This window comes from Streptomyces cyaneofuscatus (assembly GCF_042718795.1).
Taxonomy (GTDB): Bacteria; Actinomycetota; Actinomycetes; order Streptomycetales; family Streptomycetaceae; genus Streptomyces; species Streptomyces cyaneofuscatus_A.
On the sequence record NZ_JBHXOX010000003.1, the window covers coordinates 112,357 to 170,027 of the forward strand.

Annotated in this window: 29 protein-coding genes and 3 pseudogenes (2 of these 32 only partly in view); 17 read left to right on the forward strand and 15 right to left on the reverse strand. The window is 71.9% G+C overall.

The window, feature by feature from the left end; translation table 11 throughout:
* The 8 genes and pseudogenes from ACFWRT_RS03760 to ACFWRT_RS03795 all read left to right on the forward strand — a co-directional run.
* Positions 1-1,107 carry the 3' portion of an SWIM zinc finger family protein gene (locus tag ACFWRT_RS03760; protein ID WP_380951071.1) on the forward strand. It extends 210 nt beyond the left edge of the window, so 1,107 of the gene's 1,317 nt are visible here — the last part of the coding sequence; the start codon falls outside the window, past its left edge; its stop codon occupies positions 1,105-1,107.
* Between the two features lie 127 nt (positions 1,108-1,234).
* Entirely contained in the window at positions 1,235-1,816 is a 582-nt protein-coding gene (locus tag ACFWRT_RS03765; protein WP_380951070.1) for an N-acetylmuramoyl-L-alanine amidase, read from the forward strand.
* 90 nt (positions 1,817-1,906) lie between these two features.
* On the forward strand, positions 1,907-3,253 hold the full coding sequence (locus ACFWRT_RS03770) for a GAF domain-containing protein (protein ID WP_380951069.1): 1,347 nt from the start codon (positions 1,907-1,909) through the stop codon (positions 3,251-3,253).
* A gap of 56 nt (positions 3,254-3,309) precedes the next feature.
* Positions 3,310-4,833 carry an acetaldehyde dehydrogenase ExaC gene (exaC, locus tag ACFWRT_RS03775; protein ID WP_380951067.1) on the forward strand — a complete coding sequence of 508 codons (1,524 nt, stop codon included), beginning with the start codon at positions 3,310-3,312 and terminating at the stop codon, positions 4,831-4,833.
* A 4-nt stretch (positions 4,834-4,837) separates the two neighbouring features.
* A pseudogene (locus tag ACFWRT_RS03780) lies at positions 4,838-5,217 on the forward strand (transposase); the annotation flags it as partial.
* A gap of 449 nt (positions 5,218-5,666) precedes the next feature.
* The gene (locus ACFWRT_RS03785) at positions 5,667-7,316 is read left to right on the forward strand and encodes a SpoIIE family protein phosphatase (protein ID WP_380951066.1); all 1,650 of its coding nucleotides are present in this window, start codon (positions 5,667-5,669) and stop codon (positions 7,314-7,316) included.
* A gap of 89 nt (positions 7,317-7,405) precedes the next feature.
* The gene (locus ACFWRT_RS03790; protein WP_380951065.1) at positions 7,406-8,215 is read left to right on the forward strand and encodes an SAM-dependent methyltransferase; all 810 of its coding nucleotides are present in this window, start codon (positions 7,406-7,408) and stop codon (positions 8,213-8,215) included.
* Between the two features lie 609 nt (positions 8,216-8,824).
* Positions 8,825-10,633: an ATP-binding SpoIIE family protein phosphatase gene (locus ACFWRT_RS03795; protein WP_380951064.1), complete on the forward strand. Its 1,809-nt coding sequence runs from the start codon at positions 8,825-8,827 to the stop codon at positions 10,631-10,633.
* 721 nt (positions 10,634-11,354) lie between these two features.
* On the opposite strand, the gene ACFWRT_RS03800 is transcribed toward ACFWRT_RS03795, so the two are convergent.
* A complete protein-coding gene (locus tag ACFWRT_RS03800; RefSeq protein ID WP_380951062.1) occupies positions 11,355-11,843 on the reverse strand; it encodes a MarR family winged helix-turn-helix transcriptional regulator in 489 nt (162 codons plus the stop codon).
* Between the two features lie 142 nt (positions 11,844-11,985).
* On the opposite strand from ACFWRT_RS03800, the gene ACFWRT_RS03805 reads away from it, so the two are divergent.
* Positions 11,986-12,411: a Rid family hydrolase gene (locus tag ACFWRT_RS03805; RefSeq protein WP_380951061.1), complete on the forward strand. Its 426-nt coding sequence runs from the start codon at positions 11,986-11,988 to the stop codon at positions 12,409-12,411.
* A 507-nt stretch (positions 12,412-12,918) separates the two neighbouring features.
* Here the strand turns inward: ACFWRT_RS03805 and ACFWRT_RS03810 are convergent.
* A complete protein-coding gene (locus tag ACFWRT_RS03810) occupies positions 12,919-13,125 on the reverse strand; it encodes a hypothetical protein (protein WP_380951059.1) in 207 nt (68 codons plus the stop codon).
* A gap of 661 nt (positions 13,126-13,786) precedes the next feature.
* Positions 13,787-13,933, reverse strand: a pseudogene (locus ACFWRT_RS03815) (NAD(P)-binding protein); the annotation flags it as partial.
* 421 nt (positions 13,934-14,354) lie between these two features.
* Here ACFWRT_RS03815 and ACFWRT_RS03820 point away from each other — a divergent pair.
* Together ACFWRT_RS03820 and ACFWRT_RS03825 are read left to right on the forward strand one after the other, a co-directional pair.
* Positions 14,355-15,002 carry a GOLPH3/VPS74 family protein gene (locus ACFWRT_RS03820; RefSeq protein ID WP_380951138.1) on the forward strand — a complete coding sequence of 216 codons (648 nt, stop codon included), beginning with the start codon at positions 14,355-14,357 and terminating at the stop codon, positions 15,000-15,002.
* Positions 15,003-15,157: 155 nt separating this feature from the next.
* Positions 15,158-16,720 carry an alpha/beta hydrolase gene (locus ACFWRT_RS03825; protein WP_380951058.1) on the forward strand — a complete coding sequence of 521 codons (1,563 nt, stop codon included), beginning with the start codon at positions 15,158-15,160 and terminating at the stop codon, positions 16,718-16,720.
* Between the two features lie 123 nt (positions 16,721-16,843).
* Here the strand turns inward: ACFWRT_RS03825 and ACFWRT_RS03830 are convergent, their stop codons facing one another.
* The gene (locus tag ACFWRT_RS03830) at positions 16,844-17,584 is read right to left on the reverse strand and encodes a MerR family transcriptional regulator (RefSeq protein ID WP_380951057.1); all 741 of its coding nucleotides are present in this window, start codon (positions 17,582-17,584) and stop codon (positions 16,844-16,846) included.
* A gap of 160 nt (positions 17,585-17,744) precedes the next feature.
* On the reverse strand, positions 17,745-17,906 hold the full coding sequence (locus tag ACFWRT_RS03835) for a hypothetical protein (protein ID WP_380951056.1): 162 nt from the start codon (positions 17,904-17,906) through the stop codon (positions 17,745-17,747).
* A gap of 38 nt (positions 17,907-17,944) precedes the next feature.
* Here ACFWRT_RS03835 and ACFWRT_RS03840 point away from each other — a divergent pair, with 38 nt between their 5' ends.
* A complete protein-coding gene (locus ACFWRT_RS03840) occupies positions 17,945-19,717 on the forward strand; it encodes a CocE/NonD family hydrolase (RefSeq protein ID WP_380951055.1) in 1,773 nt (590 codons plus the stop codon).
* A 278-nt stretch (positions 19,718-19,995) separates the two neighbouring features.
* Here the strand turns inward: ACFWRT_RS03840 and ACFWRT_RS03845 are convergent, their stop codons facing one another.
* From ACFWRT_RS03845 to ACFWRT_RS03865, 5 genes are all read right to left on the reverse strand, one after another.
* Positions 19,996-20,520 (reverse strand): hypothetical protein, encoded by a 525-nt coding sequence (locus tag ACFWRT_RS03845; protein ID WP_380951054.1) that lies wholly within the window; start codon positions 20,518-20,520, stop codon positions 19,996-19,998.
* A 498-nt stretch (positions 20,521-21,018) separates the two neighbouring features.
* Positions 21,019-28,599 (reverse strand): amino acid adenylation domain-containing protein, encoded by a 7,581-nt coding sequence (locus ACFWRT_RS03850; RefSeq protein WP_380951053.1) that lies wholly within the window; start codon positions 28,597-28,599, stop codon positions 21,019-21,021.
* Positions 28,596-43,079: an amino acid adenylation domain-containing protein gene (locus ACFWRT_RS03855; protein WP_380951052.1), complete on the reverse strand. Its 14,484-nt coding sequence runs from the start codon at positions 43,077-43,079 to the stop codon at positions 28,596-28,598. The genes ACFWRT_RS03850 and ACFWRT_RS03855 overlap by 4 nt, the downstream gene beginning before the upstream one ends.
* A 400-nt stretch (positions 43,080-43,479) precedes the next feature.
* Complete coding sequence (locus tag ACFWRT_RS03860; RefSeq protein WP_380951051.1) at positions 43,480-43,698, reverse strand: MbtH family protein; 219 nt, start codon at positions 43,696-43,698, stop codon at positions 43,480-43,482.
* A gap of 571 nt (positions 43,699-44,269) precedes the next feature.
* Positions 44,270-45,625 carry a hypothetical protein gene (locus ACFWRT_RS03865; protein ID WP_380951050.1) on the reverse strand — a complete coding sequence of 452 codons (1,356 nt, stop codon included), beginning with the start codon at positions 45,623-45,625 and terminating at the stop codon, positions 44,270-44,272.
* 157 nt (positions 45,626-45,782) lie between these two features.
* Here ACFWRT_RS03865 and ACFWRT_RS03870 point away from each other — a divergent pair, with 157 nt between their 5' ends.
* The gene (locus ACFWRT_RS03870) at positions 45,783-47,546 is read left to right on the forward strand and encodes a BCCT family transporter (protein ID WP_380951049.1); all 1,764 of its coding nucleotides are present in this window, start codon (positions 45,783-45,785) and stop codon (positions 47,544-47,546) included.
* 459 nt (positions 47,547-48,005) lie between these two features.
* On the opposite strand, the pseudogene ACFWRT_RS03875 reads toward ACFWRT_RS03870, so the two are convergent.
* Positions 48,006-48,260: pseudogene (locus ACFWRT_RS03875) on the reverse strand (outer membrane protein assembly factor BamB family protein); the annotation flags it as partial.
* Between the two features lie 180 nt (positions 48,261-48,440).
* Positions 48,441-48,737, reverse strand: coding sequence for a hypothetical protein (locus ACFWRT_RS03880; RefSeq protein ID WP_380951048.1), 297 nt, complete (start codon positions 48,735-48,737; stop codon positions 48,441-48,443).
* 201 nt (positions 48,738-48,938) lie between these two features.
* On the opposite strand from ACFWRT_RS03880, the gene ACFWRT_RS03885 reads away from it, so the two are divergent.
* On the forward strand, positions 48,939-50,726 hold the full coding sequence (locus ACFWRT_RS03885; RefSeq protein WP_380951137.1) for an FG-GAP-like repeat-containing protein: 1,788 nt from the start codon (positions 48,939-48,941) through the stop codon (positions 50,724-50,726).
* A 113-nt stretch (positions 50,727-50,839) separates the two neighbouring features.
* Here the strand turns inward: ACFWRT_RS03885 and ACFWRT_RS03890 are convergent, their stop codons facing one another.
* Positions 50,840-51,730 (reverse strand): S1 family peptidase, encoded by an 891-nt coding sequence (locus ACFWRT_RS03890; protein ID WP_380951047.1) that lies wholly within the window; start codon positions 51,728-51,730, stop codon positions 50,840-50,842.
* 693 nt (positions 51,731-52,423) lie between these two features.
* Between ACFWRT_RS03890 and ACFWRT_RS03895 the strand changes: the two genes are divergently transcribed.
* Together ACFWRT_RS03895 and ACFWRT_RS03900 are read left to right on the forward strand one after the other, a co-directional pair.
* The gene (locus tag ACFWRT_RS03895; RefSeq protein ID WP_380951046.1) at positions 52,424-53,155 is read left to right on the forward strand and encodes a VOC family protein; all 732 of its coding nucleotides are present in this window, start codon (positions 52,424-52,426) and stop codon (positions 53,153-53,155) included.
* Positions 53,156-53,220: 65 nt separating this feature from the next.
* A complete protein-coding gene (locus tag ACFWRT_RS03900; RefSeq protein ID WP_380951045.1) occupies positions 53,221-53,874 on the forward strand; it encodes a TetR family transcriptional regulator in 654 nt (217 codons plus the stop codon).
* A 14-nt stretch (positions 53,875-53,888) separates the two neighbouring features.
* On the opposite strand, the gene ACFWRT_RS03905 is transcribed toward ACFWRT_RS03900, so the two are convergent.
* Positions 53,889-54,914, reverse strand: coding sequence for an SMP-30/gluconolactonase/LRE family protein (locus ACFWRT_RS03905; protein ID WP_380951044.1), 1,026 nt, complete (start codon positions 54,912-54,914; stop codon positions 53,889-53,891).
* Positions 54,915-55,097: 183 nt separating this feature from the next.
* Here ACFWRT_RS03905 and ACFWRT_RS03910 point away from each other — a divergent pair, with 183 nt between their 5' ends.
* Positions 55,098-56,933, forward strand: a complete 1,836-nt coding sequence (locus ACFWRT_RS03910; RefSeq protein ID WP_380951043.1) for a flavin-containing monooxygenase — start codon at positions 55,098-55,100, stop codon at positions 56,931-56,933.
* 63 nt (positions 56,934-56,996) lie between these two features.
* On the opposite strand, the gene ACFWRT_RS03915 is transcribed toward ACFWRT_RS03910, so the two are convergent.
* Positions 56,997-57,671, reverse strand: the 3' portion of a protein-coding gene (locus ACFWRT_RS03915) for a DUF5701 family protein (protein ID WP_380951042.1). Its footprint extends 33 nt past the window's final position; 675 of the gene's 708 nt are visible here — the last part of the coding sequence; its start codon lies beyond the right edge, outside the window; it ends in the stop codon at positions 56,997-56,999.

Below are 57,671 nucleotides of genomic sequence, written 5' to 3' on the forward strand. Positions count from 1 at the left end.
GTCTCCGTACGCCCCGGCCGGATCACGGCCGTCGTACGGGACCGGGACGGCACGGGCCACCGGAGCGATGTGCTGCTCCAGGAGCTGGGCGACGAGGCGTGGGACCGCTTCCTGGACATGGCCGTGGAGCGGGCCGGGCACATCGCGGCGCTGCTCGACCGGGAGATGGAGCCGCATCTGGTGGAGGACGCGGCGGGTGCCGGGGTGGATCTGCTGCCCGGCATCGGGGACCTGGAGCCGGAGTGCACCTGCGGCACCTGGGACCACTGCCCCCATACGGGCGCCCTGTGCTACCAGGTGGCGCGGCTGCTGGACGAGGACCCGTTCGTCCTCCTGCTGCTGCGGGGGCGCGGGGAGCGGCGGCTGCTGGACGAGCTCCAGGTCCGCAGCGCCGCCCGTGCGGTGCGCGGTACGGAGGGCGACGCGCCGGAGGAGGCGGGCGGGGAGGCGTACGGCGTCCCGGCCGACGAGGCGTTCGCCGCGGGCTCCATCCTGCCGCCGCTCCCCGTGCCGCCCCCTGTGCCCGAGGAGCCGGGGCAGCCGCCGTCGCTGGACACGGAGGCGGGCCCGCCGTCCGGCATCGACCCGGCGGCGCTGGAGGTCCTGGCCGCCGACAGCGCCGTACGGGCCCACCGGATGCTGCTGGAGGCGCTGGCTCCGGGGCACGGACGGCAGCCGGTTCCGGCGGAGCTGACGCCGGAGCAGGACGCGGTACGGATGGCCGCCGATGCCCGCCCCGAGCCGTGGATCGCCAAGCGGCTGGCCGAGGGGAGCGGCCGGCCGCGTGCCGAGCTGGGGGCGGCGGTGAGCGCCTGGCGCTACGGAGGGGTCGCCGCGCTGGCGGTGCTCGACGAGGAGTGGGACCCGGACGCGGACTCCCTCGCCCGGGCTCGCGCGCTCATCGCGGCGGCCTGGGAGGAGGGTGAGCGGCCGCAGTTGCGGGCGGCGCGGGCCCGCTGGACGGTGGCGGGCGCCGATGTCCAGCTCCGGTACGACCGCGACGGCCGGTGGTGGCCGTACCGCAAGGAGCGCGGCCGCTGGGTGCCCGCGGGACCCGCCGACGACGACCCGGCGAGTGCGCTGGCCGGGGCGTCGGCCGGGGGCTGAGTTCCGTCGACGGGCGTGGGGAACCGGAGCCCTCTTCCGTACGTCATCAGCGGAAGACGGCTTCGGCCTCCTCCTCCTTTTCCTTGCGCGTCACCCTTACAGCGCCCCCGGCACCCATAGGAGTGCGATGCACCGCAGAAGGCTCCTTCAGGGGGCCGCCGTCACCGCCGCGGCGGCGCTGGTTCCGGCGTCGGCACGTGCCGTGACACCTTCGACCGCAGTCGCGGACCATCCGGCGGCTCTCTGGGCACCGGCCCACGGGGCGAACTACACCGTCCCCGCGCACCCTTCGGAGCGCCGGGTCGACCGCGTCGTCATCCACGTGGCCCAGCAGTTGTTCACCCCGACGATCGGCATCTTCCGCGATCCGGCCAAGCAGGTCTCCGCGCACTACGTGGTGCGCTCCGGTGACGGTCATGTCGCGCAGTGCGTACGGGAGAGCGACATCGCCTGGCACGCGGGCAACTGGGACGTCAACGTCCGCAGCATCGGCATCGAGCACGAAGGATGGGTGGACCGGCCGGAGTTCTTCACCGACGTGATGTACCGGCGCTCGGCCCTGCTCACTGCGGCGATCTGCGAGCGGCACGGCCTACCCAAGGACCGGGCGCACATCATCGGCCACCATGAGGTGCCGGGCAGCGACCACACGGACCCCGGCGTGCTCTGGGACTGGGAGCGCTACCTCCGTCTCGTCGACCGCCCCTGAGCCCGCGCCCGTCACCCACCGCAGCCGGGTTGTCGCGGAGGCCGGTGGCGGCGACGATGGGGAGGCAGGACGGCCCGGACGGAGGGCGAGTTGACGGACCCCTGGGTGGCCCTGGCCGCTGATACGGACCCCGGTGAGCGGATGGGCGCGCTGCGCCGCGCGCACGAGGTGTTCACCTCGGCGGGGCGGCTGGAGCGGCCGGTGCGTACGGTGGTCGGCGAGTCGTGGCTCCGCTCGGCCCGGGCCCGGGTCAGCCCGGACGGCGCCCCCGTGGTGGAGTTCGGCGCGGACGAGCTGGGCCCGTACCGCGAGGCGCATCCGCTGGCCCGGGCGATGCCCGTGATCCGGGAACTCATGGGCGCGTACGCGACGGACGGGGAGCACCTGCTGGCCGTCTGCGACGCCCACGGCAGGCTGCTGTGGGTGGAGGGTCACGCGGCGGCCCGGCGCCGGGCGGGGGCGATGAACTTCGTGGAGGGCGCCCGCTGGGCGGAGAGCGTGGCCGGGACCAACGCGCCGGGCACGGCTATCGCGGTCGACCGGCCGGTGCAGGTCTTCGCGGCCGAGCACTTCCTGCGCCCGGTGCAGCAGTGGACGTGCGCGGCGGCCCCGCTCCACGACCCGCACACCGGCCGGGTGCTGGGGGCGGTGGACATCACGGGCGGCGACCGGCTGGCGCACCCGCACAGTCTGGCCTTCGTCCAGGCGGTGGCGCGGGCCGCCGAGTCCCAGCTCGCACTGCTGGCACCGACGGTGGCGGACGGTCATTCGGTGCGGCTGAACGCGCTGGGCCGGGACGAGGCGCTGCTGGTGGCCGGTGACCGCAGGATCCGGCTCAGCAGGCGGCACAGCGAGATCCTCGTCGCCCTGGCCCGCCGCCCGGAGGGGCTGAGCGGGGACGAGCTGCTGATCGAGCTGTACGAGGACGAGTCGGTGCCCCCGGTGACGCTGCGGGCCGAACTCTCCCGCCTCAGAAGGCTGCTGGGCCCGGACCTGCTGCACTCACGCCCGTACCGGCTCGGCGTGCCGGTGGACGCCGACTTCGACACGGTGGCGCGGAGGCTGGGGTCGGGCGCGGTGGCGGCGGCGCTGGGCGCGTACGCGGGCCCGCTGCTCCCGGGTTCGCGCGCCCCCGCCGTCGTACGGCTGCGCCACCGCATCGCGGACGAGCTGCGGGCGGCGCTGATCGCCCGGGGTGATCCGGGGCTCCTGGCCGACTGGGCGTACAGCCCGTGGGGCGAGGACGACCTGGCGGTGTGGCGGGCGCTGGCGGGGGCGGCCCCGGCGGAGCGGCGGGCGGCGCTGCTGGCGAGGGTGCGGGGGCTGGACGCGGAACAGGGGGCTGAGGGGGCCCCGGGCGCTGGTCAGGGTGGGTGCAACCGGCAGCCGGGCGAACGCCCCCGTACCGCAACGGCGTTGCAACGTCCGGCCTCCTAGCCTCGCGCCGAGGGCCGTCCGACGGCGGGCGGCACCGGATCCGGGAGGCCACAGAGATGACCCGTTACACCGCACCAGGCACCGAGGGCGCGATCGTCACGTACGCGTCCCGCTACGACCACTGGATCGGCGGCGCGTACGTCCCGCCGGTCCGGGGCGGGTACTTCGAGAACCCCAGTCCCGTCAACGGCCGCCCCTTCACGGAGATCGCCCGCGGCACCTCCGAGGATGTCGAATTCGCCCTGGACGCGGCGCACGCCGCCGCGCCCGCCTGGGGAGCGACCTCGGCCGGTGACCGGGCGGCCGTCCTGAACCGGATCGCAGACCGGATGGAGGCGCATCTGGAGGAGCTGGCGGTCGCGGAGAGCTGGGAGAACGGAAAGCCGGTGCGCGAGACGCTGGCCGCCGACATCCCGCTGGCCATCGACCACTTCCGCTACTTCGCGGGGGTCCTGCGCGCCCAGGAGGGCTCGCTCAGCGAGCTGGACGAGGACACCGTCGCGTACCACTTCCACGAGCCGCTGGGCGTGGTCGCCCAGATCATCCCGTGGAACTTCCCCATCCTGATGGCCACCTGGAAGCTCGCCCCGGCTCTGGCAGCGGGCAACGCGGTGGTCCTCAAGCCGGCCGAGCAGACCCCGGCCTCCATCCACTTCTGGATGGGCCTGGTGGCCGACCTGCTGCCGCCGGGGATCGTCAACATCGTCAACGGCTTCGGCGAGGAGGCCGGCAAGCCGCTGGCCTCCAGCCCGCGCGTCGCGAAGATCGCGTTCACCGGGGAGACCACGACGGGGCGGCTGATCATGCGTTACGCCTCCGAGAACCTCAAGCCGGTGACGCTGGAGCTCGGCGGCAAGTCGCCGAACATCTTCTTCGACGACGTCTCCCGCAGCGACGACGACTTCCTCGACAAGGCCCTCGAAGGGTTCACCATGTTCGCACTCAACCAGGGCGAGGTGTGCACGTGCCCTTCGCGCGCCCTGATCCAGCGGGGGCACTACGGCGCCTTCCTGGAGGCCGGGATCGCCCGTACGGAGAAGATCCTGCCGGGCGACCCCCTGGACACCGACACGATGATCGGCGCGCAGGCGTCCGACGCCCAGCTCCAGAAGATCCTCTCCTACCTGGAGATCGGCCGACAGGAGGGAGCGAAGATCCTCACGGGCGGCGAGCGCGTCGAGCACGGCGGCGAACTGGCGGGCGGCTACTACGTCCAACCGACGGTCTTCGAGGGCGACAACCGGATGCGGGTCTTCCAGGAGGAGATCTTCGGCCCGGTCGTGGCGGTAGCCTCCTTCACCGACTTCGACGACGCCATCACAACGGCCAACGACACGCTGTACGGCCTCGGGGCCGGTGTGTGGACCCGCGACACCAACACCGCGTACCGGGCGGGCCGCGCGATCAGGGCGGGCCGGGTCTGGACGAACTGCTACCACGCCTACCCGGCGCACGCCGCGTTCGGCGGCTACAAAGAGTCGGGTATCGGCAGGGAGAACCACAAGATGATGCTGGAGCACTACCAGCAGACGAAGAACATTCTTTGTTCTTACAGCCCCCAGAGGCTTGGCTTCTTCTAGAGCCTGGCGGGACCTGCCTCGCTGCTTCGCTAGCTGGAGGACGGTTCACGATCGTCGTCGCAGGTGGTCGTCGGACGGCACGTGGGAGAGGATTTTGCGGGCCGTCCAGGCCGATGCGGATACCGATGCCGATGCCGAGAGTCGGATCGACCGGAGCATGGCCGGAGCGTGGTCAGCGTCGATTCCAGGACGTGCCGCGCTCATCAGCACGCGGCCGGCGTCTCCACCCTCGCCCTCGCCCTCGCCCTCGCCCCGACAATCCCGGGTCGGCGGAGGAACCCGGCGCGTCACCGTCTCGATGAGGCCCTGGGACGCTCGCGAGGCGGGCTCACGAGCAGGATCCACCTTGCTGGGGAAGGTGGATGCCACCCGCTCGGGTTTGTCCCTCGCACCATCACGCCCTACGGAACACCTCTGCCGGGCCTGCACCCCTCGGGTAGCTGTTTCCAAGGACGTTTTCGGGCTCCGGTCGACGGAAGTCTTCTGGCTCCATGGTTGGGCCGGAGGGGGCGCGAGGCAGTGTGATTCACGCCCCGGTAGCAAGGTGATGTGGCCCCACTTGGATCGAGTGGTTCCGGTGGCCTGGGGGGGGTGGGGTCTCGCGGTAGCTTGGGAGCCCCGGTCAGCTCTCGTCAGCGTGCCCGGTGGCCGGGCGGAACGCCTGGGCGTGCTGATGTCCCGGATGCGGGGGATCATCGGGGCATGAGTGGTGATGGTCTCCTGCCGTCGTCCGGAGAGTGGGGCGGGCGGAGGCGATCGGCGTCGGCGGCAGACGATGCTATGCCGCCGGCCTGGATCTCGGGCCCGTCGGCCCAACGGCGGAGGTCGCGGCCGTGAACGAGGAGCGGCTCCTGCGTCGGTACCGGGCACTCATGGGGGCCGTACCGCAGTCGGTGTGGGTGATGTCGCCCAGCGGTGACGTCTCCGTGTTGTCCCGAGGCGGGATCGCCGAGCCGCTGTGGACTCCCGGCACCGATACCTCGTGGATGGACGCCGTGCATCCCAAGGACCGGGACTGGTTCCAGCGTGCATGGCGCAGGGCTACGCGCGAGCGGTCCCCGCTCGACGCGATCGTCAGGGTGCGGCTCGACGGAGCCGTTGACCGCTTCCGCCATGTCAAGATCATTGCTGCGCCCGCCATCGACGAGAACGGGGAAGTGGAGTTTGTCGGAACTGCCGCCGACGCCGAGGAGCACTGGCGTGCCCGTATGCGGGAGAAGTTGCTGGCGCGTATGGCGGCGGTGCCTGCGGCCCGCGATCTTTCGGAGGCCTTTCTGACGACGGCTGCGGCCGTCGTGCCCGAGATCGCTGACGCGGTGGCCATCTTTCGCGTAGTGGACGGTGTCGAAGCGGGTGCGAGACCTTCCCGCGCATTCACCCCAACGGCGCCGGAGCGTGTGGGGCTTGCCCCCGGCCTGCCTTCCCTGCCCCCTTTGGACGCCGATTTCATACTGGGGCCGGTCGCCCAGCGGGCCATCAAGAGCCAGGAGGCTCGACTGCTGGTCTTCCCGCCCGACGGACCTCCCGACGAAGGGCTCTCGAACGTTTCCGTACGGTGGCTGCGAGCGGCCGGAGCCACCGGCATGGCGTTGGTGCCCGTGGTGGTGGACGGCCGGACCGTCGCGCTGGCGACGATCGCGACCTGCCGGGGCAACCCGCCCCCGGACGAGGCCGACCTCTCCCTGCTGCGGGACGTCTTCCAGCAGATGAGCGGGCCGTTGCGCCGGACGATGGAGCTGCAGAGCATCCGCGGCAAGGCACTCGCGCTACAGCAGTCGTTCCTCGCGGCCCCGCCGGTCATCGACGGTCTCACGATCACCGCGCTCTACCATCCGGCGGACTCGGCGGCGGAGGTCGGCGGTGACTGGTACGACGCCGTCCGGCTCTCCGCCGATGCCCTCGCCCTGTCCATCGGCGATATCGCGGGGCACGACCTCGACGCGGCCATGGCGATGGGACGCGTCAACAGCATCCTGCGGGGACTCGCCTACGACTGCGGCCCGGCTGCCAGTCCAGCTTCTACGCTGGGGCGTCTCGACCGCATCGTGCAGGCGCTCGACAGTCCGTCGATGGTCACGGCGGTGCACGCGGTCCTGCGCCGCCGGACGTGCGGCAGCTGGCACATCGCCCTGTCCAACGCCGGGCATCCGCCGCCCCTGGTCATCCCAGCGGACGCCCCATCGCAGTATCTGCACGGCCTGACAGCCCCGGACCCGCCTTTGTGCGTCACCGACTCCCTCGCTCGCACCACCCTCGACGCGGACCTGCACGCAGGGGACATCCTGGTGCTCTACACCGACGGGCTGGTGGAGACGCGAGAGACGGACATCGGTGACAACCTCCAGCGGTTGCGTGAACGCTCCGACGTGCTGGCCCGTCAAGGCATGCCCCTGTCTTCCTTGATCCGCAGCCTTCTGCCACCTCTGCACCACCGCCGGGACGACATCGCCATCATCGCCCTGCAAGCCCGGCCGGACTCATGACCGCGCCTCTCGCGAATCTCACCGTTTGCACCCGGAAGAGTGTCTCCATACCGTCGAGAAAGCCCGTCCTCGGATGAGAGAGGCACCGCATGAACACGCCGAACGACCATCAGGGCAAACTAGCGACCTCACGCGCCCACTCCGCCCGGGTGTACGACTACATCCTGGGTGGCAAAGACCACTACCCCGTGGATGAGGAAGCGGGCGACGCCATGTGCCGACACTGGCCCGCTCTGCCCGTGCACATGATGGAAAACCGCCGGTTCATGCACCGCGCGGCGCGCTTCCTGGCAGAGGAGCGAGGCATCCGCCAGTTCCTCGACATCGGAACCGGTCTTCCGACGTCCCCGAACCTGCACGAGATCGTGCAGGAAGTGGCCCCGGAATCGCACGTGGTCTACGTCGACAACGATCCCATCGTCCTCGCTCACGCCCGCGCCCTGCTGCAGAGTTCACCCGAGGGCGCAACCGCCTATGTGGACGCGAACATGCACGACCCCGGCACCATCCTGGACAGTCCCGAGTTCCGCGAGCTCATCGACCTGAACCGGCCCGTCGGCCTCATGGTCATCGGCATCATGCACTTCATCCTGCCCCCTGATGACCGGCGTCTGGTCCAAGACCTGCTGAACCCGCTGCCCTCGGGCAGCTACCTGGCGATGACCATCGGCACCGCGGACTTCGCGCCCGAGGAGGTAAACCGGGTCGCCCAGGAGTACCGCGAGCAAGGTATGCCCTTTGTCCTGCGAGATCTACGAACCGCCACCTCGTTCTTCGACGGCCTGGAACTGCAGGACCCAGAGGTCACCCAGGTGCATGCCTGGCGCCCCGGCCGGGAGCAGAACGACATCGACGGCCGCGACATCGCCATGTACGGAGCGGTCGCCAGGAAACCCTGAAGTAAGGCGGGACACGAGATGACCGGGTGCGCTGCACTCGCGATCACTACTCGCGGCACAGCAATTCAGCTCTCGCCGAGGGGAAATCTGATGGCAGTTCGCTGACTGGCCGAGCACGGCTTGGACCCGTTCGCACCGGGCTGCGATGTCCACGTGTTGAGATCTCTCATGTGAGACAGCAAGGATTCGATGCTGCGGATGCGGTTGACGCACCGAGCAGGCTGTCCGCCGCGAGAGGACCACACTGGTCGCGGTCCTCAACGAATGGCTGTGCCCAGCACGGTGGCAACATCGCTCAGTTCTCGATGTCGGGCACTGTGCCCTGGGATCAGCCTGTACGGGTGGCAAAGCATGAACGCTTGCTGCCTGCCGGGCCGGTCGTGGTGATCGAGGTGACGCCGTGGGGATGCTCCGAGCAGGGAACGAGGTAGGTGATAGGAGCGATCCAGGCCGGGCCGATCCGCGAGCCAAATCAGGAGGACCGGGAACGAGCGCCGGAGCACCATCTCTGAACAGGCCATCCAACGAGGGTCACCCGGAGGTGCCGCCGCTGTTTCCGGTGCACACTGGGCACCAAGAAGCGTCGAGTCCTGCTTTGGAGGCAGAAGAGTGAACGCCGGCAGTGGCAAACGACGCCGGTCCTACCGGGGCTCCACCGGAGGGCGCTCGGTCGGCGCGAACGTGCGGTTCCGCCGGAGCAAAGGCGTCCTGCCACCCGACCGGTTCACCACCCGTAGCCGACTTGCCTGGCTGAACTCCGCCAGCTCCCGCATCGGCACGACTCTAGACTTGGAGCGCACCGCTCTGGAACTCGCCGAGTTCACGGTGCCCAGTTTCGCCGACGGAGCGGCTGTGGACATCCTCGAAAGTGTCCTGCGAGGTGACGAGGGCTCCCGGAAGACCGAACCCGGCATCCCACAGATGCGAGCCATGGCGCTGTGCGCCATTGAGGAGCTCTCCAACCTGGAGCCGACCCCGGTGGGCGAGACCTTCCTGCACGCCAAGGAGCCGCACGAGACGCTGCTCCACCGGTACGTCCTTCGGCAAGGCAGACCCGTGCTGCTGAGCAGGATACGCGACGACGATTTCATCCGCGTCGCGCCCACCGCGAGCGCCGCCGCACAGCTGCGCGCCGCCGGCGTGCACAGCTACCTGGCCGTGCCTCTGATCGCCCGTGGGCTGCTGCTCGGCAGCGCCGACTTCGTGCGCGGCCCTGGAACTCCGCCGTTCTCCACGACCGACGTGGCGCTGGCGGAGCAGCTCGCTTCCAAGGCGGCGGTCTTCATCGACAACGCGCGACTGTACGGGCGGGAGCGTGAGCACGTCGTCTCGTTGCAGCGTTCCTTGTTGCCGCGCGTTACTCCGGCGACGCCGGGCCTGCTGGTGCACTCCGAGTACGCGCCCGCGGCGGCACATCACGGCGTAGGCGGGGACTGGTACGACGTGATGGCCCTGCCCGGCGGACGGACGGCCCTGATGGTGGGCGATGTGATGGGGCACGGGTTGCCGGCCGCCGCGACCATGGGGCGCCTGCGGACGGTGGCCCGCGCACTGATGACTCTGGACATGGCCCCTGAGCGGATCCTCGCGCGGCTCGACCTGGCCACCCGCGACCTGGAGGACGAGCAGGTCTCCACCTGCCTGTGCGCGGTCTACGACCCCGCCGACTCCTCCTACACGCTGGCGAGCGCCGGGCACCTGCCACCGCTGCTCCTCGACGGGCACGGCGCCGCCGACCTCGTCCCGGTGCCGATCGGCGCGCCGCTAGGGGCGGGCGTGATCCCGTACGACCCCTTGCGGCTGCGCGTCCCTGATGGTGCCCACCTGGTCATGTACACGGACGGCCTGATCAAGTCCCGGGACTCCGACGTGGACGCCCAGTTGGACCGGCTGCGTACGGCAGCGCTAGGCCTTCCGCCCGGATCGCTTGAGAAGGGGGGTCTGGTGGAGCGTGCCCCGGCCGCCGCCCCCCGGTTCGATGAGGCCGTGCTCCTCGTCACCACGAGCGCCACACTCCCGGCGGGGGACCTGAGGGTGTGGGAGCTGCCGCAGGACGGCCGGTCCGCCTCGGCCGCCCGTGGTCTCGTCACCGGCCAGCTCGCGTCATGGGGCCTCGAGGAGCTCGCCGACGTCTCCGAGCTCGTCGTCTCCGAACTGGTCGGCAACGCACTGCGGTACGGGAACGGCCCCGGCACACTACGGCTGCTGCGCGGGGAACGCCTCGTCGTGGAGGTGTCGGACACCGGCCCCGACCTGCCCCAGATCCAGCACGCGGGCCTGAGCGACGAGGGTGGACGGGGCCTTCAACTCATCAACATGCTGTGCCGCCGCTGGGGTTCATCCCGCACAGCCACAGGCAAGATCGTCTGGGCGGAACAGAACATGCCGTCATGGGTCGTGGCTGCGCACCAGGCGTAGCCAGGTGCGGACGCTCAGCGGGACGGGTGTGCGGCGGGGCCATGGTGCGTCTACCCGCTCCGAGGTGGCAGCCCGAAACGCTTTCGCCAGCAAGCCTCTCGGATACGTGCCGAACTCGGATCATTCCCAGCGGTAGTAGGAGGACCAGAAGCTCACCACACGTCGTTCCGTGCGGGCGAAGAACACAGGATTCCGAGCGATGAACTCCCCACGGAGTCCGCGCTGGACCGAGTCCGGGACGCCGCGTCCAGCCTCACGATCTGTTCGAGGTGACGCTGACGGACACTGCCATCGCAGTGCCGGGAGTACAGGCAGAGCAAGATCACCTGCTGGATACCGGGCAGTGAACGCACCACGTCGGCGGTCGGCTCATCGTGATGGATCTGCGAGGGAATGGTGACGCTCTCACCCCACACCTCAACCTGAAACGGTTCCTGGGCGGTCCTCACGATCCTGCAAGAGTCCACGAATCCGTCCACAGGACAGAGCTTCTACAGGCCGCTTCCCGTGCGACCGGTAGTTGAGTAGCTCGACTCCGCGAGCCTGAGCTGACGTTTCCGTACACCTTGGAGCCGGAACCGCAGTCCCGCTCCCCCGCCGGCTACTTGCCACCAAGCCCTGGGCCGCCGGCCTCGACCAGCCCAGGATTCTGGCGGTCGCACTCGAGATGACCGTCCGAGCGCTGGCCGCACCGGAACTTGAGGCCGGGTCTGGACGGGCCTCAGGCGAAATCGTCGGGGACGATGTGCATCTTCTCCGCGATCCGGGCCAGGGCCCTTTGGTCGGCGGTGCTGAGGGAGTCCAGGACCAGAGCGCGTACGGCACGTAGATGGGTGGGAGCCGCCCGGTCCACGATGTCGACGCCTGCGGCGGTGAGTTCGGCGAGGGTGTAACGCCCGTCGGCCGGGTCAGGGCTTCGGACGACCCAGCCGCGTTGTTCACACCGTTTGATGACGTTGGACAGCCGGGAGAGGGATCCGCTGGCGAGGAAGGCGAGCTCACCCATCCGCAACCTCCGCCCCGGCGCCTCGGAGAGATGGCTGAGCACGAGGTACTCGAACAAGGTGATGCCGTGCTCTTCCCGCAGCGGCGATTCCAGCTTGCCCGGCAGCAGCAGGAGCAGAGAGATCAACCCCGTCCAGGCCGCCTTCTCCTGGCTGTTGAGCCAGCGCACTTCCTCGTCACTCCCACGTTCGCCGCTGTCGCTCACAAACCCTCCTCCTGGGGACACCCTATCCTCGGGAAGACCTCTTCTTTACTTTGCACTTGAAGTCATCCCCTGCTAGGTTAACTTTACGCATGAAGTCATATCAGGGCAACGTGCGGCCCTGGAGAGAGGGAGATGGAGCATCATGGACACGGTCACTTTCGGCATCGTTCCGGGCTATGGCGAGAAGCTTCACGATGCCCTGGGCTACAGCAGCGCCGTCCGCGTCGGGGACCGGGTCGAGATTTCCGGCCAGGCAGGTGTGGACGACGATCTGAACATCCCGGACTCGCTGGAGGAGGAGATCGTCCAGGCCTTCGAGAACGTGGGGCGCGCGCTCGCCACGGTCGGCGCCGCCTGGGGGGACGTCATCCACGTCAACTCGTACCACAAGGTCGCCCCCGGGGAAGAGGCCATCAGCGAGGACGTCAACCGCATCATGGCCGAGCAATTCCGCCTCCGCCTGGATGGCCGCGCGCCGATCTGGACCGAAACCGGCGTCACCGTCCTCGGCCTTGCCGCCATGCGCGTGGAGATCCGCGTCACCGCAATCGCCGGCTCCGGCAACTGACACCTCACCCCGTCACCCTTCGCTCACTCATCAGGTATTCGTCGTTCAAAGCGGCCCCCGCCGCGGGGCCGCTCCGCTGATGAGGGACTACTGGACGTTGACCACATTGAACCGCGCTCACCAGCACCGACGGCGGAGGTCAGGCCCTACCCTGCCTTGCCCGCCGCAGGGTCGGCGTCCTGTTCGCAACGCTTCGCGACGGAACCTTCCGCTACTCGCCGACGGCCACCCAGATGCCATGCTGACAAGGTCGGAAGTCCACAAGAACTACCCGGCGTCCGTCAATGGTCGGGTCCTCGACACGCGACACGACGCTTTCCGGGCCCTCGTCACAGATCGGACATGACACGAGCGCGGGATAGTCGGGTCGCTGAAGGACTCCAAGGAGCACCTCCTCTTCCCTACACAGCAAAGCTGCCCTGAGGTCAGCCAGCCAGGCACCTGTCATGTGAAAGCGATCCATGTCTTTCCCCTCCGGGGCTGCCATAGTGCCGGGCGAATGCGGGGTCACGGGGTACGGGCCGGCTGGTCGTCCTGCCATACCCAGCGGCCGTGGGTGTCGGGTGCATGGACGCTGCTGCCGCCAGGGTAGGCGTAGCCGTCGTTGGGAAGCCCAACCCAGGGGTCCTCATCCGTGAGGGTCACGGGGGTGGTTTGCCCATCCAGCGGTCCGCCGTGCAGTTCGACTGTGATCGAGATGCTGTTGTCGCTCATAGCACTCTTCTGCCCCGACAGGTACAGACCAATTGCGGTTGCCTGTCAGCCGCGATCTGCCCCGCCGATCATTCGCCTCGTCAGGGTGGCCCCCTAGCAGGGAGGTTGAGCGCAGCACAGGTGAGAGGGACACGGAAACCGGAACACCTCCGCGGACGCGGCGCCAAGCCTGTCACGAAGCGACTCGCCAGCTCGCCGCCGCCACGGGCCGACGGTCGGGGGTGCGCTCCGCGCCGACCAAGATCCGGTCCATACGCGGACCAGCCGCCTACAGCTTGGCCGCATGGTGGCCGTTTCCGCTGTTCAGGGGCCATGCGAGGCGTGTATCACCATCGGCTTCCAGGCAGCCCGACAAGGGAACCACCATCTGTAGCTGATCCAATACGTCATGCCACCACTAGACCTTCCATTGAACGCGTCCCGGCCGTCGATCGGCCTTGAGGGTGGCGTCCACGCGTCACCCGTACGGTGCGCGGCACGGTCCAGGTGGGCGCGGTGCTGGTGCCGGCCTGTGGGCGGCTTCGACCAGCGTGACCGCCGTGGCCAGAACCTCCCCCAGGCGAGGCGGCGGCAACCACTGGTGGAGCTGCGACACCCGGCGACCGTCGTCAAGGCCGTCGGCAACGGCCTCAAGTAGCCTCCGGTACGGCATCGAGCCCGTCGGGGGCCCCGCCTCCAGCAACAGGACGCGCTGGGCGGCGTTCTCGCTCAGCCTGGCGGCGAGCACACTGCCCGCCGCCCCTCCGCCGACGACGATGTGGTCGTACGAGCCCCCGGGCGCGGGGGTCGCCACCGTGTGTTCGGGCATGAAAGCACCCGCCGTTCGGGATCAGCCGGGCACGGATCGGAACATGGCGGCGCACCGGGCACGGTCCATGGGGTACCGGTGAGCGCCTCGGAGGCGGATGCGGAGCTGTTTCCCGCGCATCCTCCCGCACGGTCGCCACTACCCCCGAATGTGCGACGACACCGCCCGGGGGAAATTGCCCGGCCCGATTCCGGCAGCGCCGCCAACTGTGCCGTAACGTCACCAGTTTCGCCGCACGAGCAGGAGGTAAAAGTGCCGATGTGCGAAGGGCGGGCCGGTGCGGGAAAGGCTCCGCGCCCCGGTTCGGGGGAACGGAACCGTTCGTCGACGCACAGCAGTGGAAGGGGCGCCACTCGCGCTCTTTTCGTGACCGCTCCTTCGTGAGATGGAGCCTTGTGACGGCAAAGGATTCATCGTGTCGATGACGCTCGCCCAGAAGCTCTATCTGTTGTGCTATTCGGTCCCGCGGGAAAAGTTTCCGCTCGACGACATTCAGGGGCGCGGCCAGCTCCTGCGGGCCGGAGCCCTCACCGAACTGGCCCGCAGCGGGCACCTCGACGCCACCGGGGGCAAGGTGAGGCGGCTGCCCGGCACACCACCGCAGGACCCCTTCGCGGCTGCGGTCTGGCAGGACCTGCCCGATAACGCGCCCCGCGGCTGGCTCAAGTTCCTCCACGACAAGGCGCACACCGCCGAGACCCCGGTCCGCGACCAACTGGCCGACGCCGGCCGAGTCACAGTCAGCCGGGAGAAGAAGCTCGGGCTCATACCCCTCGACCGGGTCGGCGTGACGCACCCGGAGGAGGTGCAAGCCGTGCAGGACCAGGCACGCTCCGGTGTCCTGGACGGCGGCGCACCCCCCGAGGCGCTGACCGACGAGCTGGCCATGGCCGTCTTCGCGGTGGAACTGGAGCTGTCCCCGGTCTGGAGCAAGGAGGACCGCCGGTCCCACCGGGCGGAACTGACGGCTTACGCCGCGCGCTACGACGAGTTCGTCCCCGGGCTGCGGAAGGCGCTGCGCGACTCCTACCTCGCCAGCCGGGCCGTCGGAGGCGGCTGGAGCGCCTGAACCCACGCCGCCGGCCGTCCCCTTGCCCGGCCGGCCGGCCGGCTGCGCCGCGCCGTCGGCTGCCGAGCGGTGCGGTACGCCGCCGGGCACCGCCTGCCACCCAGCGGCGCGGTACGCCACTACCCCCTCCGCTCGCCCACACCTTGGGAGTACCGTTGTCCCTCCGCCTCTTACCACTCCGGCCCGTCCTGACCGCGGTGGCCGTCCCCGTCCTGCTGCTCGTCGGCGCGTGCAGCCCCTCGCCGCCCGAAGCGTCGGCCGAGAAGACCCCGGCCGCCGACCTCGACCGCTTCCACCGGCAGGCTCTCTCCTTCGGCTCCTGCGAGGGGTACGCCACCACTCCCGCCGACGAGAAGCTTCTCGCCGCGCCCGGTCTCCAGTGCGCCCGCCTCGCCGTGCCGTTGGACTACGCCGCCCCCGACAGGGAGGAGGCCCGGATCGCGGTGTTGCGGGTCCCCGCCCGAGGCACGTCGAAGGGCCCGCTGCTCCTCAACTCCGGCGGACCCGGCGGGAGCGGCCAGAACTTCGCGGCACAGACCGCGATCGCGCTGGCCGGGAGTCCGGTGACCGAGAACTTCGACCTCATCGGCTTCGACCCGCGGGGTGCGGGGGCGAGCGAGCCGTCCATCCACTGCTTCGAGCCGCGAGACCACGTGGCCGGGGAGGCCAGGACGGAGTTCGTGCTCACCGCGGGGCGGTTCTCCGCGCGGGACTCGCGCGCCCTGGTCGACAAGTGCTCCCGGGGCTCGGGCGGCGCGAAGGCGCTGAAGGCCGTCGGTACGCGCGACACGGTCCAGGACATGGACATCCTGCGCTCCGCTCTCGGCGGCGGGAAGCTGAACTTCCTGGGCCAGAGCTACGGGACCCGCGTCGGGGCCCTGTACGCGCAGAAGTACCCGCAGCGGGTGCGCGCCATGGTCCTCGACGGCGCGGTGGACCCGCACCTCGGGGGCGAGAGGCGGCTGTCCCAGTACGCCGGCTTCCAGTCCTCGTTCGACAAGATGGCAGCCGCCTGCGCGAAGGACGAGAGCTGCCCGCTGGGCACCGATCCCGAGCGGGCCACGGAGGCGTTCCAGGCCATCGCCCGCCCGCTGCTGGACGAACCGATCGCCTACGGCGACGGGCTCACGTTCGGCTACAGCGACCTCGTCGACTCCGTGATCGCCGGTCTCTACCACCGGGCCGTCTGGCCGAAGATCACCCAGGGCATCGCCGACGTCGGCAAGGGCGACCCGCGCCGGCTGGCAGCCCTCTCGCAGGCGTTCGGCGGACGGGACGCGAAGGGGGAGGGCAGCAACTTCGGCGAGGCCAACTATGCGATCACCTGTATGGACGAGGACCGCATGACGGCCGAGGAGGCCGTCGCCATGCGCGGGAAGACCTACCGCGCGGCACCGTTCGCGGACCCCGGCACCGGAGCCGAGGGGGCGCGCGACGCCTGCGAGTTCTGGCCGGCCGAACCGAAGACGACCTACCCCTTCCCCGACCGGGTCGACGGGCTCCCCACCACCCTGACCATCTCGATCACCGGTGATCCGAGCACCCCGCACCAGGCCGGCGTCAACCTGGCGAAGACTCTCGGCGGAAGCCTGCTGACCGTCGAAGGGGAGCAGCACACCATCGCCTCCGCCGGGACCAGCGCCTGCGTGAACCAGGCCGTGGCCGCCTACCTGGTCGATCTGCGGGCGCCGTCGGAGAAGAGCCGCTGCACGCTCTGAGTCCGCGGCAGGGGTAGCTGTCCGCCGTCAGCCCGCGACGCCGCGTACGTATCCGGCCCACCGGGAGTCTCCCCTGGCCGGACACGTATGCGCGTGGAAAGCCCCTTCGGCGCCGCGTGGACCTCACTCCGTACGTTCCGGCTCGGCCAGCAGCCGGCCGAGGCGGCCCATCACGTCGACCTGGGCGGGGTTGTAGAGGTGGGTGAGCGCCTCCCCGATGGCACGGGAGGCGTGGCGGCGGCCCCTGGGGGCGTCGGAGGTGAGATCGCTGAGTCCGCCGTGGCGGGCACGCAGTGCGCGCACATACGGGACGAGGCGGTCGGCCAGGGATCTGCAGGTCTCCTCGTCGGCGTCGTCCGGGAGGTCGTTGAACTCCAGCGCCACCGCGTCGGGACTCTCATCGAGGAGATCCGCGTACGCGCCGAGCGCCCCGGGGCCGAGCACCGTGTCCACCACGGTGAGGAAGCCGCGGTCGGCCTCGGGAACGTCGCTCCTTCCCTCCACCGTGATGAAACGGAGCGGTACGTCACTGCGGCCCTTGCGCCGCAGGAGCGCACCGACCTCGGCGCGCGCCTGCCGAAGCCGAGCGATGGTGGCCTCCAGTTCCTCGTCGAGCGCCCTCAGTTCACTGAGGTCCTCGCGGGAATCCCCGTCGTCGTGCATCTCGCCGATCCGGCTCAAGGGGAAGCCCAGGGCGACGAGCCGCTTGATGCGCAGCAGTCGGACCAGGTGATCGACACCGTACTGCTTGTACCCGTTGGAGAGTCGATCGGGCTCGTCGAGCAGCCCGATGTGGTGGTAGTGCCGGACCGCCCGGAGGCTCGTTCCGGCCAATTCCGCGATTTCCCGGGTACTCCAAGGCACTGGTCAGCTCCTCAACGACGGGCCGCTTCACGGATTTTGCGCGTGGGAGCCATTGAAGACCATGACGCAACGGCACAGTTGCGCAGGTGGGGCCCGCGGAAATGCCGGGCCCGCAATCTCGGCCCGGGAATGCGCCGGGTTTCGCGGGTATGCCGCAACGTCACACGTTTTCGGCGTCGGCGACGCGGTAGACGAGCAGCAACTCGACAACCGAGGGGACGCGCCACCCCACGGCCGACGCCTTGGCGCCGACGCCTTCGGGACGGCACAGCAACCCCGGAACCCCGCAGGACACGTCCTCCCCCGCGTTTGCGGCTCCCACCGTCCGCGGACCGTACCCCCCAGCACGCAGGAGAACTGATGAGGAAACTGTCGTCCACGACCCGCACCGCCCTGGCCGCGGTGCTCGCCCTCACCGTCACGGGAACGCTGGTCACCGTCGCCGTCGCCACCTCACGCGACGATCCGAAGAGCACGGGCGGCAGCCGGACGGCCGCGGTCGCCACCGACAAGCGCTCGGTGACGCACGACCAGAACAAGCGGGTCCCCAAGGGCGCGCGCTGGACCCAGCACTACTTCCCCTCGGCCGACAAGTCGAAGACGGAGCTGCACGCGGATGTGCTCCTGCCGGAGAAGCTGCCCGAGGGCGAGAAGCTGCCGGTCATCCTCATGGTCAGCTCCTACTTCGGGCACGCGGGCGAGCTCAAGGACGAGCGGCTGCCGCACACCGGCCCCTCCGGCCGCTTCGCCGACCTCTTCGAGGGCGCCGACCTGTTCCGGCAGGGGTACGCCGTGGTGATGGTCGATTCCCGCGGCTTCGGCGGTTCCAGTGCATGCTTCGACTACGGCGGCCCCGGCGACCTCGCCGACGTGTCGGCCGCCATCGACTGGAGCGCCGGACAGTCCTGGTCAACGGGTGCCGTCGGGATGTACGGCAAGTCCTTCGACGCCTGGACGGGGCTGCTGGGCAACAACGCCAAGAAGAAGGCCCTCAAGGCGGTCGTCGCCCAGGAGCCCATCTGGGACCTCTACCGGCACTCCCACTCCAACGGCGTTCCGCGCCCCAACGGCATCATCGCCCCGACCACTTACAACGAGATAGCCACCATCCCTCCGCTCCCGGACGACGACAAGCGCTACCGGAAGAACGCCGCGTACGAGCAGAAGCACCCCGAATGCGCCGCCACACCGATCCTCGCGGGCACGGTGGATCCCGGGGACCCCTTCTGGACGCAGCGCGACGCGGTCGCGGGAGCCAAGGGCACCGACACCCCGCTGCTGTTCACCCAGGGCCTCACCGAGAACAACACCAAGCCGCTCGGCATGGAGGAGTACCTGGCCAACCACCGGGGCGTCGAGAGGGGCTGGATCGGCCCCTGGGACCACGTACGCGGCAACGAGCGCGGCGCGGACGGCAAGCTGGCCATGGGCCGCGCGGGATGGCTGAAGGAGACCATGGCCTTCTTCGACGAACACCTCAAGGGCGAGAAGCCCGCCGAGCCGCTGCCGAACTTCGCCGTACAGGACAACTCCGGCGTCTGGCGGGAGGAGAAGACCTGGCCCAACGCCACCACCTCCCCCACTCTCGACCTGGGCGGCGGCAGCTACACCGACATCGGCTCGGGTTCCGACCCGGAGCGGGACGCCGAGCGGGCCGCCCGCCTCGGCGCCCCCGGCTTCCTCATCCGCTCCGAGCCCGTCGCCCAGGACGTCCGGGTGACCGGTGCCCCTTCGATCGCCATGACCGCGTCCGGGACGGGCAACGTCATGGTGAGGCTGTACGACGTGGCGGCGGACGGGACCGGGGTCGCCTTCAACGAGCAGGTCGCACGCGTGGACGGGGGGCGGTTGGCGCTCGACCTGAAGTCCTCCGACTGGACGCTGGAGAAGGGGCACCAACTGGCCGTCGAGATCGGCACCGTCAACGCGCCGACCTGGATCGACAGCCCGTCCGAGGAGAAGATCTCGATCAAGGGCGCGAAGCTGGTGCTCCCGCTGGCCGACCCGTCGAAGGATCGCGGCACCCAGGGCGACCGGGCCCCCTTCCTCGATCAGTACAAGAAGCTCAACACGACCGAGCTGAAGAAGTCTCCGGCCTCCTTCTCCCTCCCGGCGGTGAACAGCGCCGGTTGACAGCACCGTCGCACTCGTCCCGGGCGCCGCTCCTCGTGAGCGGCGCCCGTTGCGGTGAAGGCACGGGCCCTCCGCGCGGAGGTGTTCGGCACTCTCGCCGGTACCGCTGCCGCCGGGACCGGCGGGGCCGACACCCCGGCGTCTTCCTCTATTACGCCCGGCGGCGACACGTCGACTGCAGCGGCCAACTCCAGGTCACCCGGCACGTGCCCACTCCGGAGGAAACCGCGAGCCGCGAGTATCCGTCCCTGAGAAGATCGTCAGGCGAGCCGCCGGCCTCAGATCCCAGGCCAGCGTTCCTGCCGGGTGATCCATTCCCGGCGTGCGTAGACGCGGACCGCGTCGCGGTCGCTGTCGGTGCAGCCGTCCTCCAGCGGGGCGGGGATGTCACCGGTCGTGCTGGTCCCGTACCGCAGGTCGTGGCGGGCGAGTTCATCGGCCACGTCCGAGGCGTCGGTGCGCAACTCGACGTCCCTCGGGGCGGGGATGATGGCCTCCTGGTAGGGGCGGGGCAGGTAGCTGCCGTGCCCTCGGCACAGGGCAAGGGCATCCAGGACGACCGCAGCCTCCAGGAGGTCGTCGCGGCACTCCATCGCGATGCTGACAACCTGGGCATCGACCACGTCCTGGCGGCCGGCGTTGTGCGCGGCCGCGAGGCCATGGCGGTCCATCACGTACATGTACAGCACAGCTGGAATGAGGTGCCCGATACGCGCCAGGTGCTCCCCGTAGACAGCCCGCGCCGCCTCACTGGCCGTCCACCCGGGCCGGGGCTCATCGGGTGAGGGCTGCTGACTGCTCATATCTGCTCGCTCTCCCTCGGGGACGCCTCCGTCGTCCCTGATCATCGCAGTTGGTGATCGCGCCACACCGTATGACCGCGGGAGTTGGCCGGATCATCCACACCCGGCCGGGAAACCACCAGCGACGTGCCCCTGAATGCGCGTTCGTCCAGGATCCTCGCAGGTGGAGGCAGTCCCGGCCAGGGGGACTGAAAGCGGCGCTTCACATGGAGCACCTAGCTGTACGCCTTCGGTGCTCCAGCTCCCGGGCGGCCGGAGCGAGCGGATACAGCCGGCCCTCGGAGGCGGCGGGCAGCGGCTGGCTGGCAGGCGAGAGATTCGATGGTGGCGGCCGCCACGTCGTGCCGGATGCCGACAGCACGTACCGGTAGCCACCGGCGACGCAAGTCGTGGATCTGGAGCGTTTCGACCTGGTCCGATCCGACCCCGTAGGCCCTCCCGCACAGAGTGCGCTGCGGGAGGCCGGGCCGCCTACGGTTTGGGCGGCCCGGCTCCGGATCACGGAGTGACCACCGAGGGCAGCGGCAGGAAGCCTGTGCCGTGGAAGTACGTCAGGTAGCGGTTCAGGACCTCGTCGGTCAGCTGGGGCAGGTGCACCCCCAGGTCGGCCGCCGCCTTGGCCGTCCGGGTGGAGTCGAAGCGCCGATGTCCGACCGTCGCCTGCCGGGCCTGGTCCTCGCTGCCGAGGAAGAGCTGCGCGGCGTTGTCGTGCTGTGCTGCCACCCGGGCCTGCCAGTCGGCCGCGGTGACGGTACGCAGCTCGTGGCCGAGACGAGCGGCCGTCTCGAAGACACGGTCCAGGGCCGGCGCGTCCGGATTGGTGAAGTGCCAGGTCTCCGTGCCCGTCCGGCCGGAGGTGGAGAAGGCCACGATCGCCGCGCTGACGTAGTCCACGGGCACCCAGTCGGTGGACCCGGGCGGCAGGTCGGGTATCGCCCTGGCCTGGAGGCAGCCCTTGATGAGCTGCCACAGCAGGTCGCGGTCCTGGCAGGCTCCCGTGGCGGTGTCCCCGCTGATACGGCCGGGCCGGTGGACGGTCACCGGCAGGCCGCGCTCGCGGGCCAGAGCGATGAGGCCCTCCGCGACCCACTTGCTCTGCGCGTATCCGTCGGGGAGTGCGGACGCGGGACCCGTCGGGGTGGTCTCCGTGACGGCGGCCGGGCCGGGGTCCGGTGTGGGGGCGTAGACGCTGGTCGTGGAGATGTAGTGCATGCCGGGTGAGTCGGATTCGGCGAGCAGGCGCAGCAGTTCCTCGGTGCCGGCCACGTTGGGGGCGCGCAGATCGCCGTAGGCGGCGGCGAAGTTGACGCGAGCGCCGTTGTGCAGGACCGGGCCGAGCCGGCGGGCCAGGGCGGCCCGGACATCGGGGGACAGTCCGAGGCCGGGGGCCGCCAGGTCGCCGGGGACGGGACGGATCAGTTCCGCGTACCGGGGGTGCCAGAGGCCGTAGTGCTCCAGGTTGGCCCGCAGCCGGTGCGCCGCCCTGCGCTCGTTCTCGGCTCGTACGAGGCAGTCGACCGGGCCGCCGGTGACCTCGATGAGGTCGCGCAGGAGGAAGGCGCCGAGGAAGCCGGAGGCTCCGGTTAGCAGGGGCCGCCTGGACGGGCGGAGAGGCCGGCTGCGGGTGGGTGCGGGCAGCGGGGTCGCGCTGCCCGCCGGGATGTCCCGGTCGGCGCCCCTGATGTCCGCGGCCAGGTGGACCTCGGCGGCGAGGTCGAGGGTGGCGGTGTGCTCCGCGTCCCGCTCGCCCGCGACACGTCCCAGGAGGTGGTCCATGCCCTCCACGGTGGGCGCCGCGAACAGCTCCCGCAGAGAGGGGCGTCGGCCGCACCGCTCACCGATCCGCTGGGCGAGGGTGACGGCGAGCAGCGAGTGGCCACCCAGGGCGAAGAAGTCGTCCGACACCCCGACCTGGGGCACACCGAGCGTCTCGGCGAACACCTCGCACAGCGCGCGTTCCCGGTCGGTTCGGGGCGGACGGCTCCCGGTCGGCGCGGTCACCTCGGGTGCGGGCAGGGCGCGCCGGTCGGTCTTGCCGTTGGGGGTGACGGGCAGCGCGGCGAGCCGGACGAAGGCGGCGGGGATCATATGGCTGGGCAGGGTGGTGGCGAGGTGAGCGCGCAGCTCCGCCTCGTCCGGGGCCGCCGCCCCGTCCGCGGACACGGTGTACGCCACCAGCCGCCGGTCGCCCGGCCGGTCCTCGCGGACGACGGCGCAGGCCGCCCCGAGGCCGGGCAGGGCGGTGAGGGCGGCCTCGATCTCGCCGAGTTCGATGCGGAAGCCGCGCAGTTTGACCTGGTCGTCGACGCGGGAGACGTAGACGAGCTCCCCCTCGGCCGTCCAGCGCACCAGGTCGCCGGTGCGGTACATGCGGCCTCCCGTGCGGTCGTACGGGTCGGCGACGAACCGCGTCGCGGTCAGGGCGGCGCGGCCGTGGTAGCCGCGGGCCACTCCCGCACCGGAGACGTACAGTTCGCCGACGACGCCGGGCGGCACGGGCGCCAGCCGGTCGTCCAGGACGTGGACGCGGGTGCCGTCGACGGGAACGCCGATGGGCACGGTGCGGTCGGGGGCGAGGGGCCCCTCCGCGTACTGGAAGGTGCTCATGGTGGCGCAGACGGTGGTCTCCGTGGGGCCGTAGGCGTTCACGAGGAACCGGTCCCGCGCCCACGAGCGCACCAGCGCCGGCGTGCACGCCTCACCGGCGAGGACGATCGTGGTGCCAATGGGCAGGGAGCCGGGCGGCATCACGGCGAGGGCGGCGGGCGGCAGGGTCAGGTGGGTGACACCCCGCTCGCGGATCAGGGCGGCGAGGGCCGGGCCGGGATGCAGGGCGTCGCGTTCGTCGATCTCCAGGCAGGCCCCGGAGAGCAGCCCCATGCAGAGCTCCCAGAACGCCGCGTCGAAGCTGACGGAGGCCATGTGGAGAACCCGGCTGCCCGGGGTGACGCGCAGCCGCTCGCTCTGGCTCCTGGCCATGGCTCCGGCGCCCTGGTGGGTGACCACGACGCCCTTGGGGCGGCCGGTGGAGCCGGAGGTGTAGATGACGTACGCCGGATGCGCGGGGCGCGAGGGCCGGGCATGGGCGGTGGGGGCGGCGCTGTCCGCGAGGCCGTCGAGGTGCAGGTGCGGCACCGGCGAGGCGGGGAGACGGCGGTGGATGGCGGGGGTGGTGAGGAGCAGGCGCGGCCGGGCGTCGTCGAGCATGTAGGACAGGCGCTGGGCCGGGTAGTCGGGGTCGAGCGGCACGTAGGCCGCTCCGCTCCGGAGGATGGCGAGGAGGGCCACGACGAGTTCGTGGGTGCGGGGCAGGGCGACCGCCACCCGGTCCTCGGGGCCGATGCCCCGGGCGGTGAGGTGGCGGGCGAGGGCGTCGGCGCGGGCGTCGAGCTCGGCGTAGGTGAGGGTGGTGTCCGCGTCGCGGACCGCCGGGGCGTCGGGGGTGCGCCGGACCCACTGGTCGAAGAGTTCGGGGACCGTGGAGCCGGGGGCGTCCTGGCCGGGGCCGGTTCCCCAGGCGGTCAGCCGGGTGCGCTCGGCGGTGGTGAGCACGTCGTAGTCGCGCAGCGGACGGTCGGGGTCGGCGGAGACGGCGCCGAGCAGCAGGGTGAGCCGTTCGGCGAGGTCGCGGACGGTGGCGGGGTCGAAGAGTTCCGTCGCGTAGTCGACCGCTCCCCGCATACCGCTCGGGGTCCCGCTGCCCTCGTCGGGTATCTCGGTGAAGGTGAACGACAGGTCGAACTTGGCCACCTCGGGGTCCGCCGCCACACCGGTGACGGTGAGGCCGGGCAGGTCGAGGGGGGCGGCGGGGGTGTGGTTCTGAAGGATGAGCATGGTCTGGAAGAGCGGGTGGTGGTTCTGCGAGCGCGTGGGGTTCAGCAGCTCGACCAGGCGCTCGAAGGGGACGTCCTGGTGGGCGTAGGCGGAGAGGTCGAACTCCTTCACGCGGTCCAGGAGTTCGAGGAAGGTCGGGTCGCCGGTCAGGTCCGTGCGCAGCACGAGCGTGTTGACGAAGAAGCCGACGAGGTCGGAGGCGGCCTCGTCGGTACGTCCGGCGACGGCGGTGCCCAGCGGGATGTCGTCGCCGGCGCCGTGCCGGGAGAGCGCCAGCGACAGCGCGGCCTGGAGCACCATGAAGACGCTGCATCCGGTGGCGCGAGCGAGGTCGGTGATCTGACGGGTGGTGGTGGGGTCGAGGGTGAAGTCGTGGGTGGCGCCGGTGTGCCGGGGTACGGCGGGCCGCGGCCGGTCCCACGGCAGCTCGATCATTTCCGGCAGCCCGCCCAGCGCGCCCTTCCAGTGGGCGAGTTGGCGGGATACGACGCTTTCGGGGTCGTGTTCGTCGCCGAGGAGACCGCGCTGCCAGAGGGTGTGGTCGGCGTAGTCGACGGGGAGTTCGTTCCAGGCCGGGGGTTCGGCGTGGGCGCGGGCCCGGTAAGCGGTGGAGAGGTCTCGGGTGAGGGGTGCCAGGGACGAGCCGTCGGCGGCGATGTGGTGGATCACCAGGACCAGGATGTGGGCGCCGTCGGCCAGGCGCAGCAGGGTCGCCTGGAGGGGAAGGCCCTGCTCGATGTCGATCGGTTCGGTCGCGGCGGCCCTGATCCGGTCGGCGGCATCGTTCGCCTCGACGGCTTCGAGGACGAACGGCAGGCGGACGTCGTCGGGCGCGGTGATGTGCTGGCGCGGTCCCCGGCCCTCCTCGGGGAACGAGGTGCGCAGGGCGGCGTGGCGGGTGATGACGTCGGACAGGGCTCGGCGCAGGGCCTCGGTGTCGAGCGGGCCGTCGATGCGGGCGGCGAAGGGGATGTTGTAGGTGGCGGAGGGCCCTTCGAGCCGGTGGAGGAACCACAGGCGCTGCTGGGCGTACGAGAGCGGGAGCGCGATGGGGCGCTGCTGCGGGACGAGGGCGGGGCGCGCCGGGCGGTCCGCCTCCTCCAGGGCGGCGGCGAGCGTGGCGACGGTGGGGTTCTCGAAGAGGGTGCGGATCTCGGTCTCGGTGTTCAGGGCGGTGCGCACGCGGCCGACGAGGCGGGTGGCGAGCAGGGAGTGGCCGCCCTGGGCGAAGAAGTTGTCGTCGGCGAAGACGCGGTCCACGCCGAGCACGTCGGCGAAGAGCCCGGCGAGGATCTCCTCGCGGGCGCCGCGCGGCGCCCGGCCCAACGTGCCGCGCGAGGTGGTGGGCGCGGGCAGGGCCGCCCGGTCGAGTTTGCCGTTGGGGGTCATCGGCAGGGCGTCGAGCGGCTGGATGGCGGCCGGCACCGAAAAGGCGGGCAGGTGGCGGCCGAGGTGCGCGGTGAGCCGGTCCGGGTCGGGGATGTGCCCGGGTGCGGGGACGACGTAGGCGGTGAGGGTGCGGTCGCCGGGCAGGTCCTCGCGGACCAGGACGCAGGCGGCGCGCACGGAGGGGTCGGAGAGGAGGACCGCCTCGATCTCCGCGGGTTCGATGCGGTGGCCGCGGAGTTTGATCTGCTGGTCGGCCCGGGCCACGTAGTGCAGGGTCCCGTCGGCGCTCCGGCGCACGAGGTCGCCGGTGCGGTACATGCGCTCCCCGCTCCCGGCGAACGGGTCGGCGACGAACCGGGTGGCGGTGAGGCCGGGGCGCCCCAGGTAGCCGCGCGCGACCCCGGCCCCCGCGATGTACAGCTCCCCCTCGGCGCCGGGCGGTACGGGCCGCATGCCGGCGTCCAGGACATAGGCGCGCATGCCGTCGAGCGGTCGGCCGATCGGGGGCACACCCTCGGACGGGCGCTCGGGGCGGACGCGGTGGAGGGTGGCGAAGGTGGTGGTCTCGGTGGGCCCGTAGACGTTGAGGACGCTGGTGGCGGGGTGTGCGGCGGCGAGCCGCTGGAGGACTCCGGGCGCGGCGGCCTCTCCCCCGGCTGCGGCCAGGCGCAGCAGGCCGAGGGCGCCGGGGTCGGTCTCGGCGATGACGTTGAACAGGGCCGTCGTCAGGAACGCCGCCGTCACGCCGTGCCCGGCGACGAGGTCCCGGATCACGGCGGGTTGCAGGACTCCGGAAGGGGCCACGACCACCCGGCCGCCGTTCAGGAGGGGCGCCCAGATCTCGAAGGTGGAGGCGTCGAACACGTACGCCGAGTGCAGCAGCACGGCGTCGGCCACCCCGTCGTCCCAGGTCCGGTCGGCGGCCAGGGCGGTGATGTCGCCGTGGGTGACGCCGACGCCCTTGGGCAGTCCGGTGGAGCCGGAGGTGAACATCACGTACGCGAGCCGGGCGGCGCCCACGGCAACCGGGAGGGGGCCGGGGCTGTCCGGTCCGCCCTGCCGGAGCCGGCCGGCGGCGTCGACGGTCAGCACGGCCACCTCGGGGCCCAGTCGCCGCACCCAGGGGTGGTCGCGGGTGGTCTCGTCGACGATCAGGGCGCGCAGGGGGGCCACTTGGGCGACCCGGGTGAGCCGGTCGGCGGGCCAGGCCGGATCGAGGGGCACGTAGGCGGCTCCCGCGCGCAGGGCCGCGAGGGAGGCGGTGACCAGGGCGGCCGAGCGGCCCAGGAGAATGCCGACGCCCTCCTCGGCGACGGTTCCGTGGCCCGTCAGGGCACTGGCCAACTCATCCGACAGTAATTGCAGTTGCTGGTACGTCAGGGGCTCTCCGGTGCCGGAGACCGCCACCGCGTCCGGGCGGGCGGCGGCATGCCGGGCGAAGGCGTCCGGAACGCTCAGCTCCGTCGTCCCGTCGGCGAGTCCGGCACCACGCCCCTGGGCGAGCAGCGCGTCGCGTTCACCGTCCAGGAGTACGGGGACGGTGTCGGCGCGGAGGTCCAGCCCCTGCGCCATCGTGGTCAGCAGGCGCCGCAGACGGGCGACCGTGCGGGCCACCTCGTCCCGGTCCAGGGCGGCGGCCCGGTATCCGAAGGTGATCCTCAGCGCGTCGCCCGGGGCGACGGTGAGGGTGAGGGGGTAGTGGGCCGCGTCCGTACCACTGAACCCGGTGACGCTGAGACCGGGCAGCTGTCGCTGCGCGGTGCGCAGGGCCTCGGCGTCCATCGGATAGTTCTCGAACACGACCAGGGTGTCGAAGAGTTCGTCCAGTCCGGTGACGCCGGCTATCTCGGTCAGGCCGACGTGCTGGCTGCCGAGCAGGCGGCCCTGCCCCTCCTGGAGCCGGGTCAGCAGCGCGGCCAGGGTCTCGCCGGGCTCCGGGCGGAGCCGTACGGGCACGGTGTTGATGAACAGCCCGACCATCGACTCGATGCCGGGCACCTCCGGCGGGCGGCCGGAGACGGTGGTGCCGAAGACGATGTCGGAGCGTCCGGTGAGGCGGCCGAGCAGCAGGCCCCAGGCGCCTTGGACCAGGGTGTTGAGGGTGAGCCGGTGGGCGCGGGCCGTCTCGCGGAGCAGCCCAGTGGTGGCCGCGTCCAGGTCCAGGACGAGGGTCTGCGGCAGTTCGCCGGTTCCCGGCGCGTCGGGGGTGGAGCGCCCGGCCAGCAGCGTGGGCGCCTCGATCCCGTCCAGGGCGGTGCGCCAGGCGTCCAGGGCGGCTTCGCGGTCCTGCTGGGCCAGCCAGGCGAGGTAGGTGCGGTAGGGGGCGACGCGGGGCAGGGAGCTGTCATCGCCGCCGCGTGCGTACAGTTCGAAGAGTTCGGTGACGAGCAGGGGCATCGACCAGCCGTCGAGCAGGATGTGGTGGCTCGTCATGACCAGCCGGTGCTGCTGCGGCCCGGTGTGCACGAGGGTGAACCGCATCAGTGGCGGGGTGGTGAGGTCGAAGCGGCGGGTACGGTCGGCGGCCAGGAACGCGGCGAGCCGCTCCGCCGGCGTGCCGGTGCCGCCGGCCATGGTCAGGTCGAGCTCTTCGAGCGGCACCGGCACCTCGGCGGCGACGGCCTGCACCGGCTCGTCGAGGTCCTCGTGGAGGAAGCCGGCCCGCAGGTTGGGGTGGCGGCGGAGCAGGGTGCCGACGGCGGCGTGCAGCGCCGGGACGCTGACGGGGCCTTCGAGGTCGAAGACGAACTGCGCGGTGTAGACGTCCACGGCGTCGGAGTCGTACAGCGCGTGGAAGAGCATGCCCGCCTGCAACGGCGTCAGCGGTAGTACGTCTTCCAGTTGGAACCCGGTCACTTGCGTCCACCCCACTTGTTCTGAAGTCGGTCGATCTGGGCCTGGTTGAGCGAGACCAGGGGAAGGTCGGAGGGCGTGTAACCGCCCGCTTCGGGTCGTTCGGCGTGTTCGGCGATGGCCCGCAGGGCGCGGACGAAGGTGTCGGACAGGATCTCCACGTCCTCCTCCTTGAGGAGGTCGACGGGCCAGGTCCAGCGGATCACCAGGCGGGGGCCCTCCGGCAGGTCCTCGGTGTGCGCGTTGATGTCGAGGACGTGGTGGACGGGCATGTCCGGGTCCTGGCTGGGCGGCCCGCCGCCGTCGAGCAGGACCTCCCAGTCGGTGCCCGGGTCCCCGTCTCCTCCCGCCGCCCCGGACACAGCGGCGTACCGGCCCAGGTAGTTGAAGCCGATCTGCGGCTGTGGCGCGGCGGCGAGCCGGGGGCGGGTGGCCGGGTTGAGGTGGCGGAGCATGCCGTAGCCGACGCCGTGGTCGGGGACGGTCCGCAGCTGTTCCTTGACGCGTTTGAGGGCGCGTTCCACCAGTGCGGCATCGAAGTTCCCCGGCTGGCGGGCGTCGACGGGCCCGGGGTCGAGCCGGACCGGGTAGAGGCTGGTGAACCAGCCGACGGTGCGGGACAGGTCGATGTGGTCGGCGATCTGCTCGCGGCCGTGCCCTTCCAGGTCGAGCAGCAGGCCGCTCTCCCCCGTCCGGTCGCCGGCCCGCTGCGCCCGCCAGGAGCTGACGGCGAGGGCGAGGCCGGTGAGCAGGACGTCGTCCACCCCGGCGTGGAAGGCGGTGGGGACGGTGGTGAGCAGGGGCCTGGTCCAGGTGGCGGGCAGGCGGGCGGTCAGGGTGCGGGTGCGGTCGGCGGTGTCCGTGCGCGGGTCGAGGGCGCGGTACCCGAGCTGCGGGTCGGGGGTGCCCAGCGCCGTTTCCCACAGCGGGAGTTCGGTCGCGCGGGCGGTTCCGCGCGCCTGCGAGGCGAGGAGGTGCGCCCAGCTCCGGTAGGGCGTGGCGACGGCGGGCAGCGCGGCGGCCGTCCCCTCGGTGACGCCCTGCCAGGCGGTGGCGAGGTCGGCGGCGAGGATGCGCCAGGAGACGGCGTCGACGGCCAGGTGGTGCACGATGAGCAGCAGCCGTCCGCGTGTGTGCGGCCCGGCGTCGCACCACACGGCCTCGATCACCTCCCCGTGCGCGGGCCGCAGCCGCCCGCGGGCCGCTTCGCCCGCCTCGGTGAGCGCGGCGCGGACGGCGTCGGGCCCGAGGCCCGCGACGTCGACACGGGTGAAGCGGCGGCGGGCCGGTACGGCGCCGGGCGGCAGGGCTTCGAGTACGGGCTCCCCCTCGGCCGGGCGGGTGACCTTCAGGCGGAGCATGTCGTGGTGGTCGATGAGGAGTTGGAGAGTGGCGACGAGCGAGTCCTCGTCGGCGCCCGCGGGTGTGCGCAGCACCCCGGACTGGTTGTAGCCGTCGGTGGGGCCCGGCCGCTCCAGCAGCCAGGCGATGATGGGGGTCGGCGGCATCTCGCCGGTGCCCGGTTCGGCCGGAAGGGCGGTGTTCTGGTCGAGCGCGGTGGCGGCGGCCGCGATGGCCTCGGGCGTGCGGTGGACGAAGACGTCGCGCGGAGTGACCCCGAGGCCGGCCGCGCGGGCCCGGCTGACCAGTTGGATGGAGAGGATGCTGTCGCCGCCGAGCGCGAAGAAGTCGTCGTCGGCACGGACGCCGGGGGTGCCCAGGACCGAGGCGAACACCTCGCACAGGACGCGTTCCCGCGGAGTGCGCGGCTGGCCGCCCGGGCGGGTGGCGGCCGGGCGCGCCGGGGCGGGCAGGGCGCGCCGGTCGGTCTTGCCGTTGGGCAGCAGCGGCAGCGCGTCCAGGGTGACGAGGACGGCGGGCACCATGTACGGGGGCAGGGCCGATGTCAGGAGGGCCCGCACTCCGGCGTCGGTGAGGGGTTCGGTGCCCTCGCTCCGGGCGGGGACGGTGTAGGCGACCAGGCGCCGTTCGCCCGGCCGGTCCTCGCGGACGACGGCGCAGGCGGCGGTGATGCCGTCGAGCGCGGTGAGCGCGGCCTCGATCTCGCCGAGCTCGATGCGGAAGCCGTGCAGCTTGACCTGGTCGTCGGCCCGGGAGACGTAGCTGAGCAGGCCGTCGGCGTCCCGGCGGACCAGGTCGCCCGTGCGGTACATGCGGCTGCCGGCGGGGCCGAACGGATCCGCGACGAACCGGGCGGCGGTCAGACCGGGGCGGCCCAGGTAGCCGCGGGCGAGGCCGTCGCCCGCGAGGTGGAGCTCGCCGGTGACGCCCGGCGGCACCGGCTGGAGGTACGCGTCCAGGACGTAGGCACGGGTGTTGTCGACGGGGCGGCCGAGCGGCACGGTCCCCTCCCCCGCCGAGGTCTCCACCTCCTCACCGCGGTGGTGGTGGGCGGTGGCGTCGATGGTCGTCTCGGTGGGCCCGTAGAGGTTGTGCACGTCGGTGCCCCAGTCCGCTCCGACCCGCTCCGCCAGCGACCGGGCCAGGGGCTCGCCGCCGCACAGGACGGCCCGCAAGGTGGCGGGCGCCTGGTCGGGGCGGGTCTCGGCGAGGACGACCGCGAGGTGCGAGGGCACGAACTGGGCGACGGTCACGCCCGCTTCCCGCATCCGGGCCAGCAGCGCGGCCGGGTCGTGATTGACGGCGGGCTCCACCGGGCAGGTGGAGCCGCCGTGCAGGAGCGGCAGCCAGGTCTCCCAGACCGACGCGTCGAAGCTCGGCGAGGTGCGGGCGAGGATCCGGTCGTCGGCGGTGAGTCCGAGGTGTCCGGCCATCCAGGCCATGTGGTTGGTCAGCGAGGCGTGCGGGACGAGGACGCCCTTGGGGCGGCCGGTGGAGCCGGAGGTGTAGATGACGTACGCGGTGTCGCGCGGGTCCGGCGCGACGCCGGGCGGCGCAGCGCTACCGGTGGACCAGGCGGCCCGGTCGTCCAGTGCGAGGCAGGGGACGGATGAGGCGAACCGCGCGGTACGGGCGGTGCCGTGGGTCAGGAGCAGCGCCGGCCGGGCGTCCTGGAGCATGTAGGCGACGCGCGCCTCGGGGTATTCCAGGTCGACGGGCAGGTAGGCGGCTCCGGCCTTGGCCACCGCGAGCATCGCGACGACCTGGTCGGCGGTTCCTTCCAGGGCGAGGGCGACGAGGTCGCCGTGGCCGATGGACCGGCTGTGCAGATGGTGGGCCAGGTCGTCGGAGAGTGCGTCGAGCTCGCCGAAGGTGAGGCGGTGCACGCCGTCCCGTACGGCCACCGCGTCGGGCGTCCGGGCGCACTGCGCGCGGAAGGCCTCGGGTACCGTGCGCGCGGCGACCGGCCGGACCGGGCCGTGGGCGGTCCGCTCCAGGCTCCGGCGCTCGGCCTCGTCCAGGATGTCGACGGCGTGGACCGGGAGCTCGGGGTCGGCGGCGAGGGTGGCGAGCAGGCGCGTCAGCCGGGCGGCCAGGGTGTGCGCGGTGGTGTGGGTGAAGAGGTCGGTGGAGAACTCCAGATGGCCGTCCAGTCCGGCGGGGCGGCCCGCTTCGTCGTGGGTCTCGCTGAAGGTGAAGGTCAGGTCGAACTTGCTGATGCCGGTGTGCACGGGCTGTCCCGTCACCGTCAGGCCGGGCAGGTCGACAGTGGCGTCCGCCTGGTTCTGGAGGACGAGCATGGTCTGGAAGAGCGGGTGGTGGTTCTGGGCGCGGGTCGGGTCGAGCGAGTCCACCAGCCGCTCGAACGGCACGTCCTGGTGGGCGTAGGCCGACAGGTCGAACTCCCTTACCCGGTCCAGGACTTCACCGAAGGTGGGGTCCCCGGTCAGGTCGGTGCGCAGGACGAGGGTGTTGACGAAGAAGCCCACCAGGTCGTCCAGCGCCTCGTCGGTGCGTCCGGCCACGGCGGTGCCGAGCGGGATGTCCTCCCCGGCGCCGTGCCGGGCCAGCAGCACCGACAGGGCCGCTTGGAGCACCATGAAGAGACTGCATCCACGGGCCCGGGCGAGCGCGGTCAGGGCCTCGTGGGTCCGCGCGTCCACAGGGAAGGCGAACGCGTCACCCCGGTAGGCGGGGATCGCGGGGCGCGGGTGGTCCAGAGGCAGGTCGAGCAGTTCAGGGGCCCCGGCGAGCGCGGTGCGCCAGAAGTCCAGCTGGCGGGCGGCCTGGCTGGCCGGGTCGCTCTCGTCGCCGAGCAGGGCGCGCTGCCACAGGGTGTAGTCGGCGTACTGGACGGCGAGCTCCGTCCAGCCGGGTTCCTCGCCCTGCGTCCGCGCCCGGTACGCCTCGCCCAGGTCGCGAGCGAGCGGGGCGAGGGACCAGCCGTCGCCCGCGATGTGGTGGACGACCAGCACGAGGACGTGGGCCTCGGCGCCGAGCCGCACCAGCCGGGCGCGTACGGGTATCTCGGCGGCCACGTCGAAGGCGTGGGCCACCTCGGTGGTCAGCAGTTCGTCCAGGCGGGCCGGGTCGGTGTCGACGGGCGTCAGATCGAGATCGGCGTGACCGGAGTCCAGGACGAGCTGGCGTGCCACCCCGTCGGTCTCGGGAAAGACCGTGCGCAGGCTCTCGTGCCGTTCCACCACGTCCGCGAGGGCGCTCTCCAGCGCCTCCGCGTCGAGCGGCCCGTCCAGCCGCAGCACCAGGGGCACGTTGTACGTCGCGCTGGGCCCCTCGAGCCGGTTGAGGAACCACAGCCGCTGTTGCGCGAAGGACAGCGGCAGCGGATCGGGACGGGACCCTGTGCGCTCCAGGGGGCTCCTGGCCTCCTCGGCTCCCTCCAGTGCGGCGGCGAGCGCGGCCGGTGTGGGGTGCTCGAAGAGGGCCTTGACCTGGATCTCGACGCCGAGCGCGGTGCGGATGCGGGCGGCGAGGCGGGTGGCGAGCAGGGAGTGGCCGCCCAGGGCGAAGAAGTCGTCGTCCACGCCGGTCCCGTCCAGGCCGAGGATGTCGGCGTAGAGCCCGCACAGGATCTCCTCGCGGGCGGTGCGGGCGGCGCGTCCGCGGACCGGGGCGTGGTGGTCGGGCTCCGGCAGCGCGCGGTGGTCCACCTTGCCGTTGAGGGTCAGCGGCAACGCGTCGAGCAGGACGAACGCCGAGGGCACCATGTAGGCGGGCAGGGACCGGCCGACAACCCGCGCGAGGTCGCCCGCTTCGAGGTGGGCGCCGGCGGCCGGCACCACGTACGCGACGAGGCGCCGGTCGCCGGGGATGTCCTCGCGTACGACGGCGAAGGTGTCGGCGACCCCCTCGCAGAGGGCCAGCACTCCTTCGACCTCGCCCAGTTCGATGCGGTAGCCGCGCAGCTTGACCTGGCCGTCGGCGCGGGTGACGTAGGCGATGTGGCCCTCGGGGGTCCACCGGACGAGGTCGCCGGTCCGGTACATCCGGCCGCCGACGGAATCGAACGGGTCGGCGACGAAGCGCGTGGCGGTCAGCCCCGGGAGTCCGGTGTACCCGCGTGCCACGCCGCGTCCGGCGAGGTACAGCTCGCCCACGACACCCGGCGGGACCGGGACCAGGGAGCCGTCCAGGACGTAGCAGCGCATGCCGTCCAGGGGGCGCCCGATGGGCGGTGGCCCGGACGGCAGGCCGGCCGTCACGTGGTGGCGGGTGGCGAAGGTGGTGGTCTCGGTGGGTCCGTACACGTGCAGGACGCGCGTGCTGGGGGCGGAGTGGGCGACCCGCTGCATCGCGTCCGGGGAGGCCAGCTCTCCCCCGGCGCAGAGCAGGCGCAGCCCGGTGAAGGCGCCCGGGTCGGTCTCGGCGATCACGTTGAACAGGGCGGTCGTCATGAAGACGGCGCTCACCTTGTGCTCCTGGACGGCCTCTCCGAGAGTGCGGGCCTCCAGGACGCCGTCCGGGGCGACGACGATCCGGCCGCCGTTCAGGAGCGGGGCCCAGATCTCGAACGTGGAGGCGTCGAAGACGTACGCCGAGTGCATCAGCACCGCGTCGGCGGCGCCGTCCTGCCAGGCGGAGTCGGCGGTGAGCGCGACCACGTCGGCGTGCGTGACGCCCACCCCCTTGGGCAGGCCGGTCGAGCCGGAGGTGAACATCACGTAGGCGAGGGACGCGGTGCCCGGCACCACCGCCGGGTGGCCGGGGCGCTCGGGTGCGCCGCGCAGGATCCGGCCGAGCCGGTCCACGACGAGGACCGGAATCCGCGCGGCGGTCGCGGCCACCCAGGGCGAGGTGAGGGCCTCCTCGTCGACGACGAGGACTTGTAGGTCCGCCACGCCGGCGACCTGGTCGAGCCGTTCGGCGGGCCAGCGTGCGTCCAGCGGGACGTAGGCACCGGCGGTACGGACGGTGCCGAGGGAGACCGACACCACGGCCGGCGACCGGGCGAGCAGCACGCCGATCCCGCGCTCGGGGCCGGCACCGAGGCCCGCCAGCGCACGCGCGAGGGCCTCGGAGATCTCGTCGAGTTCGGCGTACGTCAGGGTGTCGCCGTCGCCGGTGACAGCCACGGCCTCCGGGGTGCGGCGCGCCTGGTCCGCGAAGAGCGTGGGCAGGGTGGCGTCCGGCTCCGCGGGCAGGGCGCGGCCGCTGCCCCAGCGCGTGACCCGGGTGTGCTCGTCGGCGTCCATCAGGTCGTAGGCCGCCAGGGGCAGGGAGGGGTCGGCGGCCACCTGCTCCAGGAGGCGGACCAGTCGGGTCGCGAGGGTCTGGACGGTGGTCCGGTCGAAGAGGGCCGTGGCGTACTCGATCCCGGCGGTGAGGGTGCCCGCCCCCTCCCTCTCGGTGGACTCCTCGGTGGACTCCTCCGTGAAGGCGAAGGTGAGGTCGAACTTGCTCAGGCCGTTGTGGACCAGCCGGCCTTCGACGGTGAGACCTGGCAGGTCGGGCTGGGCGGTCTCCTGGTTCTGCAGGACCAGCATGGTCTGGAAAAGCGGGTGGTGGTTGCGCGCCCGGACCGGGTTGAGGCTCTCCACCAGGCGTTCGAAGGGCACGTCCTGGTGCGCGTAGGCGGAGAGGTCGAACTCGCGTACCCGGTCGAGCAGATCGCGGAAGGTCGGTGCGCCGGACAGGTCCGTGCGCAGCACGAGGGTGTTGACGAAGAAGCCGACCAGCTCCTCCAGCGCCTCATCCGTGCGGCCGGCGACGGGCGATCCGAGCGGGATGTCGTCGCCCGCGCCGTGCCGGTGCAGCACCGTGGCCACGGCGGCCTGGAGCACCATGAACAGGCTGCTCCCCGACTCACGCGCCAGGAGCAGGAGCCGGGCGTAGAGGGGCGACGGCAGATCGAAGGTGTGGACGGCGCCCCGGGGGTCGGTGGTGACCGGTCGCGGCCGGTCCAGCGGCAGGTCGATCAGGCCGGGCAGCCCGGCGAGGGCGGTGTGCCAGTGGTCGAGCTGCTGCTTCAGGACGCTCTCGGGTGCGGTGCCGTCGCCGAGGGCGGCGTGCTGCCAGAGGGTGTAGTCGGCGTACTGGAGCGCGGCGCCGGACGTCAACTCGGGGCTGTCTCCCGCGAGTCGGGCCCGGTAGGCCTGGCCGAGGTGACGAGCGAGCGGTGCGAGGGACCAGCCGTCTCCCGCTATGTGGTGCAGGACGAGCACCAGGACGTGGTGGTCGGGCGCGGAGCGCAGGAGCAGGGCGCGCAGCGGGAGGTCCGTGGTGATGTCGAACGGCTCGCGCACCGCCTCCAGGACGGCCGCCTCCAGCTCGGCGGGGGACGTGGACACGACCGGCAGCGCGGGCGTGGCGGTGGCGGCGGGGAGGATCAGCTGGTGCGGGGATCCGTCCTGTTCGGGGAAGAGGGTGCGGAGCGCCTCGTGCCGTTCGACGACGTCGGCCAGGGCGGCGCGCAGGGCGTCCGGGTCCAGGGAGCCGTCGAGTTCGAGGACGAGCGGGATGTTGTAGGTGGAGCTGGGCCCTTCGAGCCGGCCGAGGAACCACAGGCGCTGCTGGGCGAAGGAGAGCGGCAGCGGGTCGGGCCGTCCGTCCGCGGGCACCAGGGCGGGACGCTCCCGGCCCGGTGTGTCGAGGGCGCGGGCCAGCCCGGCGACGGTCGGGTGCTCGAAGAGCGTGCGTACGGCGATCTCGGCACCGAGGACGGTACGGACGCGGCTGACGACGCGCATGGCGAGGAGCGAGTGGCCGCCGAGGTCGAAGAAGCTGTCGTCCGTGCCCACGTGGGACCGGTGCAGGACGTCGGCGAAGATCCCCGCGAGCAGGTCCTCCCGCAGGGTGCGCCGACCGGTCCCGGAGACGGCGTCGGCACCGGAGTCCGGATCCGGCTCGGGCAGGGCCCGGCGGTCCACCTTGCCGTTGGGCAGGAGCGGGAGGCCGTCCAGGACGACGACGGTGCCGGGCACCATGTAGTGCGGCAGGGTCTCGGCCAAGGCGTCGCGCAGGGCCGTCGGGCGCGCGCCGGGGTCCGCGGTGACGGCGTAGGCGACGAGGCGGGCCCGGCCGGGTTCGTCCTCGCGGATCACCGCGCAGGCGGCGGTGACCCCGGGGCGGGCCAGCAGGGCGGCCTCGACCTCGCCCGGTTCGATGCGGAAGCCGCGGAGTTTGACCTGGTCGTCGGCGCGGGAGACGTAGGCGAGCAGCCCGTCGGCGTTCCACCGTACGAGGTCGCCCGTCCGGTACATCCGAGCGCCGGCGGGGCCGAACGGGTCGGCGACGAAACGGCCGGCGGTCAGGCTCCGCTGCTCCAGGTAGCCGTGGGCGAGGTTGGGCCCCGCGAGGTACAGCTCCCCGGTGACGCCCGGCGGTACGGGCCGCAGCCGGCCGTCGAGGACATAGGTGCGCATGGTGTCGACCGGAAGGCCGATCGGGACGGTCTCGGAGGGCGTACCGGCGGTGCGTCCGGTGGTCACGGGGTGTTCGCAGGCCGACGCTCGGCCCCCCGGCCCGTCCGCGCGGTGCGCGGTCGCGTCGATGGTCGCCTCGGTGGGACCGTAGAGGTTGTGGACCTCGGCCCGCCACAGCCGGGTCACGTCGTCGGTGAGGGCGCGCGGCAGCGGCTCGCCGCCGCACAGGACGGCACGCAGGCCGGGAAGCGGTGCGGCGTGCGCCGCCTCGGCGAGGACGAGCGTCAGGTGCGAGGGCACGAACTGGGCGACGGTGACATCGAACCGGCTCATCCAGGCGACCAGGGCGTCGGGCTCCCGGTTGGCCTCGTGCGGCAGCACACAGGCTTCGCCGCCGTACATGAGCGGGAGCCACAGCTCCCACACGGAGGCGTCGAAGCTGGTGGAGGTACGGGCGAGGATCCGGTCCTGCGGGGTGATGACCAGGTACCGCGCCATCCAGGCCATGTGGTTCGCCAGCGCGCCGTGCGGCACGACGACACCCTTGGGGCGGCCGGTGGAGCCTGAGGTGTAGATGATGTACGCGGGCTCGTCCGGCCGGGGTGGGGCCGGAGTGGGCCCCATGGGGTCCACGACCCGCGTGGCCGGGTCGTCCAGGGCGAGCCAGGGGACGTCACCGGCGGGCAGGTGGCGGTGGACGTCCGTGGTGGTGAGCAGCAGGGCGGGCCGGGCGTCCTCGAGCATGTGGCGGACGCGGGCCTCGGGGTATTCCGGGTCGACGGGCAGGTAGGCGGCGCCGGCCCGCAGGACGGCCAGCAGGGCGACGGCGGTGTCCACCGACGGCGGTGCCGCGAGGGCCACCCGGTCCCCGCGCCCCGCTCCGCGCTCCCGCAGGAGTTGGGCGAGGCCGTCCGCGCGGGCGTCCAGTTCGGCGTAGGTGAGGCTCGTGTGCGCGTCGCGTACGGCGACCGCGTGCGGGGTGCGCTCGGCCCATTCCCGGACCGCTTCGGGGGCGGTCCGCAGGGGCAAGGGCCGCTCCTCGCCGTGCCCCCGGCGCAGGAGAAGCTCCCGCTCGCCCGGTGCGAGCGGGTCGAGGTCGCCGATGTTCCGGTCGGGGTCGGTCACGGCCTGGGTGAGGACGTGGGCGAACCGGGCGCAGAGGGCGTGGGCGGTGGCGGTGTCGAAGAGGTCGGTGGCGTACTCCAGATAGCCGCCGATCCCGCCGGGGGCGCCGGCGGACCCCTGCTCCGCCGGATCGGTGACCTCGGTGACCTCGGTGAGCGAGAACGTGAGGTCGAACTTGCTGATGCCGGTGTGCCGGGACCGGTCGTGGACGGTGACGCCCGGCAGTTCGAGCGTCGCACGCTCCTGGCTCTGCAGGACCAGCATGGTCTGGAAGAGCGGGTGGTGGTCGCCGGACCGCTCGGGGTTGAGCGCCTCCACCAGCCGTTCGAAGGGGAGGTCGCCATGGCTGAAGGCCGCTATGTCGAACTCGGCTGTCCGGGACAGGAGTTCACGGAAGGTCGGATCACCGGAGAGGTCCGCGCGCAGGACGACGGTGTTGACGAAGAACCCGACGAGATCGTCCAGGGCCTCGTCGGTGCGTCCGGCCACCGCGGTGCCCAGCGGGATGTCGGTACCGGCGCCGTGGGCGTGCAGCGTCACGGCGAGAGCCGCCTGGAGCACCATGAACGGGGTGCAGCCGGCTGTACGGGCCAGCCTGATGAGCGCGGCGTGCGCAGGAGCGGGCAGTTCGAAGGCGACGGCGTCGCCCCGGTGGCTGGGCACGGCCGGGCGCGGCCGGTCGAGAGGCAGGTCGAGCAGATCGGGGGCGCCGTGCAGCGCTTCGCGCCAGAAGGCGAGCTGGCGGGCGGCGAGGCTGTCCGGATCGCCGTCGTCGCCGAGCAGGTGGCGCTGCCAGAGGGCGTAGTCGGCGTACTGCACGTGCAGCGCGGGCCAGTCGGGGGTGGCCGAATCCTCGGTCCGGGCACGGTAGGCGGCGCCGAGGTCCCGGCTGAGCGGGGCGAGGGACCAGCCGTCGGCGACGACGTGGTGCAGGACGAGGGCCAGGACATGGCGGTCCGGTCCCAGGCGGAGCAGATGGGCCCGGACGCCGAGGTCACCGTCGAGGTCGAAGGGCAGGGCGGTCAGCCGGTGCACCGTCTCCTCGGCCCAGGCGTCGGGGGCCGCACCGTCCGGGGGCAGTTCGACGACGAGGGGGACGAGCGAGGCGGCGTCGGCCGGGTCGAGGACTTCCTGCCGGGCGATGCCGTCCAGTTCGGCGAAGACCGTGCGCAGGCTCTCGTGCCGGGCGACCACGTCGGCCAGCGCGGCGCGCAGCGCGTCCGGGTCGAGGGGCCCGTCCAGTTCGAGGACGAGCGGGATGTTGTAGGTGGAGTTGGGGCCTTCGAGGCCGCCCAGGAACCACAGCCGCTGCTGCGCGAAGGAGAGCGGCACGGCGGCGGGCCGCTGCTGCCGGGTGAGGATGGGGCGGGCCGCGCCGGAGGTGTCGAGGGCGGCGGCGAGGGAGGCGACCGTGGGGTGGTCGAAGAGGGTACGCAGGTCCAGTTCGGCGCCCAGGGCTGCCCGCGCCCGGCCGATGAGGCGGGTGGCGAGGAGGGAGTGGCCACCCAGGGCGAAGAAGTTGTCGTCGACGCCGACGGCCACGCCCAGGACATCGGTGAACAGGCCGGCCAGGACCTCCTCGTAGGCGGTACGCGGGGCACGGTCCTGGGTGGCGGCGACGCGGGGCGCGGGCAGGGCACGGCGGTCGACCTTGCCGTTGGCGGTCAGCGGCAGCTCGTCCAGGGACACGAACGCCGAGGGCACCATGTACGCGGGCAGGGTGCGCCCGAGGCGGACGGCCAGGGCGGTGTCGTCCGGCCGGGCGCCGGGCGCCGGTACGACGTAGGCGACCAGCCGGCGGTCGCCGGGGGTATCCTCCCGGACCAGCACGCGGGCGGCCCGTACGTCCGGATCGGCGAGCAGGGCGTTCTCGATCTCGGCGGGTTCGATGCGGAAGCCGCGGAGCTTGACCTGTCCGTCGGCCCGCCCGACGTACTCGATGTCGCCGCGCGCGGACCAGCGCACCAGGTCACCGGTGCGGTACATGCGGCCTCCGCCCGCCTCGTACGGGTCGGCGACGAACCGGGTCGCGGTGAGTGCGGGGCGGCCCTGGTAGCCACGGGCGACACCGCGGCCGCCGACGTACAGCTCGCCCACGATGCCGGGCGGCACCAGGGCGAGACCGGCGTCGAGTACGTACAGGCGCATCCCGTCCAGGGCCCGGCCGATCGGCGGCGCGCCCGCCGTACCGGCGTCGACCTGATGTCGGGTGGCGAAGGTCGTGGTCTCGGTGGGGCCGTACACGTGCAGGACGCGGGTGGCGGGTGCGGCGGCGGCCACGCGCTGCATCATGCCGGGGGTGGCGGCCTCGCCTCCGGCGGCGACCAGGCGCAGTCCGGCGAAGGCGGCGGGGTCCACCTCGGCCACCACGTCGAACAGGGCCGTCGTCAGGAAGGCCGCGGTCACCCCGTGCCGGGCCACCAGGTCCGCGAGGGTCCGCGCCTCCAGGACACCGCCGGGCGCGACGACCACCCGGCCGCCGTTGAGGAGCGGGACCCAGATCTCGAAGGTGGAGGCGTCGAACACGTACGCCGAGTGCATCAGCACCGCGTCGGACACGCCGTCCGTCCAGGCGGTGTCGGCGGCCAGCGCGAGGACGTCGGAGTGGGTGACCCCGACCCCCTTGGGCAGGCCGGTGGAGCCGGAGGTGAACATCACGTAGGCCAGCCGGTCGGCACGCTCCACCGTCGGCAGGACTCCCTGCCGCGCCGGGGCGCCGCGCACGATCGAACCGGCCCGGTCGACGACGATCACCGGCAGGTCGGCGGCCCGCTCCCGCACCCACGGCTGGGCGGCGGCAGCCTCGTCCACCACCAGAGCGCGCAGGTGGGAGACCTCCGCGGCCCGGTCCAGCCGCTCGTCGGGCCAGGCCGGGTCCAACGGTACGTACGCGGCGCCCGCGCCCACCACACCGAGCGTGGCCGTGACGACGGCGGCCGAGCGCCCGAGGAGGACCCCGACGCCGTCCTCGGCGCCGATGCCCCGGCCGGTCAGTGCTCCGGACACCTCCTGCGCCGCCGCCGCCAGTTCCCGGTAGGAGAGGGTGAGGGCTCCGTCCACCACCGCCGGGGCGTGCGGGGTCCGGCGTGCCTGCGCGCCGAACGCCTCCGGCAGACCCGTATCCGCCGTTCCGGCCGGGAGGACGGCGCCGCGCCCCTGCGCGAGCAACTCCTCGGCCGAGTCGTCGTCGAGGAGCGGCAGGTCACCGAGGGGGGTGTCGGCGTCCGCGCCCGCCAGAGCCGCCAGGAAGGCGACGGTGGCCCGCTGATGCAGCTGTACGTCCTCGGGGTGGTACAGGTCGGGGTTGGTGTCGAAGCCGATCAGCGGCCCCTTGCCCTCGGACCGTTCGGAGATGAAGAAGGACACGTCGTCGACCGGGCCGATGGAGAGCAGCCGGGAGGTGGCGGGGCTGCCCGCGAAGTCGAGGTCGTAGTCGTAGCCCATCACGTTGACCACGACGCCGGTCAGGCGCGCCGCCTCGTCCGCCATGTTCAGCTCGCGGGCGAGTTGTTCGCGGGAGAAGCGGCGGTGCCGCAGGGCTCCGCGCATCTCTGCGGTGACGGCGCGCACCAGGGCGCCGACCGTCAGGTCCGGGGTGAGGGCCAGGCGGAGCGGCAGGATGTTGGAGGTCATACCGACGATGTGCCGCAGCCCGCCGTGGCGGCCGTTGGAGGCGAGGCCGATGGTGACGTCCCGGTCTCCGGTGACCCGGCTGACGTAGGCCGCGACCGCGCTCACGAGGACGGCGCTCCAGCTGGTGCGGTTCTCGGAGGCGAGCCGGCGCAGGCCGTCCAGGACGGAGAGGGGCAGGGTGTCGCCGGTGTGCAGCGAGACATCGGTTGCGGCGGTCGCGGCCGGCGCCGGGACGTCGGTGCGCTTGGAGATGAGCGGCGTGCCGCCGTGCGCGTCCGCGTGAGGCCCGTCGGCGCGTCCGTCAGGGGCGGTCGCGCCGTCGGCCCGGTCGGTGAACTTGCCGGTCCAGTAGGCGCGGTCCGCCTCGTACCGGTCCGAGCCGAGGTACTCCGCCTCGTCGGTGAGGAGATCACGCAGAGGTGCGGCGGGCAGTTCGGCCGCGGCGAGGTCCTCACCGCGTGCGGCACGGGTGTACAGGTCGGCCACCGTGCGGGCGAAGACGGCACCGCCGAGGCCGTCGACGGCTATGTGGTGGTAGCGGATGTACCAGTAGTGCAGCCGCGGGCCGAGGCGTAACAGCGCGAAGTGGTGGTGCGGGGCGTCGAGCCTGTCCACGGTGGCCATGTCGTCGGCCATGTAGCGTTCGGCGGCGGCGACGGCATCGGTGGAGCGGTCGGAGAGGTCGACCACGCGGAGCCGGTCGCTCTGGTCAGCCGGGCGATCGACCACCCGCTGACGGACCGTTTCGCCATCGGTGACGAACTCGAGGTTGAGACCGTCGCAGAGGGCGACCGCCCGGCCGAGCGCGCGGGCGAAAAGCCCTTGGTCGAGCTCGCCCTCGATCTCGAAACACTCCCCGATGTTGTACTTCGGGGAGTGCTGGTCGATGAGTTGCCCGTACCACACCCCCTGCTGGGCGGCGGTCAGTTCGAAGGACTCCTCGGACGCCACTTCTGATGGAAGAGAACGATTTTCGCGCATGCCTGACGACACCTTTGGGGAGAGTTTTGGGGACGGCAAAGAAGGCGCACGGGGCGATCACGGAATTCACCGCCGTCAAGGAGCAGCGGGACCGTGAAACCGGATCGGAACACCCATGCACCGGGCGCCGGGGATGTGCCTGAGCCATTGGGGATGGCGGGGCCTCACACCGGGGGCGATGCCCCGGCATGAAACCGTTTCACCGTTGCATCAGGCGCGGAGTATTCACCTGTGCCACATGAGTGGCACAGGTGAAGGGGAAAAGTTCATTGCCTGTCATAATTTGACTACCGCGCGATCACGTTTGATCGATTTTGATCGAAACGAAGTCCCATGACATGACAGGAAAGGCTCGGGGCGCCGTCGAACCTGAGCGGAGCTGCGACGGCGGGGAACCGGCCTAGCCGGCGTCAGCCTCCATCGCCCGCACCAGGCTGGCGGGACGCATGTCGTGCCAGGCCGCTTCGATCACGTCAAGACATTCCTGGCGCGACCCCTCCGGGCAGGCAACACGCCAGCCGCCCGGGATATCAATACCCGCAGGCCACAGCGAGTACTGCCCCTCGTCGTTCACCAGCGCCACGAACCGCTCCGACTCGTCGTCGAAAGGATTAGCCATGACTCCCCCACTCTCTTCGCAGTACCTTCACAGCGTACTCGCCGAACGCTTCCAGACATGCCGATTCAGCATTTTCCGTCTGCGAAGCAGAAATCCAGCCACTCGGCACGATACCGATCACGCGAGGTGGCGACAGATGTACCGGCAAGTAACAAAAACTTCCGGAGCGGAGTAGCCAGTATCCCCATGAGGCCACTCGCGCCAGACGGTCACACTAGAGGACCAGCGTCTACCCAGAGACAAACGAAGCTCACACGATCGAGGGAGTTTATTTAAATGACACACATCACATGCTTAAGGCATATGCCGTATGCACTCTTCCAGAGATATTCAGCCGCTCCAGTGACTCCGTGTGCAAATGTGGCCGGTTTCAGCCGCATGGATGCGACGCAGCGCCAGAGGCATATTCGCCTGACACCTCCTGACAGCTAGGCACGCATAACCATGCCGCGCTTCTGCGCCGCCCGAATGCACCCCCACGGGGGCTTGCTCGGCCCGGTGCCCAGGACGTGCTGAACCCGACCGTCTCCCTCTCGTCCATCAAAGCCGCATGTCGTATGACGAAGCTGCTTCAATCCCGGGGGGAGGAACGGTCGGCGACAGCCGGGCGGCGATCGGCCGCGGCACGGTTCGCCGCGGGGTCCCGCTCCCGCCGGCCCTTCAGAGGTGAGCTCTGCGCCCCCTCTCCCCCCGTCGACGGCGTCGGCTCCCGGTCCAGCAGCAGCGGAACGGCCAGGACCGGGAGGAGCCAGACGAACACGATGAGGCGATGGCCGAGAAGCTGGTCCAGGTTCGGGTGGCCCGCCTGGTTGAGGATGCCTGCGGACGCCGCCGCCAGGGCGACCGGCAGGACCGCCGAACGCCGCCTCAGCAGCGCCCAGGCCGAGAGCGCGAGCAGGACGGGGAGCACGGGATAGGTGGCCTGGCGGCGGAGCCACGCCGTCCAGAAGACCCGTTCCTGGACGAGGAACTCCGGCCAGGGGTTGGGCAGATCGGGACGCCGGTAGTGGTCGGTCAGCAGATCCTGGGCGCTGTCCTGACCCGTGGGCCAGGACAGGAGGTGCGCGCCCGCGTAGACGGCCACGGCCAGGGCCCCGCACAGGACGGCCGCCCGTCCCGTACGCGCCGACGGCCGCCGGTATCGGCGCAGCCACGCCCACCGGAGGGCGAACCCGGCCGCGAGCGCGACCGCCAGAAGCAGCGCCTGCGAGTAGCGCACCGGGAACATCAGGGCCAGGCCGCCCACGACGAGCGCCACTCCGGTACGGGGACGGTCCAGGGAGAGCAGCGTGCACCCGAGGACGACCGCCGTGCCCAGAGCCAGCGAGAGCCCGTCGCTCAGCGGGTTCATGGCGACCGTCCCGGTGGGCAGCGCGAGGTACAGCGCCTGACCCGCCAGGCCGGCGCGCCGGGAGGCGCCCGCGCGACGCAGGGTGAGCAGGACGCAGACGCTTCCGGCCAGCGCGACGACCAGGCCCGCGAGCCAGAGACCCCACATCGCGCCGAAGAGGGTGACGAAGGGGACCAGGAAGAGCGGATACCCCGGGCGGGCCTCGAAGATGGCCATGAAGCGGTGGTTCGCGAAGGGCGCGATCATCCCCGAGGTGTTGCCGTTGCGGGACCAGTGGGCGACCGACTCGTTCAGTCGGCGCACGCACTGCTCCTCCGACTCCCCGGCGGTCTTCCTGCTGGTCCAGGGGATGGAGTCCAGGGGACCGTGCTGCTGGCTGGCGCAGGAGTAGGCGATGGCCCGGCGGCCCGCTTCGGCCCGGCTCTCGCCGCTGAGGGACAGGGCGTAGGAGAGGTAGTTCTTCGTGTCGGGCGAGGCCCGCCCGGTGACGGCTGTCAGCTGGAGCCCGGCGAAGGCCACGGCGATCAGCAGCATCCCGATGAGGCCGAGGTGCTTGGTACTGCGGATGCTTCGCATCGGAGGGACGCTCCCCAGAGGTACGGCGGTTACCTCACCAACGAGAGCGCCGCCTCGGGGTGGCGTTCCCCGCCGGACCAGGAGTCGCACCACGAAGACCGGCCGACAAGCGTGGGATATCGCCGATATCTCTCACACACGACCATAGTGGGGCACTATGAGTACGGAGAACGCTCACGTGCCCCCCGACCGATCCCCCTCCGGCGGCGCCGGTCCCGATGCGGCTCCCGGGACGGACTCCTCGCCGGACCGCGTGGTGGTGACGATCGGAGCGCTGGGCGTCATCGGGGTCGTCCTATGGGCGGCCTTCGGCAAGGACACCTTCGAGAACGCCTCGGACGCCGCTCTTCCCTGGGTGCTCGACAACTTCGCGTGGCTCTTCGTCATCGCCGCCGATGTCTTCCTGGTCCTCTGCCTGGTCATCGCCTTGAGCCGCTACGGCCGGATCCGCCTCAGCAAGGACGACTCCCCGCCCGAGTTCTCGGACTTCTCGTGGATCGCCATGATGTTCAGCGCGGGCATGGGCATCGGGCTGATCTTCTACGGTGTCGGGGAACCCGTCGCGCACTATCTGAGCCCGCCGCCCTCCAGCGGGGCCGAGCCCCAGACGGCGGGCGCCGCGAGCGCGGCCATGGAGTACTCCTTCTTCCACTGGACCCTCACCCCGTGGGCGATCTACGGGATCGTCGGCCTGGCGCTGGGGTACGCGAGCTTCCGCAAGGGCCGGGGCAACCGATTGAGCGCCGTATTCGTGCCCCTCATCGGCGCACGCAGGGCGAACGGCCTCCTCGGCAGGGTCCTGGACCTGCTCGCCGTCTTCGCCACCGTCTTCGGCACCGCGACGAGCCTGGGACTCGGCGCTCTGCAGATCGCCATCGGGCTCGATCTGACGGCGGGTCTCGACCAGAGCACCGGTGCCCAGTTGGTGATCATCGGTGTGCTCAGCGCGGCCTTCGTGGTCTCCGCCTTCACCGGGCTGCACGGCGGCGTGAAATGGCTCAGCTCGATCAATCTCGTCGTCGCCGCGGCTCTCATGGTCTTCGTCTTCGTAGCGGGTCCGACCGTCTACCTCCTGGACGTGCTGCCGTCCTCGGTCGGCGGCTACCTGGACCAGCTCCTCCCCATGGCCTCGCGCACCGGCGCCTTCGGCGACCAGAGCTGGCTGGGCGCCTGGACGATCTTCTACTGGGCCTGGTGGCTGTCCTGGGCCCCCTTCGTGGGTACGTTCATCGCGCGCATCTCCAAGGGCCGTACGATCCGCGAGTTCCTCCTCGCCGTGCTCCTCGTACCGAGCGGCGCGACCGCTCTGTGGTTCGTGGTGCTCGGCGGAACCGGTATCCGCCTCGCCGAGACCGGCGTCGTCGACATGGCCGAGAAGGCGGAGGAAGGGACGGAGGCGACGCTCTTCGCGATGCTCGACGCCCTGCCGCTCAGCACGGTGACGGCATGGGTCGCGATGATCCTGATCATGATGTATTTCGTCACCAGCGCGGACTCCGCCTCCCTGGTCATGGGTTCGCTGACCAGCAGGGGCGCTCTGCACCCGCGGCGCTGGCTCGTCGTCACCTGGGGTCTCCTCATGGCGTCGGTCGCGGCGGCGCTACTGGTGGCGGGTGGGCTGGAGTCCCTGCAGAGCGCGACGATCCTGGTGGCCCTGCCATTCGTCGTGGTGATGCTCTTCCTCTGCTGGTCCCTGCTGCGGGAGCTGCGCACGGATCCCGGGGCCGGCCCGGGGCACGCCGGGGGCCTCCACGGGATGCGCGACGCGGTGCGCGTGATGGTCGGCGAGGAGCTGGGCAACCAGCCGGCGGCCCGCCACCGCCATCTGCGCCGCGCGGCCGCGGCCCGCACGACGAACACCGACGACGACCGGGGCGGGGAGACCGAGGACGAGGACGGGCGCGCCGGGCGGGAGAGTTGACGCCCGGCACGACGCGAGGCCGAGGGCGCCGGCCGGGGTGACGGTACCCGGCGGCGCCCTCTGGGTGCCCGGGGCGGCGCCCTCTCGGTACCCGGCCGGACGTTTCCTGCCTTGCCGAGGTGCGCGACGTACACGCGCCCGGGGCCGAAGACCGGAGTCGCGTCCGCAGGCCGTCTCCGCACGACCTTGCCGCTCTTCTGGTCGTAGGCGGTGACCGTCACGTCGGCACTGGCGTCGCTGCGCGTCCAGGCCGCTCCGGCGCCCAGCGCGACAGGAAGTCCGTACGCGCCCCAGACGCCCGGTACATGGAAGCTGTGCAGCTCTGCACCGGTCGTCAGATCGAGGTGGTGCCGGCCGAGGCCGTCGAAACCGATCCACACACCCGAGGCGTCGACCACGGTCGGGGCCACGGACTTCGCGGAGACCGGGGCCTCCCGCACCCGGGCCTCCGGTGTCGGCCCGCAGCGCCAGGGCCGTGCCCCGGCCGTTCCGCAGGTGGACCAGGCCGTCGTACCAGAAGCGCGGGTACTGCGGGGAAGCGGAGGAGAGCGTCAGGGACCACTTCTGGCGGCCGGTGGCCGGGTCCCAGGCGGCGACGGTGCCGCGGGACGTCTGCGTGTGGAGCAGCCCACCCGTGACGGGGCTGTCCGCCCGGCCGCCTGCGCGAGAGGCGCGTTGCGGGACTTCAAGGGGGCTCCTCCTGGTCAAAGTCACCCGGACCCGAATGACAACGCCCGCCTACCCGCACGAATCTACACATACCTGCCGGGGACGCGCCGACACCGGCGAGGCCTCAGCCTCGATGGCGGCCCGCTCGCCCAGTCGCCCCGGCAGAAGTTGCCCGGAACCGATCTGTCCCGGATGCCGTGTGGCTTGCGCCGTTTCGACGAAGCGTCACGTCGTGGGGTGGCGGCGGGCTCGTAGCAGGCGGAGACCCTTCCCGGCGTGCACACCGGCCATCAGCACGAAACCGGTGACCATCAGCCAGAACCAGGATCCCGCCACCGTGAGACCCAGCAGCAGACCGCCCATCAGCATCAGGCCCGCGACCATGTCCAGCAGATCCAGACGCGCCCCGGAACGCTCCCCGGGGCCGGACCGGCGCCAGCGACGGACAGAAGGGACCAGGCCCAGGGCCTGCACGCCGAACAGAGCCAGAGCGACCCAGATCAACCAACCAGGTATGTCCACAGCGTGCACTGTAGCCCCCGCCCCCCACCACCTGGCGCAACAGGCGGCCGGACCGCGTGAGCCCCTTACCGCGCGTCGGCGTCGACCTCTCTTCTTCCGATCTGGCCCGACCTGACCTGCGTCTCTGCGCGCTTGAGATGATCTGCGGGCGTCCGGGTCGCGTCGGACCCGGACCTCAGGGGAGGAACAACGTTGAAGAGAGTGACAACGGCCGCGCTGGTACTGGCCGTCGCCGGCGGCTCGCTGCTCGGCGTGCCGGTACAGGCGGCGCCTGCGGTCGAGCCGACGGCGGCAGCCCAGACGGCGCGGACGGCCCGGACGACTCCGCCGTACCCGGGTGAGACGCGGGTCATCACCTGGAACATCTGCGGAGAGGCCGGCAGCGCCCGCGGCAGCGAGGGCTACTGCGCCTTCCGCAACGAGCCCGACCGCAAGGCGGAGCAAGTCGCCCAACTGGTCACCGAGCACCAGGCGAATGTGGTGATGCTCCAGGAGGTCTGCGGCTACGACGAGGCCATACCCGAGGCCGAGCGGCGTGCCAACTGGCGCAAGAGCCACATGGCGCTCCTCAAGGAACGTCTCGGCGCCGGATGGTCCTTCGCGCACGCCCCCGGCAACCGGGAATCGGACCTGGACAGCCGCTGCCGCGGTGAAGCGCTCGGTGGCGACCTGGGCGTCCTGCTCGCGGTCAAGGGCACGTACGACGGCCCCGTCGAGCGGGTCGAGACGGTGCCGGCCGACCTGTCCTCGCGCAAGCTGCCGATGGTGTGCGCCCGAGTCACCGGCCTGACCGACAAGTTCTGCAGCGTGCACCTGATCCCCGGTGAGTCGACGATCGCCAAGCGCCAGTCCGAGACCGTCGCCGCTCACCTTGAAGACGACATCCCGGCCGGTGTCGTGGTCGGCGGCGACTTCAACCGCAACGCCGGGTCCGCCGATCTGGCCCCGGTCACCTCGAAGCTGGACCGCTGCCTCAACGGCGACCACACCTACCAGTACTGGGCGTCCACCGCGGCCGCGCCCAGCCGCCACTGGCTGGACCACCTGTACACCACCCCGCGCGCCGACGGCCCCCGCTTCGTCGCCTGCACCGTCGACCAGTCCCGTATGGACCGGACCCGGAACACCGGCACCGAGGCGACCGACCCGCCGAACGGCTACTCCGACCACGCCCCGGTCATCGCCTACCTCCGCGACGCGCCCGTCCCCGGCGACATGACCGGTGACGGCAAGCCGGACCTCCTGGCCGTCGACGACCTGGGCAAGCTGCGCCTCTACCACGGCAAGGGGAGCGGGAGCGTGCCCGGAGTCCACGACATCATCGGTACCGGCGGCTGGGGGAACGCCTCCACGACGCACCGCGGCGACTGGACCGGAGACGGCGCGGAGGACGTCGTCGCCCGCGTGGGCGGCGAGCTGCGCGTCTACGCCAACCGCGGGGACGGCTCACTCGCCGCCCCCGTCACGGTCGCCGGGGGCCTGCCCACGGACGCGAAGGTCGTCAGTCCCGGGGATGTCACCCGGGACGGCCACCCCGACACGGTTCTCTCCTACGACGACAAACTCTGGCTCTACGCGGGCGTGCGCGGCGCCGTCCCGGCCGTGGCCGCCCCCGTCCTCATCGGCAACGGCGGCTGGGACGTGATGACCCTCACGGCCCCCGGTGACGCCGACCGGGACGGCCGCCCCGACCTGCTGGCCCGCAACACGGCCACCGGTGACCTGTGGCTCTACCGGGGCCGCGACGGCGGAAGCTTCGACGACCGCACCCTCTACGGCCACGGGTACGGCCTCGTCAACCGTCCCTTGATCGCAGGGGCGGCCGACGCCGACGGCAACGGCGTCGCCGACATGTGGACCACGACGAACGACGGCACCGGCACCCTGATGTTCTACGCCGGCGCAACCGGTGCGGCGGGCCACCCGGTGGACGGCGAGCGTACGACGGTCGGTGCGAGCGGCTGGAACACCATCCGGTCCGTCAGCTGACCCCGCCACGCGCCACCTGCACGGCGACCATGGAACGAGCACTGTCCCCGCCGGTGAAACGGGCGGGGACAGTGCTCAGGGCCGATGACGAAAAGCCCTGGGTGGTACGGGAATCAGATGATGCTCACACCGTAGGCGCCGAGCGCCTCGGTGACGGGCTGGTAGAACGTGGTGCCGCCGGAGGAGCAGTTGCCGCTGCCGCCGGAGGTGAGGCCGAGCGCGGTGCTCCCGGAGAAGAGCGCGCCGCCGCTGTCGCCGGGCTCGGCGCAGACGTTGGTCTGGATCAGGCCGGAGACGATGCCGTCGGCACCGTAGTTGACGGTGGCGTTGAGGCCGGTGACCGATCCGCCGTGCAGGCCGGTGGTGCTGCCGCTGCGCTGGACGGACTGGCCGACCGAGGGGTCGCCTGCGCCGTCGATCTCCTGGTAGCCGCCGTTGTAGAGGTAGACACGGCCGTCGGCCGCGCCGGGGTCGGAGTGCTGGATGATGCCGTAGTCGTTGCCGGGGAAGCTGGATCCGGTGGTGGTGCCGATGGACCACGAGCTGCCGATGTTGGTGCAGTGACCGGCGGTCAGGGCGAACTTGGTGCCCGCGCCGTCCTGCACGTTGAAGCCCAGGGAACACCGGGCTCCGCCGGTGGTGATGGCCTCGCCGCCCGCGATGAGCTTGGAGAACGTACCGGGAGTGCGCTTGACCACGAGCGCGTCGGCATTCGTGCCGGCCTCGTTCTCGATCGTGGCGATCTCGGCCTTGCTGACGGTGCTGTCGACGGTGACGACGACCTTGCCCGACTCGGCATCGACGTACCAGGCGGTGCCGCCGATGTCGGCGGTGCGCACGGAGTCGGCCGTCCGGTTGAGCTCGGTGGCGCTGAACGTCTTCGGGGCCGGCTGGGCGGACGCGGTGGCAGCGGGGACGGCGAGCGCCGCGACGGCGGCGAGGCCGGTTGCTCCGGCGATGATTCGTGCTCGTCTCGAGAGGCTGTGGGGGTGAGAGAGTCGCACTGTAGTCCTCCAGATCGTGGGGGGAACTCGGGGCGTTGGGTGGACGCCCATGGCGCGCAGCCAGGAACACGATCAATCCGACGTGTCCCTGACAACGTTGTTCCATGCTGGGCAGACCGGCACACCCACACAAGCCCCCCGGGACAGGGCTGGCCGAAAATGAGCCGCCCCGGCGAGATCCAGACGCCATCAAATCGGTGGATAGATGCCCATGAGAGGGAGTGGATGACCGAAAACGAGCGATGAGGACACGGGGTGAACTCCCGGCGCTGAATCTTCGTCGCTCCTCCACCCGTCCCACTCACGGGCCGGGTCAGGGGTGAGGGTGGAGGGTGGGGGTCGGCTGAAGGATGCGAGCCTCCGCCGGCTCCGTCGTGGTGGTCGTGGCCGTCGGCCGACTCGGTTCGGGCCTCACGGCTCCCGGGGTCCGGCGCCGGATGCGGGGAGGCGGCCGCTACGGCCTCCTCGATGTCCCGGCGCCGGCGGGAGGGACTCGACGGCCGGCGCCGTGGCGGCGCCGCTCGTGGCCGCGTCCGCCCCGCCCTTCCTCCTCCTGAGCCGGCTGCCGCCGCAGGCTGCTTCCGCCCGATCCGCGACGGAAACTCGGATGCGGGTGCGCCTGGGCCCCTCTAGGCTGCGCGTCGCGTGGCGAGCGGCCGGAGCGGCCGTCGGCGGATCGGAGATGCACGGGGTATGACCAGTCAACTGTTCGCGATCTGTTTCCGGGCGGCCCGGCCGTCGGACCTCGCCCGCTTCTGGTCCGGGGTCCTGGGCTGGGAGGTGTCCGGAGGTCCCGACGAGGACGCCGCCGCGCTCCTGCCCCCTGACGGCTCCGGGTTCCGGATCCGGTTCCTGCCCGGACAGGAGCCGAAGACCGGCCAGAACCGGGCGCACTTCGATCTGACGAGCGCCTCCCCGGAGGACCAGCGGCGGACGGTCGCCAGGGCCCTGGAGCACGGTGGGCGCCACATCGACGTGGGCCAGCGGCCGGAGGAGGGACATATGGTGCTCGCCGATCCGGACGGCAACGAGTTCTGCGTCATCGAGCCGGGCAACAGGTTCCTCGCCGACACCGGCTTCATCGGGGCGCTGGCCTGCGACGGTACGCAGGAGGTCGGGTACTTCTGGAGCGAGGCGCTGCGCTGGCCCCTGGTCTGGGACCAGGAAGAGGAGACCGCGATCCAGTCGCCGGACGGCGGCACAAAGATCACCTGGGGTGGTCCGCCGGTGGCGCCGAAGACGGGCACGAACAGGCTCTCCTTCGAGCTGGCGCTGCCCGTCGGCGCCGACTGCCAAGAGGAAGTGGACCGCCTCGTCTCGCTCGGCGCCACTCACCCAGGGGTGGGAGAGGGCGACGACGAGGGGGGCCGTGTGCTGATGTACGACCCTGACGGCAACGAGTTCTTCGTGCAGAGGCCCCGGTAGCGGCCGGCACCCGTTCGTCCGCAGGCCCCCGTAGCGGCCGGGGGCCCGCCCGTTACGCTTCCGACGTGACGCAGCAACCCACGGCGGAGGAGCGACGGCCCGCGAACGACGGGCCCAAGGCCGCCGCTCGCAATCGGGCGGCCCTGATCGCCGCCGCCCGCGAGGTCTACGCGGAGCACGGCCTGGACGCCCCGCTCTCCGGGATCGCCCGCCGGGCCGGGGTCGGGCAGGGCGTGCTGTACCGGCACTTCCCCGACCGGGCCGCCGTGGCGAACGCCGTACTGGAGGAGAACGTACGGGAGGTCGAGCAGGCGGCCGCAGCCGCAGGCGCGACCCTGACCGGTGTGCTCGGTGTACTGACCTGGCATCTGACGGAGTCGGCGGCTTTCATCGGCCTTCTGCACGCCGACCGGACCGGCGGCGGGACCGGCGGCGGGACCGGCGGCGGGACCGGCAGCCGGATCAGCGGCCGTGCCGACGACCGGGCCGGCGGTGTCCACGCGCACGCCTCGGCCCTGTCCGAGCGGGTCGCGCGCAGCCTGCGGCAACATCTGACGGCCGGTCACCGGCTGGGCGGGTCCGACGACCTGATGCTCGCGGTCGCCATGGTCTCGGGCGCCGTGACCGGCCCCACGCGCGAGGAGCGGGAGCGCCGGGCGCTGGCGGCGTGGCGGCTGCTCGGCGTCGAGGTGGGACCGGTGCGGCCCTCGGCCGGGTGACCGCCGGCGCGCCGTCAGCCGCCGTTGGACTGGCGGGTGCCCTTCCCCAGGGCGTCGAAGGTGTAGAGGTATCCCCCGCCGGGGCCGCTGACGGTCATGTACGCCTTGGTTCCGCCGGGGGTGATCGCCACGTTCGTCGCCGATTCGAGCCCTTCGGCACGGGCGGGAACCTCGACCGTCGCCAGGCGCTCGCCGTGCCGGTCGTACACGACGATCGCGGGCCGGCCGTGGAGGCCCTGGTAGAGGTTGCCGTCCGCGTCCACGGCGATCGAGTCGGTCTGGGCGATCCCCCCGTCCACGCGGATCGCGGTGTGCCGGGACGCCACCTCGCCACCTTCGCCGAGGCGGAGGTAGGAGATCCGGTTCTCCGTCAGCTCGCTGATCCACAGACCGCGGTAGGCCTCGTCGAACGAGATGCCGTTCGTCGCGGCCAGGCCGTCGGCCAGGACGGTCGCCGTCCCGCCGTCGCGGTCGACGCGCACGACGCGCCCGTGCGCGGCGCCCTCGGACAGGCCCCGGGAGTCGCTGACGTACAGGTGGCCCTTCTCGTCGAAGGCGATGTCGTCGGGGTTCATCCGGGCTCCGTCGACCTCGCCGGCGAAGAAGGTCCGCGGATCGCCGCCGTCCGGCGCGAGGCTCACGATCTCGCCGTGGGCGTAGTCGGTGAGGTAGAGCCTCCCGTCGTACGGGCTGAACTGGGCCGAGGTGTAGGCCCCCCGGCCGTCGGTGTGGACGGCCCGCACCGTCGCGCGCCGCACGTCGACCCGCATGACCTTGGGCTTGCCCGGGGGCGCGGTGACGTCGACGACGAACAGTCCGCCGTCCGGATGGAAGGCCGGGCCCTCCAGCAGGGTCATGCCGGTCTCCTCGTGCGTCCGGGTCAGCTGCATGACCTTCTGGGCCCGAATGGTCCCGGTGACGGCGCCGGGCGCCGCCAGGCCGCCGGGTGCACCTGATTCCGTACCGCATCCGGCGATGGCGACGGCCAGCAGCCCGGCCGTGGCGAGGGCGGCGAGGGGGCGGGGCGGGAGTCGACGCATGGAGGATCACTCTTCCTGTCCGCTGTGTGCGGGTGCCGCCGGCCGGGCAGCTCACTTGCACGCGCTGTGGCCGGATGCCGTGCCGAACCCGCGTTCCAACCGGACACCTCTGTCCGGTTGTTGTTACCGTAGCCGATGGCCGCCCGTCCCGGGGCGGTGCGACCGGCAGGAGCGAGGTCTCAGATGACGGATCGTCACGTACCGGATCACGGCATACCGGATCCCGCGGAGCTGGAGGCGCTCCGGCAGCGCTACCGCCTCGAACGTGAGCGGCGCGTACGCCCCGACGGCGCCCGCCAGTACCGCTCCACCGAAGCCGAGTTCGGGTACTACGCCGCCGATCCGTACACCGAGCCGGCCGAGCGTGAGCCGGTGCGCGACACGGTCGACGTCGCCGTGGTCGGCGGCGGGTTCGGCGGCATCCTGGCGGGGGCACGGTTACGGCAGCGGGGCGTGGAGCGCATCCGGATCGTCGAGCAGGGCGGTGACTTCGGGGGCACCTGGTACTGGAACCGCTACCCGGGCGTCCACTGCGACATCGAGTCACACGTCTACCTGCCGATGCTCGACGAGACCGGCCATGTTCCGGAGTGGAAATACTCCCCCGGCGAGGACATACGCCGCCACGCGGTGCGGATCGCGCGGAAGTTCGCCCTCGGCCCGGACGCCCTCTTCTCCACCGCGGTCACCTCCCTGGCCTGGGACGAGGCGGCGGAGGCGTGGATCGTGACCACCGATCGCGGCGACGCGTTCCGGGCCACGTACGTCGTCACCGCCACCGGCACCCTCTCCGAGCCGAAGCTCCCCGGGATACCCGGGATCGAGGACTTCGCGGGCCATACGTTCCACACCTCGCGGTGGGACTACGCCTACACCGGGGGCACCCCGGAGGGCGGCATGACCGGTCTCGCGGGGAAGCGCGTGGGCGTCGTCGGCACCGGCGCCACCGGCATCCAGGTCATCCCGATGCTGGCCGAGGACGCCGGGCACGTCCATGTCTTCCAGCGCACCCCCTCCACCGTGGACGTACGCGCCAACCGCCGCACCACGGCCCGGGACGTCGGCGCGGACCGCGAGGGCTGGGCGCGCGAACGCCGCGACAACTACCTGCGGATCGTCTCCGGCGAACCGGAGGAGCGGGATCTCGTGGCGGACGGCTGGACCCGCTCGGCGGTCCTCCTGGAAAAGCTCCTGCCGAGCTTCCGCCGCGGAGGCGACCGGAAGGCCTTCGAGGCCGCGTACGAGGTGGCCGACGCCGCCAAGATGAACGAGCTGCGCGCCCGGGTCGAGCGGTCCGTCACCGACCCCGGCACGGCGGAGCGGCTCAAACCCTGGTACCGGTACGCCTGCAAGCGCCCCGCCTTCTCGGACGCGTACTACCAGGCGTTCAACCGCTCCGACGTCACCCTGGTCGACACCGCGGACACCCACGGCATCGAACGCGTCACCGCGCACGGCGTCGTGGTCGGCGACACCACGTACGAACTCGACTGCCTGATCTTCGCCACGGGCTTCTCCGTCGGCACCTCCGGGATCCTCTCCGGGAAGCTGCCCGTCCACGGCCGGAGCGGGCAGCAACTGCTGCACCGGTGGGGGCGGGAGGGCCCGCGTACGCTCCACGGCTTCACCACCAGCGGATTCCCGAACCTGATCCAGATGGGCACCCTCCAGAACGCCAGCAGCGTCAACTTCACCCACATCCTGGACGAGCAGGCGGTCCACGCCGCCGCCCTGATCGCGGCCGCCGAGGCCGGGGGTGCCGTCATCGAACCGTCCCGCGAGGACGAGGACGCGTGGATCGCCGCGCTCGCCGAGGACGCCCCCGACCACGAGTGGTTCCATGCCGAGTGCACGCCCGGCTACTACAACCGGGAGGGACGCGGGCGGCCGAACGGTCCCTTCACCTACCCGCACGGCGCGGTCGCCTTCCACGAACTGCTGGGCCGGTGGCGCGAGGAGTCCATGGAAGCGATCCTTCGGCCGAGAGCGGCCCGTGGGCGTCAGCCCACCGCTGACTGACGGCTCGTACGGGTGCACGGGAGCGCTCGACGGCCGGGGCGGCGCTCCCGCATCGAGCCCTCCTCAGAGCCGGCGGCCGGTCGCGGAGGCGAAGCCCAGCCAGGTGTGCCGGTTGCCCGCCCAGCACCAGCCCACCTTCGGGGCGTTCCGCCGCTCGCCGCCGTCCCGTCCGGTGCCGTTGCTGATCCAGATCGCCGGGGTGCGGGCGTCCAGGGCACCGTTGGTCTTCCGGAGCCGCGAACCGATGGTCATGAAGCAGTGGTTGCGCTCCAGGGCGGCGGGTTGCTGGAGCACCCAGTGGATGCCCTCGGTCAGCACCAGCGGCGTGCGCCCCTGTTCACCGAGGGCGGGCAGGGCCTCGTTCGGGCTCCAGTTGGCCATCTGATCGCCGCGGTCGATGCCGGTGAGGAGGTAGAGGGGCGCATCCGGCAGGGCAAGGTCCTCCAGCGGCGTGAAGAGATCGACATCGGGCATGTCGGTGACGACGAAGCCCGGCTTCTCCTCGCGGCGGAGCAGTGGGGCGAGCGCGGAGGCAGGGGCCCGGTCGGGGTGGACGGCGAGCAGGGTGCGCTCGCCGTCCACGCCTTCCTCGCCTTCCACCCCGTGCTCGGTGACCCGAGCGTCCCGGGCCTCCCGGGCGAAGGAGCGCAGCTCGGTCGCGGTCAGTCCGGCGAGCTCGTGCACTCCCAGCTCGATCAGCCGCTCGGCCTGCGCGGACAGGGCCGGCAGTTCCGGACG

What these genes read in the sequence shown, in the direction of transcription:
- ACFWRT_RS03765 (WP_380951070.1), top strand. Translation starts at nt 1,235, where the DNA reads ATGCACCGCAGAAGGCTCCTTCAGGGGGCCGCCGTCACCGCCGCGGCG.
- exaC (WP_380951067.1), top strand. Translation starts at nt 3,310, where the DNA reads ATGACCCGTTACACCGCACCAGGCACCGAGGGCGCGATCGTCACGTAC.
- ACFWRT_RS03790 (WP_380951065.1), top strand. Translation starts at nt 7,406, where the DNA reads ATGAACACGCCGAACGACCATCAGGGCAAACTAGCGACCTCACGCGCC.
- ACFWRT_RS03805 (WP_380951061.1), top strand. Translation starts at nt 11,986, where the DNA reads ATGGACACGGTCACTTTCGGCATCGTTCCGGGCTATGGCGAGAAGCTT.
- ACFWRT_RS03810 (WP_380951059.1), bottom strand. Translation starts at nt 13,125, where the DNA reads ATGAGCGACAACAGCATCTCGATCACAGTCGAACTGCACGGCGGACCG.
- ACFWRT_RS03820 (WP_380951138.1), top strand. Translation starts at nt 14,355, where the DNA reads ATGACGCTCGCCCAGAAGCTCTATCTGTTGTGCTATTCGGTCCCGCGG.
- ACFWRT_RS03840 (WP_380951055.1), top strand. Translation starts at nt 17,945, where the DNA reads ATGAGGAAACTGTCGTCCACGACCCGCACCGCCCTGGCCGCGGTGCTC.
- ACFWRT_RS03845 (WP_380951054.1), bottom strand. Translation starts at nt 20,520, where the DNA reads ATGAGCAGTCAGCAGCCCTCACCCGATGAGCCCCGGCCCGGGTGGACG.
- ACFWRT_RS03855 (WP_380951052.1), bottom strand. Translation starts at nt 43,079, where the DNA reads ATGCGCGAAAATCGTTCTCTTCCATCAGAAGTGGCGTCCGAGGAGTCC.
- ACFWRT_RS03860 (WP_380951051.1), bottom strand. Translation starts at nt 43,698, where the DNA reads ATGGCTAATCCTTTCGACGACGAGTCGGAGCGGTTCGTGGCGCTGGTG.
- ACFWRT_RS03865 (WP_380951050.1), bottom strand. Translation starts at nt 45,625, where the DNA reads ATGCGAAGCATCCGCAGTACCAAGCACCTCGGCCTCATCGGGATGCTG.
- ACFWRT_RS03870 (WP_380951049.1), top strand. Translation starts at nt 45,783, where the DNA reads ATGAGTACGGAGAACGCTCACGTGCCCCCCGACCGATCCCCCTCCGGC.
- ACFWRT_RS03895 (WP_380951046.1), top strand. Translation starts at nt 52,424, where the DNA reads ATGACCAGTCAACTGTTCGCGATCTGTTTCCGGGCGGCCCGGCCGTCG.
- ACFWRT_RS03905 (WP_380951044.1), bottom strand. Translation starts at nt 54,914, where the DNA reads ATGCGTCGACTCCCGCCCCGCCCCCTCGCCGCCCTCGCCACGGCCGGG.
- ACFWRT_RS03910 (WP_380951043.1), top strand. Translation starts at nt 55,098, where the DNA reads ATGACGGATCGTCACGTACCGGATCACGGCATACCGGATCCCGCGGAG.